Annotated in this window: 49 protein-coding genes, 2 pseudogenes and 1 riboswitch (1 of these 52 only partly in view); of the genes and pseudogenes, 19 read left to right on the top strand and 32 right to left on the bottom strand. The window is 72.0% G+C overall.

What is annotated here, in order from left to right; translation table 11 throughout:
* The 3 genes in view from ACWCP0_RS22500 to ACWCP0_RS22490 are tightly spaced (at most 29 nt apart) and all read left to right on the top strand, a layout consistent with a single transcriptional unit that may run on beyond the window.
* Positions 1-933 carry the 3' portion of an amidase gene (locus tag ACWCP0_RS22500; protein WP_451080580.1) on the top strand. It extends 270 nt beyond the left edge of the window, so only the last 933 of its 1,203 coding nucleotides appear in the window; the start codon falls outside the window, past its left edge; it ends in the stop codon at positions 931-933.
* Between the two features lie 4 nt (positions 934-937).
* Positions 938-1,558 (top strand): TetR/AcrR family transcriptional regulator, encoded by a 621-nt coding sequence (locus tag ACWCP0_RS22495; protein ID WP_451080579.1) that lies wholly within the window; start codon positions 938-940, stop codon positions 1,556-1,558.
* Positions 1,559-1,587: 29 nt separating this feature from the next.
* On the top strand, positions 1,588-2,505 hold the full coding sequence (locus ACWCP0_RS22490; RefSeq protein ID WP_451080578.1) for a carbohydrate kinase family protein: 918 nt from the start codon (positions 1,588-1,590) through the stop codon (positions 2,503-2,505).
* Here ACWCP0_RS22490 and ACWCP0_RS22485 read toward each other — a convergent pair.
* Both ACWCP0_RS22485 and ACWCP0_RS22480 read right to left on the bottom strand, forming a co-directional pair.
* Positions 2,496-3,533: a DUF6745 domain-containing protein gene (locus ACWCP0_RS22485; protein WP_451080577.1), complete on the bottom strand. Its 1,038-nt coding sequence runs from the start codon at positions 3,531-3,533 to the stop codon at positions 2,496-2,498. The two genes, ACWCP0_RS22490 and ACWCP0_RS22485, sit on opposite strands and share 10 nt — an antisense overlap.
* Positions 3,534-3,609: 76 nt before the next feature.
* Entirely contained in the window at positions 3,610-3,936 is a 327-nt protein-coding gene (locus ACWCP0_RS22480) for a hypothetical protein (RefSeq protein WP_451080576.1), read from the bottom strand.
* A gap of 180 nt (positions 3,937-4,116) precedes the next feature.
* Here ACWCP0_RS22480 and ACWCP0_RS22475 point away from each other — a divergent pair, with 180 nt between their 5' ends.
* The 5 genes and pseudogenes from ACWCP0_RS22475 (at position 4,117) to ACWCP0_RS22455 (ending at position 9,358) form a co-directional block, all read left to right on the top strand.
* A complete protein-coding gene (locus ACWCP0_RS22475) occupies positions 4,117-5,064 on the top strand; it encodes an STM4015 family protein (RefSeq protein ID WP_451080575.1) in 948 nt (315 codons plus the stop codon).
* Positions 5,061-6,161, top strand: a pseudogene (locus tag ACWCP0_RS22470) (STM4014 family protein); the annotation flags it as partial. The gene ACWCP0_RS22475 and the pseudogene ACWCP0_RS22470, both read left to right, overlap by 4 nt.
* A gap of 138 nt (positions 6,162-6,299) precedes the next feature.
* The gene (locus tag ACWCP0_RS22465) at positions 6,300-7,127 is read left to right on the top strand and encodes an STM4013/SEN3800 family hydrolase (RefSeq protein WP_451080602.1); all 828 of its coding nucleotides are present in this window, start codon (positions 6,300-6,302) and stop codon (positions 7,125-7,127) included.
* Positions 7,124-8,446, top strand: a complete 1,323-nt coding sequence (locus ACWCP0_RS22460) for an STM4012 family radical SAM protein (RefSeq protein ID WP_451080574.1) — start codon at positions 7,124-7,126, stop codon at positions 8,444-8,446. Before ACWCP0_RS22465 ends, ACWCP0_RS22460 begins: the two co-directional genes overlap by 4 nt.
* A gap of 18 nt (positions 8,447-8,464) precedes the next feature.
* Complete coding sequence (locus ACWCP0_RS22455; RefSeq protein ID WP_451080573.1) at positions 8,465-9,358, top strand: STM4011 family radical SAM protein; 894 nt, start codon at positions 8,465-8,467, stop codon at positions 9,356-9,358.
* On the opposite strand, the gene ACWCP0_RS22450 is transcribed toward ACWCP0_RS22455, so the two are convergent.
* The 3 genes from ACWCP0_RS22450 to ACWCP0_RS22440 form a co-directional block, all read right to left on the bottom strand.
* Complete coding sequence (locus ACWCP0_RS22450) at positions 9,319-10,110, bottom strand: SGNH/GDSL hydrolase family protein (RefSeq protein WP_451080572.1); 792 nt, start codon at positions 10,108-10,110, stop codon at positions 9,319-9,321. The two genes, ACWCP0_RS22455 and ACWCP0_RS22450, sit on opposite strands and share 40 nt — an antisense overlap.
* Positions 10,111-10,287: 177 nt before the next feature.
* Entirely contained in the window at positions 10,288-11,298 is a 1,011-nt protein-coding gene (locus ACWCP0_RS22445) for a M23 family metallopeptidase (protein ID WP_451080571.1), read from the bottom strand.
* Positions 11,299-11,302: 4 nt separating this feature from the next.
* Positions 11,303-11,460: riboswitch (cyclic di-AMP (ydaO/yuaA leader) on the bottom strand.
* 331 nt (positions 11,461-11,791) lie between these two features.
* Positions 11,792-13,894, bottom strand: a complete 2,103-nt coding sequence (locus ACWCP0_RS22440; RefSeq protein ID WP_451080570.1) for an alpha-galactosidase — start codon at positions 13,892-13,894, stop codon at positions 11,792-11,794.
* A 169-nt stretch (positions 13,895-14,063) separates the two neighbouring features.
* On the opposite strand from ACWCP0_RS22440, the gene ACWCP0_RS22435 reads away from it, so the two are divergent.
* Positions 14,064-14,879 (top strand): tyrosine-protein phosphatase, encoded by an 816-nt coding sequence (locus ACWCP0_RS22435; protein ID WP_451080569.1) that lies wholly within the window; start codon positions 14,064-14,066, stop codon positions 14,877-14,879.
* 60 nt (positions 14,880-14,939) lie between these two features.
* Here ACWCP0_RS22435 and ACWCP0_RS22430 read toward each other — a convergent pair whose 3' ends face one another.
* The 12 genes from ACWCP0_RS22430 to ACWCP0_RS22375 form a co-directional block, all read right to left on the bottom strand.
* Positions 14,940-15,095, bottom strand: coding sequence for a DUF6126 family protein (locus ACWCP0_RS22430; RefSeq protein ID WP_451080601.1), 156 nt, complete (start codon positions 15,093-15,095; stop codon positions 14,940-14,942).
* Positions 15,092-15,709 (bottom strand): helix-turn-helix domain-containing protein, encoded by a 618-nt coding sequence (locus tag ACWCP0_RS22425; protein ID WP_451080568.1) that lies wholly within the window; start codon positions 15,707-15,709, stop codon positions 15,092-15,094. The genes ACWCP0_RS22430 and ACWCP0_RS22425 overlap by 4 nt, the downstream gene beginning before the upstream one ends.
* Positions 15,710-16,016: 307 nt before the next feature.
* Positions 16,017-17,402, bottom strand: a complete 1,386-nt coding sequence (locus tag ACWCP0_RS22420) for an aspartate aminotransferase family protein (RefSeq protein ID WP_451080567.1) — start codon at positions 17,400-17,402, stop codon at positions 16,017-16,019.
* Positions 17,399-19,300, bottom strand: coding sequence for a 1-deoxy-D-xylulose-5-phosphate synthase (gene dxs, locus ACWCP0_RS22415; protein WP_451080566.1), 1,902 nt, complete (start codon positions 19,298-19,300; stop codon positions 17,399-17,401). Before dxs ends, ACWCP0_RS22420 begins: the two co-directional genes overlap by 4 nt.
* Positions 19,301-19,373: 73 nt before the next feature.
* A complete protein-coding gene (gene hpnH, locus ACWCP0_RS22410; protein ID WP_451080565.1) occupies positions 19,374-20,396 on the bottom strand; it encodes an adenosyl-hopene transferase HpnH in 1,023 nt (340 codons plus the stop codon).
* A 5-nt stretch (positions 20,397-20,401) separates the two neighbouring features.
* Complete coding sequence (locus ACWCP0_RS22405) at positions 20,402-21,082, bottom strand: phosphorylase family protein (RefSeq protein ID WP_451080564.1); 681 nt, start codon at positions 21,080-21,082, stop codon at positions 20,402-20,404.
* Positions 21,083-23,083: a squalene--hopene cyclase gene (shc, locus tag ACWCP0_RS22400; RefSeq protein ID WP_451080563.1), complete on the bottom strand. Its 2,001-nt coding sequence runs from the start codon at positions 23,081-23,083 to the stop codon at positions 21,083-21,085.
* 170 nt (positions 23,084-23,253) lie between these two features.
* Entirely contained in the window at positions 23,254-24,246 is a 993-nt protein-coding gene (locus ACWCP0_RS22395; RefSeq protein WP_451080600.1) for a polyprenyl synthetase family protein, read from the bottom strand.
* A gap of 104 nt (positions 24,247-24,350) precedes the next feature.
* Entirely contained in the window at positions 24,351-25,787 is a 1,437-nt protein-coding gene (gene hpnE / locus ACWCP0_RS22390) for a hydroxysqualene dehydroxylase HpnE (RefSeq protein ID WP_451080562.1), read from the bottom strand.
* A 244-nt stretch (positions 25,788-26,031) separates the two neighbouring features.
* Complete coding sequence (hpnD, locus tag ACWCP0_RS22385) at positions 26,032-26,970, bottom strand: presqualene diphosphate synthase HpnD (protein WP_451080561.1); 939 nt, start codon at positions 26,968-26,970, stop codon at positions 26,032-26,034.
* 8 nt (positions 26,971-26,978) lie between these two features.
* Positions 26,979-27,944 (bottom strand): squalene synthase HpnC, encoded by a 966-nt coding sequence (gene hpnC / locus ACWCP0_RS22380; protein WP_451080560.1) that lies wholly within the window; start codon positions 27,942-27,944, stop codon positions 26,979-26,981.
* Positions 27,945-28,325: 381 nt separating this feature from the next.
* On the bottom strand, positions 28,326-29,030 hold the full coding sequence (locus ACWCP0_RS22375) for a TetR/AcrR family transcriptional regulator (protein ID WP_451080559.1): 705 nt from the start codon (positions 29,028-29,030) through the stop codon (positions 28,326-28,328).
* A 94-nt stretch (positions 29,031-29,124) separates the two neighbouring features.
* Between ACWCP0_RS22375 and ACWCP0_RS22370 the strand changes: the two genes are divergently transcribed.
* Entirely contained in the window at positions 29,125-31,332 is a 2,208-nt protein-coding gene (locus ACWCP0_RS22370; protein WP_451080558.1) for an MMPL family transporter, read from the top strand.
* 274 nt (positions 31,333-31,606) lie between these two features.
* On the opposite strand, the gene ACWCP0_RS22365 is transcribed toward ACWCP0_RS22370, so the two are convergent.
* The 7 genes from ACWCP0_RS22365 to ACWCP0_RS22335 form a co-directional block, all read right to left on the bottom strand.
* Entirely contained in the window at positions 31,607-32,398 is a 792-nt protein-coding gene (locus tag ACWCP0_RS22365; protein WP_351230897.1) for an ABC transporter ATP-binding protein, read from the bottom strand.
* A gap of 1 nt (position 32,399) precedes the next feature.
* On the bottom strand, positions 32,400-33,329 hold the full coding sequence (locus ACWCP0_RS22360; protein WP_451080557.1) for an ABC transporter permease: 930 nt from the start codon (positions 33,327-33,329) through the stop codon (positions 32,400-32,402).
* A gap of 95 nt (positions 33,330-33,424) precedes the next feature.
* Complete coding sequence (locus tag ACWCP0_RS22355; protein WP_451080556.1) at positions 33,425-34,306, bottom strand: glycosyltransferase family 2 protein; 882 nt, start codon at positions 34,304-34,306, stop codon at positions 33,425-33,427.
* The gene (locus ACWCP0_RS22350) at positions 34,303-35,082 is read right to left on the bottom strand and encodes a CDP-alcohol phosphatidyltransferase family protein (RefSeq protein WP_451080555.1); all 780 of its coding nucleotides are present in this window, start codon (positions 35,080-35,082) and stop codon (positions 34,303-34,305) included. Before ACWCP0_RS22350 ends, ACWCP0_RS22355 begins: the two co-directional genes overlap by 4 nt.
* On the bottom strand, positions 35,060-36,121 hold the full coding sequence (locus tag ACWCP0_RS22345) for an iron-containing alcohol dehydrogenase family protein (protein WP_451080554.1): 1,062 nt from the start codon (positions 36,119-36,121) through the stop codon (positions 35,060-35,062). The genes ACWCP0_RS22350 and ACWCP0_RS22345 overlap by 23 nt, the downstream gene beginning before the upstream one ends.
* On the bottom strand, positions 36,109-36,861 hold the full coding sequence (locus ACWCP0_RS22340; protein ID WP_451080553.1) for a phosphocholine cytidylyltransferase family protein: 753 nt from the start codon (positions 36,859-36,861) through the stop codon (positions 36,109-36,111). The genes ACWCP0_RS22345 and ACWCP0_RS22340 overlap by 13 nt, the downstream gene beginning before the upstream one ends.
* Positions 36,858-38,738, bottom strand: coding sequence for a DUF5941 domain-containing protein (locus ACWCP0_RS22335; protein WP_451080599.1), 1,881 nt, complete (start codon positions 38,736-38,738; stop codon positions 36,858-36,860). Before ACWCP0_RS22335 ends, ACWCP0_RS22340 begins: the two co-directional genes overlap by 4 nt.
* Positions 38,739-39,061: 323 nt before the next feature.
* Here ACWCP0_RS22335 and galE point away from each other — a divergent pair, with 323 nt between their 5' ends.
* From galE to idi, 4 genes and pseudogenes are all read left to right on the top strand, one after another.
* Complete coding sequence (gene galE / locus ACWCP0_RS22330) at positions 39,062-40,048, top strand: UDP-glucose 4-epimerase GalE (RefSeq protein WP_451080552.1); 987 nt, start codon at positions 39,062-39,064, stop codon at positions 40,046-40,048.
* A gap of 256 nt (positions 40,049-40,304) precedes the next feature.
* Entirely contained in the window at positions 40,305-41,246 is a 942-nt protein-coding gene (locus tag ACWCP0_RS22325; protein WP_451080551.1) for a cation diffusion facilitator family transporter, read from the top strand.
* 193 nt (positions 41,247-41,439) lie between these two features.
* Positions 41,440-42,767, top strand: a pseudogene (locus tag ACWCP0_RS22320) (GNAT family N-acetyltransferase).
* Positions 42,768-42,901: 134 nt separating this feature from the next.
* Entirely contained in the window at positions 42,902-43,495 is a 594-nt protein-coding gene (idi, locus tag ACWCP0_RS22315) for an isopentenyl-diphosphate Delta-isomerase (RefSeq protein WP_451080550.1), read from the top strand.
* A gap of 53 nt (positions 43,496-43,548) precedes the next feature.
* Here the strand turns inward: idi and ACWCP0_RS22310 are convergent, their stop codons facing one another.
* On the bottom strand, positions 43,549-44,025 hold the full coding sequence (locus tag ACWCP0_RS22310) for an ATP-binding protein (RefSeq protein WP_451080598.1): 477 nt from the start codon (positions 44,023-44,025) through the stop codon (positions 43,549-43,551).
* A gap of 146 nt (positions 44,026-44,171) precedes the next feature.
* Positions 44,172-44,783 carry an HdeD family acid-resistance protein gene (locus tag ACWCP0_RS22305; protein ID WP_451080549.1) on the bottom strand — a complete coding sequence of 204 codons (612 nt, stop codon included), beginning with the start codon at positions 44,781-44,783 and terminating at the stop codon, positions 44,172-44,174.
* 64 nt (positions 44,784-44,847) lie between these two features.
* On the opposite strand from ACWCP0_RS22305, the gene ACWCP0_RS22300 reads away from it, so the two are divergent.
* Positions 44,848-45,621 carry an enoyl-CoA hydratase/isomerase family protein gene (locus tag ACWCP0_RS22300; RefSeq protein WP_451080548.1) on the top strand — a complete coding sequence of 258 codons (774 nt, stop codon included), beginning with the start codon at positions 44,848-44,850 and terminating at the stop codon, positions 45,619-45,621.
* Positions 45,622-45,624: 3 nt separating this feature from the next.
* Here ACWCP0_RS22300 and ACWCP0_RS22295 read toward each other — a convergent pair whose 3' ends face one another.
* On the bottom strand, positions 45,625-46,278 hold the full coding sequence (locus ACWCP0_RS22295; protein WP_451080547.1) for a DJ-1/PfpI family protein: 654 nt from the start codon (positions 46,276-46,278) through the stop codon (positions 45,625-45,627).
* 27 nt (positions 46,279-46,305) lie between these two features.
* The gene (locus tag ACWCP0_RS22290; RefSeq protein WP_451080546.1) at positions 46,306-47,274 is read right to left on the bottom strand and encodes a GlxA family transcriptional regulator; all 969 of its coding nucleotides are present in this window, start codon (positions 47,272-47,274) and stop codon (positions 46,306-46,308) included.
* A gap of 124 nt (positions 47,275-47,398) precedes the next feature.
* On the opposite strand from ACWCP0_RS22290, the gene ACWCP0_RS22285 reads away from it, so the two are divergent.
* The 3 genes from ACWCP0_RS22285 (at position 47,399) to ACWCP0_RS22275 (ending at position 51,634) form a co-directional block, all read left to right on the top strand.
* The gene (locus tag ACWCP0_RS22285) at positions 47,399-48,262 is read left to right on the top strand and encodes an SCO6745 family protein (RefSeq protein WP_451080545.1); all 864 of its coding nucleotides are present in this window, start codon (positions 47,399-47,401) and stop codon (positions 48,260-48,262) included.
* 254 nt (positions 48,263-48,516) lie between these two features.
* Positions 48,517-50,892 carry a Tex family protein gene (locus tag ACWCP0_RS22280; protein WP_451080544.1) on the top strand — a complete coding sequence of 792 codons (2,376 nt, stop codon included), beginning with the start codon at positions 48,517-48,519 and terminating at the stop codon, positions 50,890-50,892.
* 280 nt (positions 50,893-51,172) lie between these two features.
* A complete protein-coding gene (locus ACWCP0_RS22275) occupies positions 51,173-51,634 on the top strand; it encodes a type II toxin-antitoxin system PemK/MazF family toxin (protein WP_451080543.1) in 462 nt (153 codons plus the stop codon).
* Positions 51,635-51,669: 35 nt separating this feature from the next.
* On the opposite strand, the gene ACWCP0_RS22270 is transcribed toward ACWCP0_RS22275, so the two are convergent.
* The 4 genes from ACWCP0_RS22270 to ACWCP0_RS22255 form a co-directional block, all read right to left on the bottom strand.
* Complete coding sequence (locus ACWCP0_RS22270; RefSeq protein ID WP_451080542.1) at positions 51,670-52,422, bottom strand: 2-phosphosulfolactate phosphatase; 753 nt, start codon at positions 52,420-52,422, stop codon at positions 51,670-51,672.
* Positions 52,419-54,056: an ABC-F family ATP-binding cassette domain-containing protein gene (locus tag ACWCP0_RS22265; RefSeq protein ID WP_451080541.1), complete on the bottom strand. Its 1,638-nt coding sequence runs from the start codon at positions 54,054-54,056 to the stop codon at positions 52,419-52,421. The genes ACWCP0_RS22270 and ACWCP0_RS22265 overlap by 4 nt, the downstream gene beginning before the upstream one ends.
* A 330-nt stretch (positions 54,057-54,386) precedes the next feature.
* Complete coding sequence (locus ACWCP0_RS22260) at positions 54,387-54,923, bottom strand: TrmH family RNA methyltransferase (RefSeq protein ID WP_451080540.1); 537 nt, start codon at positions 54,921-54,923, stop codon at positions 54,387-54,389.
* Positions 54,924-55,058: 135 nt separating this feature from the next.
* Positions 55,059-56,081 carry an oxidoreductase gene (locus ACWCP0_RS22255; protein ID WP_451080539.1) on the bottom strand — a complete coding sequence of 341 codons (1,023 nt, stop codon included), beginning with the start codon at positions 56,079-56,081 and terminating at the stop codon, positions 55,059-55,061.
* 67 nt (positions 56,082-56,148) lie between these two features.
* Here ACWCP0_RS22255 and ACWCP0_RS22250 point away from each other — a divergent pair, with 67 nt between their 5' ends.
* Positions 56,149-57,111: an FAD-dependent oxidoreductase gene (locus tag ACWCP0_RS22250; protein WP_451080538.1), complete on the top strand. Its 963-nt coding sequence runs from the start codon at positions 56,149-56,151 to the stop codon at positions 57,109-57,111.
* Positions 57,112-57,183: the final 72 nt, after the last annotated feature.

The raw sequence follows: 57,183 nt of genomic DNA, 5'->3' as shown, positions 1-57,183 counted from the left end.
AACGCGCACTACGGCACGCCGCCCAACCCGGCAGCCCCGGAACGCGCCCCCGGCGGTTCGTCCAGCGGCCCTGCCGCCGCCGTCGCGCTCGGCGAGGCCGACGCAGGACTCGGCAGCGACACCGCCGGCTCCATCCGGGTGCCCTCCTCGTACTGCGGGCTGTACGGCCTGCGCCCCACGCATGGCGCCGTCCCGACCACCGGCATGCTGCCGCTGGCGCCGTCCTTCGACACCGTCGCCTGGCTCGCACGGGACGCGAGGACGCTGGCGCGGCTCGGCGACGTGCTGCTTCCCCGACTTCCCGAGGCCGGAGCCGTCCGGGCCCCGGAGGCCGGACCACCGTTCCGTACGGCCCTGATCGCCGCCGACCTCGTGGCCCTCGCCGATCCCGCGGTACGCGACGCCTTCCCGCAAGCGGCAGCGGAATGTGCCGCGTCGATCGGACTGCGCACCGAGAACATGCCCTCCGCGGGGTTCGATCCGGCGGGTCTGGCCACGGCGTTCGCCACGGCCCAGGGGGCCGAGGCCTGGGAGTGCGACGGCGCCTGGGTGAGCGCCCACCCCGGCGCCCTCGGCCCCGGGATCGGAGCCCGCTTCGCCCATGCGTCCGAAGTCACCGCGGAGCGCCGGGAAGCCGCCGAGCGGACGGTCCACCGGGCGGGCCGTGCGCTGCGCGCGGCCCTCCCCGAGGACGCGGTCATGCTACTGCCCGCGACGGGCGGCCCGGCACCGCTGATCGACGAGACCCCCGAGCGCAAGGCCGCCCTCCGTGACGCCACCTTCCGCCTCACGTGTCCGGTGAGCGCGGCAGGGCTCCCGTGCCTCGTGCTGCCCCGGATCTCGGTGGCGGGACTGCCCGTCGGCCTGGCGGTGGTCGCGGGCCGTGGGACCGACCGACGGCTCCTGGAGCTCGCACATGCGTGTGTAGGGTGACCGGGTGACGAGAGTCCGGTTGAGCGTGGCGGAGCGACAGGAAGAGCTGCTGCGGGCCGCCGTGGAGCAGATCGAGGCGCGGGGCGTGGCCGCCGTGCGGATCGCCGATGTCGCCTCCGCACTCGGGGTGAGCAACGCCCTGGTGCTGTACCACTTCTCGACCAAGGAGCGGCTCGTCGCCGCCGCCTTCGCCTATGCCGCGGAGGGCGACCTGGCCCACCTGCGCAAGATCCTCGGCCGCCGGACATCCGCGGTACGCCGTCTGCGCACCGCCGTCCGCTGGTACGCCCCGACGGGTCAGGCGAAAGGCTGGCGCCTGTGGATCGAGGGCTGGGCGGCGTCGCTGCGCGAACCCGCCCTGCGCGAAGTGGCCCGCGATCTCGACCAGCAGTGGAAGGCCGAGCTGACCGCGGTCATCGCGGAGGGCGCGACGGCCGGCGAGTTCCGCTGCGCCGACCCTGGGTCGGCGGCGTGGCGGCTGACGGCTCTGCTGGACGGTCTCGCGGTGCAGATGACGTCGTACGCGGGGTCGCTCAGCCGCGCCGCGATGCTGGAGTGGACGGACGAGGCCCTCGCCCGTGAACTGGGGCTCGACCGCGAAGCGCTGACACGGCAGAGTGCGTAGCGCATCGAAGGCTCATGGGAGGGGAAGCGGTGTCCGCGCAGTACAGGGACCGGCCGGAGCTTGACGTCCTGGTGATCGGCGGCAGCGGGGTCGACACGGTCGTCCGCGTCGACTCGCTGCCGGTCCCGCTCGCCGACTCGGTCGGGGTACCCCCGATCACGGAGTGGCCGGGGCACACGGGAGGAAACGTGGCCCTCGGCTGCCGCTCCCTCGGACTCGGCGTCAGATTCCTGGACTTCATCGGAGACGACGCGCCGGGCCTGCAGGTCCGCGAACGACTCGCGGAGGGCGGTGTGGACTTCGCGCACCTGGTCTCCCCCGCCGGTACGCGACGTGCGGTGAACCTGGTCGACTCGGCGGGCCGCAGAATGTCCTTCTACGACGCCCGTGACGCCGTGGATCTTCGCATGCCGCGGGACTTCTACCTGCCGCATCTGCGACGGGCCCGCCACGTCCATCTGTCGATCATGAACTTCGCCCGTTTCCTGTACGACGACATCGCCGAACTCGGTGTTCCCGTCTCCACCGACCTCCACGACTGGGACGGAGTGGACGACTACCACAAGGAGTTCGCACTCCGCTCCGACGTGGTCTTCCTCAGCGCGGCCGGGGCCGGGGATCGGATTGCGTCGGTGATGCGGGAGATACTGCGCGAAGGGCGGGCGGACACCGTGGTCGCGACGGCCGGAGCCGGCGGCTCGTATGTGATGACCCGCGACGGCGGCCGCACACCACGCCCGGTCCCGGCCGTGGCGCCACCCGCGCCGGTGGTGGACTCCAACGGCGCCGGGGACGCGTATGTGTGCGGCTTCCTCTACGGGCGGCTGGCCGGCCTCCCCGCTGCGGACTGTGCCCGGCTGGGCGCGGTGGCCGGGGCCCATGCCTGTACGGGCCGGGGCAGCTCGACGCTGATCCGCCCCGAGGACCTGGCTGCGGCTCAGGTCTGACGCAGCGGTTCGTACACCGACGCGTGGAGCCCGAAGGTCCAGGCGACTCCCTCCTTCGCGGTGCGGGTGCCGGGCGGCACACGGAGCCAGTACGTCTTGTACGTGCCGTCCGGCTCCGGTGTGGAGTTGACGACCTCGACCATGACGACGTCCTCGTCGTCATCGAGCGCGATGCGCCAGAGCACGCCGGTCTCGTCGCGGTGCACGGGCGTGGCGTTCGACTCGGTGAGGTACCGGTCGTAGCCGTAGAACTCGAGCATGACGCGCCGCAGTTCGGCGTTCTCCTCCGTGCGTATCCGCTCGGGGGTCAGTGAGGACAGTCCGGCCAGGAACTCGGCGGGCACGGGCATGCCGCGCCAGGCATGCAGTGCGAAGCCGTCGGGGAACGCGAGCGCCGGGCCGTCGCCGCGGTCGAGGCGCCCGACCTCGTCGCGGTGGAGCTCCACGGGCCGCTCGCAGATCACCACGGCCTTTTCGAACGGCCACCACCAGCCCGCGTGTCCGGCGACCCGGGCGAGTCCGTCGAGCCGCTCGCTGTGGCCGTCGAACGCGGCGAGCCACGCGGCGTCGTGCTGGCCGAGCACCGCGTCGAGCAGGACCAGCCGCACGGCCCTCCGCTCGGTGGCCGCCTCGTCGGCGTCCCCGTCGGCCACCGCAGCGGCCTCTTCGGCGAACGAGTCGGCGACACCGGTCCGTATCCGCTCGGCCAGCGTTCGCGTGCCGTCCCAGAGCAGGGCGCCGGTCCTCCCCCAGTGCTCGGTCCAGCCGGCGGGGCCGAGTTCGTCGTGCATCCTGCGCCGCTCGTCGGCCCAGGGCACAGTCCTCACTTCGTGCCGCACCGAACGTCCCGCGTCCTCGAGCGTGCGCACTGCCGCGACGGCCGACCTGGGCGAACCCGCCCAGACAAACCGCTCGGGTGCCGCGAGCCCGGCCGTGCGGTAGGCCACGCGGACCCCCTCCTCCGCGGCCGCCCGGTCCGCCGGGACCGTCGCCGCCGCGGCGGCACGCCACTTGTCCACGTACTGCATCTCTGCCCCGTCCCCTGATTCCGCTGCTTCCTTGCTGCCTTGCTGCCTTGCTGCCGCCGACTTCGGCTCGTCCGGCTCAGTCGGCCACGATCCGCACCGCACCCGGGATGTACTCCCGCTGGCGCACCACCCGGTACCAGCCCTTGGGGAGCGATATCGGCGCGTGCTCCTCGTGCACCAGCCGCCCGCCCTCGGGGAGATGCAGCAGCATCGGCCCGAACGCACCCGGTTCGCGGACGAGCCGGCCGGGCGCCGCCAGTGCGTGCGCGTGGCCGGTGACCTCGCCGAGGGCGAGCACCAGCCGCCCCCGCCCGTCGCGCGACTCCCCGGGGGCGTCGACGGCGTGTGCCGGGACGGCATCATCAGCGACGGGCACGATCAGCACGTCTCCCTGCCGGTACATGGCTCTCCCCTCCACGGCCGGCACCGAGTGCGCCGGACTCGGTACCGAAGCTAGAGGCAGGGTCTGACAGTCGCCCCGGACCGGCCGCTCCCCGCCCCACGTCGGGCGCTGTCGGTGCGGCTTGGTACAACTGCTCGCACATCACCCGATCAACGCCGTCCGGTGTCTGGAGCATCCGTCATGACCATCTCGGGCCATCTGCAGGAGCTGTACGGCCTGCCCGCGTTCGATTTCCCCGGCGCCGGTGCCAAGGTCGACCAGCTGCCCGATCCGGCCTCCGTCGCCTGGCGGATCGGCGTCGACGCGTACGAGAGCGAGGAGGCCTGGGAGGACGCCTTCGCGCGCTTCGTCGCCACCGTGGACACCACACAGGTGCGGGCGCTGATCGCCGGGGCGTGGAGCGATGCGTACGACAGCGGTCCCGACGAGGTCATAGCCGCCCTGCTGGAGGCGAAGGGGCAGCTGCCTGCGCTGCGCGGCCTGTTTCTGGGCGACATCACCTTCGAGGAGTGCGAGATCTCCTGGATCAACCAGGGCGTGGTGACCCCGCTGTTGGAGGGGTTCCCCGAGCTGGAGGAGTTCGGTGTGCGTGGTGGCTCCGGCCTCGGCTTCCCGGCCGTGGACCACGCGAAGCTGCGCACGCTGCGGGTCGAGACCGGCGGCCTGCCGGTCGAGGTGGTGCGCGGCATCGCGGCGAGCGAGCTGCCCGCGCTGGAGCACCTCGACCTCTGGCTCGGCGTCTCCGAGTACGGCGGGGACGCAGAGCTCGCCGACCTGGAGTCGTTCCTCGCCGGCACCCGGCTGCCCCGGCTTCGTCATCTCGCCCTGCGCAACAGCGAGATCCAGGACGAGATCGCCGCGGCCCTGGCCGGTGCGCCGGTCGTGGCCCGGCTCGAGACGCTGGACCTGTCGATGGGCACGCTCGGCGACGAGGGTGCGGCCGCGCTGCTCGAAGGACAGCCGCTGACGCATCTCAAGAAGCTCGACATGCACCACCATTTCATCGGAGAGGCGATGCGGCAGCGGATGCGTCAGGCCCTGGAGTCCGTCGGCGTGACGGTGGACCTCGACGACGTCCAGGAGCCGTGGGACGACGGTGACGGCCGTTTCACCGCGGTGGCGGAGTGACACGGCCCTCATCACAGCGCTTCGCCGTCGTCGGCAACCCCGAGAACCGTCGTGTCACGTTCTTCCAGGAGGCCGTGCGCGCGACGGGGCTGCCCGACGCGCGCGTGGTGCCATGGCTGGACGTGCTGCACGGCCGAGCGCGTTTCCTGCCGGGCGAGTTGGTCCGTATCGACTCGCCCGGTGAGAACGCAGAGGTGGACGCGCTGCTGCGCGGTGTCGGCGACCCGGCCAGAGTCGAGGGCACCGGCCGCTGGTACGCGCGGTTCACCGAGGCGGTCCAGGACGTGGCCGGTGCTGTCCGTGCCACGGGTGCGACGCTCCTGGACGATCCGGACGAGCTCTTCGTGCTGTTCGACAAGCGGCTCTGTCACGAACGGCTCGCGGCTGCGGGGGTGGCCGTGCCGCCCTCGCCGACTTCGGGGGCCGCGGCTCCTGCCGTGCGCGGCTGGGACGACGTGCGGGCGCGGCTCGCCGAGCCGGGCTTCCGGCGCGCGTTCGTGAAACTCGCCCATGGCTCGTCGGCCTCCGGTGTGCTCGCGGTCGAGGCGGCGGCGGACGGGGGGTTCCGGGCGGCGACCTCGGTCGAGCGGGCCCCGGACGGGCGGCTGTTCAACTCGCTGCGGCTGCGGCGCTACACCTCGGAGTCCGAGATCGCCGCGATCGTGGACGCCCTCGCGCCGGACGGTCTGCACATCGAGCGCTGGCTTCCGAAGGCGGTTCAGCACGGCAGGGCCACCGATCTGCGGGTCGTGGTCGTCGCGGGCAGGGCCACCCATGTCGTGGTACGGACGAGCCGCTCCCCGCTCACCAATCTGCATATGGGCGGGGAACGGGGCGACGTGGCCGGGGCCATGGCCGCCGTGCTGGCGGCGGGCCGCAGTTGGCGCGACGACGTGCTGGGCCTGTGCGAGCGGGCCGCTGCCCGCTTCCCCGGGACCCTGTGCGTCGGCGTCGATCTGCTCCCTGCCACCGGCTGGCGCCGCTTCGCCGTCGGTGAGGTCAACGCGTTCGGCGATCTGCTGCCGCGTCTGACCGGGCTGCCGGGCAGCGAGGCCGAAGGCCTCGACACCTATGCGGCGCAGGTTGCCGCCGCGATCCGCACGAACGACCAGGAACCACCCATGCCGACCTCCACCGACACGACGGACATGCTCGGCACGGCCGACCGGGCCGACCCCACCGGCACGGCCGGCACGGCCGCCACCATCGATTCACCCGACGCGGACACCGTCGACATGGCCTCGGTCGTCGGCTCCCACGATCTGCTCCTCGTCACCCTCGACACACTCCGCTACGACGTCGCGGCCGAGCTCGCGGCAGCCGGCCGGATCCCGAACCTGGCACGTCATCTCCCCGGGGGCGTCTGGGAGAAGCGGCACGCGCCCGGCAGCTTCACCTATGCCTCGCATCAGGCGATCTTCGCCGGGTTCCTGCCGACACCGGCCACGCCCGGCCCTCATCCGCGGCTGTTCGCCGCGCGCTTCGCGGGCAGTGAGACCACGGCGCCCGGCACGTTCGTGTACGACACGCCGGACCTGGTCACGGGACTGGCGCAGGCCGGATATCGGACGGTGTGCATCGGCGGGGTCGGCTTCTTCAACCGGCAGGCCCCTCTGGGCACGGTGCTGCCCGGACTGTTCCAGGAGAGTCACTGGGAACCGGAGTTCGGTGTGGTGTCCCCGGTCTCCTTCGAGGCGCAGGTGGAGCGGGCCGAGCGGATCGTCGCCGGTCTGCCCGACGACCGGCGCCTGTTCCTGTTCGTCAACGTGGCCGCCCTGCACCAGCCCAACTGGTTCCATCTGCCCGGTGCCACGCGCGAAGCGGGCGACTCGCGCGAGACACACGCGGCCGCGCTGGAGTACGTGGACCGCCACATGGGCCGGCTCTTCGCCGCGGCCGGCAGCAGGAGGCCCTGCTTCGTGATCGTCTGCTCCGACCACGGCACGGCGTACGGCGACGACGGGTACACCGGCCACCGGCTCGGCCACGAGGTCGTCTGGACCGTTCCGTACGCCCAGTTCGTCCTTCCGGGACCCGGCCCGGCCGAGGAGGACGCGCGATGAAGGCAATCCGCCCGTACCGGAGCTACGTGTACGCCTACCCGCACAAGACCGCGTACCGGCCGCTCGCCGACCGGCCCGCACTGCGCGAGCTGTGGGCCGCGGAGCCGAAGGACGCACTCTCGCTCTATCTGCACATTCCGTTCTGCGAGGTCCGCTGCGGCTTCTGCAATCTCTTCACCCGCATCGGCGCGCCCGACGAGCTCACCACGGTCTATCTCGACGCGCTGGAACGGCAGGCGACAGCCGTCCGTGACGCGCTCGGAGACTCGGACCCGGTGCGGTTCGCCACCGCTGCCCTCGGCGGTGGGACACCCACCTTCCTCACGGCCGGCGAGCTGGAGCGGTTGTGCGACATCGCGGAAAAGCGGATGGGCGCCGATCTGCGTGCGGTGCCGCTGTCGGTGGAGACCTCCCCGGCGACGGCGACCGCCGACCGGCTCTCCGTGCTCGCCGAGCGTGGCACGACCCGGCTGAGCATCGGTGTGCAGAGCTTCGTCGACGAGGAGGCGAAGGCTGCCGTGCGCCCGCAGCGCCGCGCCGACGTGGAGGCCGCGCTGGGCCGGATCCGGGAGGCCCGGGTCCCTGTCCTCAACATCGACCTGATCTACGGCATCGACGGCCAGACCGAGGCGACCTGGCGCGGGTCGCTCGATGCCGCGCTCGCCTGGCGGCCCGAGGAGCTGTATCTCTATCCGCTCTACGTCCGCCCGCTGACCGGTCTCGGCCGCCTCGCCGGCCCGGACGCGGACACCGCGTGGGACGACCAGCGGCTGCGCCTGTACCGCCAGGGGCGCGATCACCTCCTGGCCCACGGCTACGAGCAGGTGTCGATGCGGATGTTCCGGCGCGCGGACGTGCCGCAGCAGGGGGCAGACGACTACGCCTGCCAGACCGACGGCATGATCGGCCTCGGCTGCGGGGCCCGGTCGTACACCTCAGGACTGCACTACTCCTTCGACTACGCCGTCGACATGCGCGAGATACGGGCGATCATCGACGACTACACCCGGACCGAGGACTTCTCGCGCGCCGAGGTCGGCCGGCGGATGGACGACGACGAGACGCGCCGCCGCCATCTGCTCCAGTCACTGCTCCAGGCGCGGGGGATGAGGGCCGCGGAGTACCGGGAGCGGTTCGGCAGCGCCCCGGCCGACGACTTCCGCGCCGAGCTCGCCGCGTTCGCCGACCGCGGCTGGCTGGAGGAGAGCGACGGCCTGCTGCGGCTGACACCGGAAGGGCTTGCGTACTCGGACGCGCTCGGCCCGGAGCTGTTCTCACCCGCCGTACGCGCCGCGATGGTCGCGTACGAGCTCAAGTGACGAAGGGGTGAGAATCAGGTGGATCTGACGATCCTGTACCGGGGGCCGCTCGCCTCCTGCGACTACGACTGCCCCTACTGCCCGTTCGCCAAGCGCCGAGACAGCCGGGAGCAGTTGCGCGCGGACCGGCTGGCGCTGGAGCGCTTCGCGGACTGGGCGGCGGAGCGGACGGACGACCGTCTGTCGGTGCTGTTCACCCCGTGGGGCGAGGGTCTGGTCCGCTCCTGGTACCGGCGCACCCTGGCCGGGCTGTCCCGGCTGCCGCACATCCGCAGAGTCGCCATCCAGACCAATCTGAGCTGCCGCACCGACTGGCTCGCGGACGCCGACACGGGCACGCTGGCGCTGTGGTGCACGTACCACCCGGGCCAGACGCCGTACGACCGCTTCCTCGGCAAATGTCGTGAACTGACCGACCGGGGCGTCCGGTTCAGCGTCGGGATCGTCGGCTTCGAGGAGCATCTGGAGCAGGCGCGCCGGCTCCGGGCCGATCTTCCCCCGCATGTGTATCTGTGGGTCAACGCGGCCGAGGGGCGCACGTACACCGACCAGGAGGCCGACCGCTGGACGGCCCTCGACCCCCTCTTCCCGTACAGCCGCCATCCGCACCGCTCGGCCGGGCTGCCGTGCCGCACGGGCGAGTCGGTGATCTCGGTGGACGGGGACGGGACGGTGCGGCGCTGCCACTTCGTCCGTTCCGAGCTCGGCAATCTCTACGACGGCTCGTACCGGGCGGCACTTCGGCCCCGGCCGTGTCCGCTCGCCGTGTGCGACTGCCACATCGGATACGTCCATCTGGAGTCGCTGCCGCTGTACGACCTGTTCGCGGGCGGGGTCCTGGAGCGGATCCCCGCCGCCGCGAACGGGAGGGTTCACAGCGGAAGCAGATCAGGACGCTTCGGCTCCACGTGATCACCGGAGGACTCGCCCCGCAGCCGCCTGCCGATCCACGGGGCGAGGTACTCGCGCGCCCAGTGGATGTCGTCGCGCCGGACCTCGAGCGTGCCGCGCGGCGGCAGCGGGGGCCATGGCTGGTCCGGGTCGACGGGGACGTGGAAGCCGAGGACCTGGGCGGCGCGGAGCGCCACGCGCGTGTGTCCCTCGGGGGACAGATGCAGCCGGTCGTCGTCCCAGGCGCGCCTGTCCTGGACGGACTTGAGCGACCAGAGGTCGAGGACCGGGCAGTCGTAGCGGTCGGCGATGGCGCGGACGTGCGCGGTGTACGTGGCGATCTTGCCGCGCAGGTGGCGCAGCACGGGCACACCGCGGGTGTCGAAGCCGGTGGTCACCATGACGGTGCCGACGGCCGAGGTGAGGGCGGCGACGGCTCGTTCGAAGCGCTCGGCGACGTCGTCGGGGTCGGTGCCGGGCCGGATGATGTCGTTGCCGCCCGCGCAGAACGTCACCAGGTCGGGGGCGAGTTCCCTTGCGCGCGGGACCTGTTCCGCCACGATCTGGTCGAGAAGGCGGCCGCGCACGGCGAGGTTGGCGTAGCGGAAGGTGTGCTCCGGTGCGCGGTCGTCGAGCAGGACCGCCAGGCGATCCGCCCATCCCACGAACCGACCCTCGGGTCCGGGGTCCCCGACGCCCTCGGTGAAGCTGTCACCGATCGCCGCGTACGACCCGAATGCCCTGTTTTCCCTTGATCTCGAATCGTCTGCCACGTCGAGACATCATTCACGGCGCTAAGTGACCTACGCCACCGTAGGGAGGGGTTGACGGGGCGTGAGATAGACCACCTGGTCAGTTTTCCGCTCAGCGGGAATATGGCGGCACACACACGCCCGCCGCCCTCCGGGTCAGGTCGGAGGGCGGCGGACGCTGCTGACGTTACGTCAGGTTCAGATCGAGACGCCGTACTGGCGGAGGTAGGCGAGCGGGTCCATGTCCGAGCCGTAGTTCGGGGTGGTGCGGATCTCGAAGTGCAGGTGCGGACCGGTGGAGTTGCCGGTGGAGCCGGAGAGGCCGATCTGCTGCCCGCCGGTGACGCTCTCGCCGGACGAGATGGAGAGCTGGGAGAGGTGAGCGTACTGCGAGTACGTGCCGTCGTCGTGCCGGATGACGACCTGGTTGCCGTACGCGCCGGCCCAGCCGGCCGAGACGACGGTGCCGGGGCCGACCGACTTGACGGAGGTGCCGGTGGGGGCCGCGAAGTCGACACCGGTGTGGTAACCGCTGGACCACATGGCGCCGGCGGTGCGGTAGGCGGTGGTCATGCTCGCGTCGACCGGGGCGAAGTAGCCGGAGAAGTTGCTCTGCGCGGCGGGGGCAGGGGCGGCGGCAGCGGCACCGGCGGGGGCCTGGGCGGCACCGGATCCGGACTCGGCGCGCACCTGCGTGCGTTCGGCCTTCGCCGGAGCCTCGGCCCGCGCGTCGGCCTTGGCGGGCGCCTCGGCCTTGGCGGGCGCCTCGGCCTTCGACGCCTTCGCCTTCGTCTTCTCCTTGGCGGGGGCCTCGGCCGGAGCCTTCGCCTGGGCCTTGGCGCCGAGCGTGAGCTTGAGACCCGGGTGGATGAGCGACGGGTTCTCGCCGACGGCTTCGCGGTTGTCCGCGTACAGCTTCTTCCAGCCGCCCCGGACGTCCTGCTCCACGGCGATCTTCGACAGGTAGTCACCGGACACGACCGTGTAGGTCTTGGCCGCCTTCCCCGTCCGGTCCGCCTGGGGGGCGGCGGCCTTCTGGGCGACGGTGGCGACGCGCTCGGGGGTGACGGTGGGCGCGGACGTGTCCGCGGCGTGCGCACCCGCGGCGCCGATCAGGGGGAGTGCGATGGCGGCACCACCCGTGCCCGCGGCGACGAATCCGCGCGAGATGGGGTTGGTCCTCGGACGACGATGCTTGCCCTTGGGCATGGCGAATTCCTCTCCGGCGCCTACGAGGTGAGCTGTCGGGTGCGGGCTGGAGACGCCCGGCCGCGAGGTGTGCGGCTTGACCCCTAGCCGTCCGGAACTCCGGTCGGCGTTCTACCTGGGTCCCCCGCTCCTGCCACGCGTGGGGGTGGGTGCGTATTCCGGTCGGCGGCAGGATTAGGCGGTCCGACCGGATTGCGGCGAACTTAAGGGAGCCGGTCGACGGGAACAAGCCACCTCATTAACCCGGCATTCACCCAGGTAGCGACAACAGGGAATTCCCGGTCACCCTCCGTCGATTACGGATCTGTGATTGCCTTGCGGACAAAGGCAATTGATTGCGGGACACGACAACAGAACGTCACGAATATGATCCCGCTCACGCAACGGAGCCCATCCCCCTTGTAACCGGGGCGTGTTCCACTAAAGGCCTCAATACGGACAGAAGCCCCAATAGGCATGAATCCCACTAGATGTGCCCGTAAGGGCGGAAGGGTCAGATCCGGCCGGACCTGCGCCTCAGCCGGAGCACCACCGCGTCGCGATCACCGCGCAGCCCCGTGTCCATTCCGTGATGCAGCAGCACCGCACCCCGGTGGACGGTCTCCGTGTCCAGACACTCGTACGCCGCCGCCGGGTCGAGCCCGCACAGCCTGAGCGCGGGCGGCCGCTCCCCGTGGCGCTGCGCCTCGAGCCAGGCCAGGACGATGACCTCGTCGCCGCGCACGTACTGCACAGCGCTCAGCCCGCCCTCCGGCGGGCGCAGCCGGTGGAGCTCGCCGTGCTGCACGACCGGCCTGATCTTCTTATAGAGGTCCACCCAGCCGCGGGCCTCGGTCAGCTCGTCCTCACTCCACCGCGCGAGGTCGCCGCCGATGCCCAGCACCCCGGCCATCGCGCTGACGAAACGGAACCGCAGGGAGCTGATCCTGCCGTTGAGCTGCACATTCGGGCTGTCCGTCACCCAGGCGGCCATGACCCGGGCCGGATGCAGCTGCGAGAAGCCGTGCTGGATGGCCAGCCGGTCCAGCGGATCGGTGTTGTCGGAGGTCCAGACCTGATCGGTACGGGAGAGTATCCCCAGGTCGATCCGGCCACCGCCGCCCGAGCAGGACTCGAAGGCGACGGCCGGGTGCGCCGCCCGCAGCCGGTCCAGCAGGGAGTAGAGCGCCTCGACGTGCTCGACCCAGAGCCTCTGGGGGTACGGCTCCCCCGGCCAGCCGGCATCCGTGAAGCAGCGGTTGAAGTCCCACTTCACGTAGTCGATGGGGGCCGAGGCCAGCAGCCCGTCCAGCTGTTCCCAGAGGTGGTCCTGGACGTCCTGGCGGGCGAGGTTCAGCACCAGCTGGTTGCGGAATTCGGTCCGGGCCCGGCCCGGACGGTGCTGGATCCACTCGGGGTGGGCGCGGTGGAGATCGCTGTCGGCGTTGACCATCTCCGGCTCGACCCAGATCCCGAACTGCATGCCCAGCGCGTGCACTTCGTCGGCGAGCGGCTTCAGCCCCTGCGGGAAGCGGTCCGGATTCGGCGTCCAGTCGCCGAGCCCGGCCCGGTCGCTGGTGCGCCGCCCGAACCAGGCGTCGTCCACGACGAAGAGCTCGACCCCGATCCCGGCCGCCCGGCGCGCCAGGGCCCGCTGCTGCTCCTCCGAGATGTCGAAGCCGGTGGCCTCCCAGGAGTTGTAGAGGACCGGCCGGGAAGCCCGCGCGTCCGGAATGACATGGGCGAGCTGCCAGGAATGCCAGGCGCGGCTTGCCGCGCCGAAGCCACCATCCGTCCAAAGTCCGGCAAATACGGGCGAAATATATGATTCGCCCGGCGCGAGGAGCAGCAGCCCGGAGTCGTCGTATCCGGCTCCGCCGTTGATCTGCACCCGGCCGTCGGGCAGGTGCTGGACGGCGATCCGCCATGATCCCGACCAGCCGAGCGCACAGCCGTACACCTCGCCCGTCTCCTCCGTGGCCTCACCGTCGTCGACGGCGACCCAGGGCAGGTGCTGGTGCCCGGTGTGCCCGCGACGCGACCCGAGCACCTTCTCGCCGTACGTGAGCTCCGACCGCACGAGAAGGGACTCGGCCGCCCAGCGGCCGTGCAGCTGCGAGAGCCGGCGCCGGTCGCGACCCGGCAGTGTCCACACGGCGGCGTCGGCGCGCAGCAGCTCCAGCGCCGCTCCCTGGCCGGCATGGGCCACCGTGACCCAGCGCTCGATCACGTCGGAGTCGTCCCGCATCCGGTAGTGGAGGGTCAGCGCGAGACCGTGCAGCGGGTCAACGAAGCGCAGCCGCAGCTCGTCACCGTCCGCCTGGGCGTCGTCGAAGCGCCACTCGGTGCCGCGCACCTCCTGCGTGCGTACGGAGAGGGCGGGCCGTACGAAGCGGGGGCCGCCCTCGACCGGGTACTCCTCGTGCCCGTCGAGCTGTGACTCGAACGGCCAGTAGGGCGGGAGGGGCCGGGCCGCGAGCGCCTCGGCGTCGGCCGGTCCGATCCGGGGTCCCCAGTGCAGATGCAGCAGCTCGTCGCGGTCGGTGACGTGCAGCGCGTAGCTGCCCGTACGCCCGGACAGAAGCCAGATGCGCCCCTCACCGACCGACTGGATCACCGCAACCCCCCAGATCCACACAGGTCCGCACATCATCGACCGGAACCGTCCCTGGAGGCAACGGTCTTGGCGCCGCAACCGAGATGATTGCCTGAGGAATCGATGTCGTAGGGTCGGGAGCGCGCCATCGTCGGCGAGCAGTGCCGACCGCAGACACGGAGGAGCCCCCGTGACGCAGCAGCTGCCCCAGACCCCGTCGACCGAACCCGAGCTCGCAGGGGTGCGCAACTTCAGGGACGTGGGCGGACTGCCTACCGTCGACGGGCGACGCGTGCAGTACGGACGGCTCTTCCGCAGCGGCCACCTCGCGCACGCCACCGAGAGCGACGCCACCTTCCTCGCCTCGCTCGGGCTCCATACGATCTTCGACTTCCGCAACGCCGCGGACCACAAGCTGGAGGGCCTCGACGTCGAGCTGCCCGGCGTGCGGAACGTGAACATCCCGCTCAGCGACCCTGCCGACGGCGCCGAATTCTGGAAGATGGTCCGCGACGGCGACCTCGAGCAGCTCAGGTCGATCCTCGCGGACGGCAAGGCGGCCGACCGGATGTCCGCCTCCTACCGCATGATCATCAAGGAGCGCACGGCGGAGCACAGCCGGGTGCTGCACGCGCTGGCGGATGACAGCGTCCCGGCGCTGATGCACTGCGCGGCGGGCAAGGACCGCGCGGGACTGTCGATCGCCATCTCGCTGCTGGCGGTGGGCGTCGAGCGGGACGCCATCGAGGCCGACTACCTCAAGTCCAACGACCCCCACCGCCGCTACAAGGTGCGCCGCAGCGACACCTCCCCCGCCGGGATGTCGCCCGAGGTCATGGAGCTCCTCAGCCCGCTCTTCGACGCCCGGGCCGACTATCTTGCGGCGGCTTTCGAGACGATCGAGGAGACCTGGGGCGGAACCGAGCGCTACTTCGCCGAGGGCCTCGGGATCTCGCCCGAGACGCGTGAGCGCCTGCGCGAGCGGCTGCTGGACGGCTCGGTCTGAGTCTCCCGGCCGAGTCTGCGGACCGGCTCTCCGGACCGGCTCTCCGGACCACGGTCGGGGTCACTCGGCCCCGACGGTGAACAGCAGACAGAGGAAGGCCGCGAAGATGTGGCCTGCCACCAGATACGCGAAGAGCCGGACGATCAGCCCGACGGGGAACTTCTGCCCCTGGTTCGCCTCCTGGCTCGACGACCCCTGCGTGACGGGTCTCCTCAGGCGTGCGGGTGTGCGTGCGGGTCGGGGCTCTGCAGCAGGGTGTGGACGAACAGCAGCTCGGCGCCGCCGCGCGTGGCGGCGGCGATCCGGTGCGGGGTGAGCGAGTCGAAGTGGGCGCTGTCCCCGGATTCGAGCTCGTGCACGGTGTCGCCGAGGCCGAGCCGCAGCCGGCCTTCCAGCACGTACAGCCACTCCTCGCCGGGATGGACCCGGACCAGGGCGCCCTGGCTCCCGTAGGGCACACGCACGCGCAGGGCCTGCATGGCCCGCCCACGGCCACCGGCCTGCCGGTACGTCCAGCCGTCGGCCTCCGCCGGGCCCATCTCGCCGCCCCGGATGATCGCGTCGCGCTCCGGTGCCGACTCGCCGAGGAGGTCGGAAACCGTCGTACCGTAGGTCCTGGCGAGGGCGAGGAGCATCGGCAGCGACGGTTGCCGGTTGCCGGTCTCCAGCCGGGAGAGATGGGCGGGCGAGAGGCCCGCCCGTTGCGCCGCGGCCTCCAGGGTGAGGCTGCGGCGGCGGCGCAGTTCGCGCAGCCGGGGCGCGACGTCGGGCAGCTCGTCCGCAGACTGCCCCACCGGCCCGCCTGCCTGGTGTCCGCTGGGAAGGCTCATGCCTTCATTGCATCAGCACTTTTCCTCTGAGGCAAATCTATTGCCCCAAAGGCAAAGGACCGGAAGTGCCGCTTGCGCCGCCGCTCAGGCGGCGGGGCGCTGGTGCACCCCCGCCGCACCCGCGTCCACGCCCGCTGCTGCCCGCCCCCGAACGCCGCCGCCTCGATGGGCGGGGGACGCGACGCGGCGGCCGGATCGGGGACGGCGGTCAAGGGCCGCGGGCGCCACGCAGGCGCCGGCGGCAGCAGCCGGGCCGCCCGAAGCGACCGGCCGGAAGCGGGCCGCCGCCGAGAACGGCCCGCGAGGCTCAGCGGTTGGCGACGGCCTGCTTCACGAGCGTCTTGCCGAAGTCCCACATCAGCCCACTGCCGCCGTGCGCGTCGTCCATCACGGCCGTGAAGGCCTCGACGAAACGGTCGACGTCCGCCTCTCCGATGATCAGTGGCGGAATGAGCTTGATCACTTCCAGATGGTCGCCGGAGACCTGGGTGAGGATGCGGTGCTTCTGCAGCAGCGGTACGACCACCATCTGCGCGAAGAGTCCCTTGCGGGCAGCCTGCAGCATGGTCCAGCGGCTGCGCAGCTTCAGGGACGACGGCCTGCCGAACTCGATCCCGACCATCAGCCCGCGCCCGCGGACCTCCCGCAGCAGCTCGTAGCGGTCGACGAGCGCCGCGAGCCGCCTTCGCAGCAGATCCCCGGTCGCCCGTGCGTTGACGACCACCTGCTCATCCTCGATCACGGAGAGGACGGCGAGCCCGGCGGCCATCGCCTGCGCGTTGGAGCCGAAGCTGGCCGAGTGCACCAGCACCCGGTCCATCGACGAGTAGACCTTCTTGAAGATCCAGTCCTTGCCGAGGGTCGCGCCGACGGGCACATAGCCGCCCGAGAGCGCCTTCGCGACACACACCAGATCGGGCTCGACGCCGTCCTCGTGCTGGTACGCGTAGAAGTCGCCGGTCCTGCCGAGGCCGGTCTGCACCTCGTCGGCGATGAGCAGCGCCTTGTGGCGGTGCAGCAGCTCCTGGGCCGCGCCGAGGAATCCGGGCGGGGCCTCGTGCACACCCTTGCCCTGAATGGGCTCCACGACGAAGCCCGCCACATCGCCGCGCTTCAGCTCGCGCTCCAGTGCGGCGAGATCGCCGAGCTCGATCGCGGTGTCCGGCAGCAGCGGGGCGAAGCCGTCGCGGAAGCCTGCCTCGCCGTTGACCGAGAGCGAGCCGGTGGTGAGCCCGTGGAAGGCGTGGGCGCAGTACAGGATCCGGGGCTTCCCGGTCGCGTACCGGGCGAACTTGAGGGCCGTCTCGACCGCCTCAGTACCGCTGTTCCCGAAGAAGACCCGGTCCAGGTGCGGGCTGTGGGCCAGGAGCTTCTCGGCGAGCAGTCCGGGCAGCGGTGCGCAGTCGAAACGGGTGAGGTCGGCGAGCGAGGCGTCGAGGACGTCGTGCAGCGCCTTGCGGACGACGGGGTGGTGGCGGCCGAGGCCCATGACCCCGAAGCCGGCGAGCATGTCGAGGTAGTCGTTGCCGTCGGCGTCCCAGAAGTGCGCGCCCTCGGCCCGCTCGTACACCTTGTCGAAGCCGATGGTGTGGAGCATCCGCGGCAGCTGGTGGTTGAGATGCCGTGCGTGCAGCTCGTACCGTTCGCCGCCGCGCTCCGCGAGCAGCCGCCCGAGGTCGAACTCCTTGCTCATGGGCCGTACTCCTCGGTCTCGACGGTCTGCGTGCGGCGCGCCAGCGCGGCGCTGATCCGTCCGGCGATCTCCACCGGTGTCAGCCCGATGTCCGCCAGCACCTCGCCCCGCTTCGCGTGCGGGAGGAACTGCTCGGGGATACCGAAGGTGCGCAGCGGTACGTCCACGTCGGCGTCCTGCAGCGCCTGTCCGACCGCAGAGCCGACGCCGCCCGCCCTGCTGTTGTCCTCGACGACCGCGACCAGGCGATGCCGTTCGGCGAGCGGTGCGAGCTGCTCGTCGACGGGCTTGACCCAGCGCGGGTCGACGACGGTGCAGCGCAGTCCGCGGGCCTCCAGCAGATCGGCGGCCTGCAGGCACACGGACGCGAGCGCTCCGACGGAGACGATCAGTACCTCGGCGTCGTCGCCGCGGTGCAGGACGTCCATGCCGCCGACCCGCCCGAGCGCCGGGACCGGCTCGCCGGCCGCCTCCTTGGGAAAGCGCAGCACGGTCGGCGCGTCGGTCACGTCGACGGCCTCGCGGAGCTGGGCCCGCAGCTGGTCGGCGTCGCGCGGGGCGGCGATCCTGAGGCCGGGGACGACCTGGAGGATCGACATGTCCCACATGCCGTTGTGGGACGCGCCGTCGGTGCCGGTGACACCGGCCCGGTCGAGGACGAATGTGACACCGCACTTGTGCAGTGCCACATCCATCAGCACCTGGTCGAAGGCACGGTTGAGGAACGTCGCGTAGACCGCGAAGACGGGATGGACGCCGCCGGTGGCGAGGCCCGCGGCCGAGACCGCGCCGTGCTGCTCGGCGATGCCGACGTCCCAGACGCGGTCGGGAAAGCGCTCGGCGAACTTCGTCAGCCCGACCGGGTGCAGCATGGCCGCGGTGATCGCCACCACGTCGGGCCGCTCCGCCCCGATCGCGGCGATCTCGTCCCCGAACACCGAGGTCCAGGACGGGCCGCCGGCGGGCACCAGCGGCTCGCAGGTCAGCGGGTCCATCACGCCCACGCTGTGGAAGCGGTCGGCCTCGTCCTCCAGCGCCGGCTGGTAGCCGCGGCCCTTCTGCGTCAGGCAGTGCACCAGCACCGGACCGTGGAAGCGTTTGGCCCGGCGCAGCGCCGACTCGACGGCCGCGATGTCGTGGCCGTCTATGGGGCCGACGTACTTCAGCCCCAGGTCCTCGAACATGCCCTGCGGGGCGAAGGCGTCCTTGAAGCCCTTCTTCGCGCCGTGCAGCGACTCGTACAGCGGTCGGCCGACGACGGGTGTGTGCTGGAGGACGTCCTTGCCCCAGGCGAGGAAGCGCTCGTAGCCGTCGGTGGTACGCAGGGTCGCGAGGTGGTTGGCGAGGCCGCCGATCGTCGGGGCGTAGGAGCGCTCGTTGTCGTTGACGACGATGATCAGCGGGCGGTCCTTGGCGTCCGCGATGTTGTTGAGCGCCTCCCAGGCCATGCCGCCGGTCAGTGCACCGTCACCGATGACCGCGACGACGTGGTCGGTTCGGCCGAGGACCTGGTGGGCCTTGGCGAGCCCGTCCGCCCAGCCGAGGACGGTGGAGGCGTGGGAGTTCTCGATGACGTCGTGCTCGGACTCCTCGCGGGACGGGTATCCGGACAGGCCGCCCTTGCCGCGCAGCTTGGAGAAGTCCTGCCGGCCGGTGAGGAGCTTGTGGACGTAGCTCTGGTGCCCGGTGTCCCACAGGATCCGGTCGACCGGCGAGTCGAAGACCCGGTGGAGTGCGATGGAGAGCTCCACCACGCCGAGATTGGGCCCCAGATGGCCTCCGGTCCTGGCCACCGCATGGATCAGGAACTCCCTGATGTCCTCGGCCAGTTCGTCGAGTTCTGCTTCGTGCAGCGCCTTGAGATCGCGCGGCCCACGGATGTTCTCCAGAACGGTCACGTTCGGGCCCCCTCTCTGATCTGTTCGTCTCACGGCGACGGCGGGCGGCAGGGAGCCGCCCGCCGGCCCCTCCTCATCCGCTATTTCCGGTCACCGTGTCCCTGGCGGCACGCAGCGACTCCTTGAGGGAGCCCATGGTGGCGAGCACGGCCGTCGGCTCGTAGCCGCAGTGCGCCATGCAGTTCGCGCAGCGCGGGTCCTTGCCGCGGCCGTACTTGCTCCAGTCGGTCTCCTCGACGAGCTCCTTGTACGTGGGAACGTATCCGTCGCTCATCAGGTAGCAGGGCCGCTGCCAGCCGAAGAGCGAGTAGTTCGGGATCGCCCACGCCGTGCACGGGAAGTCGACCTTGCCCTCCAGGAAGTCCAGGAAGAGGGGCGAGTGGTTCAGCCGCCAGCGCCGCCGGTTGCCGTCGGCGAAGGCCTTCCTGAACAGTTCGCGGGTCTGCTCGACACCGAGGAAGTGCTCCTGGTCGGGCGCCTTCTCGTAGGCGTACGCGGGCGAGATCATCATCTCGTCGACCTTGAGGTCGTCGTTGAGGTAGTTCAGCACCTCGATGACGGTCTGCGGGGTGTCGGTGTTGAAGAAGGTGGAGTTGGTGGTGACCCGGAAGCCGTGCTGCTTGGCCTCCTTGATGGCCTCCACCGCCTCGTCGAACACGCCCTCCTTGGCGACCGACTCGTCGTGGCGCTCACGCAGCCCGTCGATGTGGACCGCGAAGGCGAAATAGGGCGACGGACTGAACTGGTCCATCTTCTTGCGCATCAGCAGGGCGTTGGTGCAGAGGAAGACGTACTTCTTCCGCGCCACCAACTGGCGCACGATTTCGTCGATCTGAGGGTGCATCAGTGGCTCGCCGCCCGCGATGGAGACCATCGGGGCCCCGGACTCCAGAACCGCACCCACGGCCTGCGCGACCGGCATGCGCTGCTTCAGGACTCCCGCCGGGTGCTGGATCTTTCCGCAGCCCTCGCACTTCAGATTGCACGCGAACAACGGCTCCAGCTCCACGATCAGCGGGAACTTCTCGCGCCTGCGGAGCTTCTGTTCAATGAGATAGGTCCCGATTTTGATGGTCTGGCGGAGCGGCATGGCCATCTGGCTCACCTCCTGGGGAGCAGCAAAGAACGGTGCCATTCGTAGAAAGACGGAAGGACGGCACGGAGAACGCGGAAGGCTGATATTCCACCGCGCACCGTGCCAATGCGGACCAGTTCATGCTCAGGAGCGTCGACGACCACCCGGACGGCCGCAACCGGGCGTCGCCCCGCGCTCAGGGCGCAGTGCAGCGTGGCGGCGGACTCCATGTCCACAGCGATCGCTCCGGTGGCGGCCAGCTCGGCCCGCTCGTGGCCGCGTACGACATGGTCGGAGCCGGTGAGCGGGCCGGTGTGGACCGTACGCCCCGGCACCGTCCGCGCCAGCTCGCGCACGAGCAGCTCCGTGCCGGTGCAGGGCGTGGCGCCCCAGGGGCCGCGGGTCTCGTCGGCCACCACCAGGTCGCCGGGGTGCATGCCCGGGGCGAGTCCTGCGCAGAAGCCGGCCGCGATGACCGCCGCGCCGGCCCGGCGGTCGTCGCGGAGGGCGTGTGCGACGGCACGCCGGGCGTTGTGGGGGCCCATGCCCGTACGGAGCACGGTCACCGGGCCCGGCGCGCCGCCGCGGCCGCGCCCGCCGCCGCGCAGGGCGAGCTGCTCGATGCCGAGCGCGCAGGCGATCAGCAGCGGCGGCGTGGTGGGGCCGGACGGTCCGGTGGCGCCGGACGGCTCCGTGGGAGCGTCCACTCAGCCCCCGTTCCGGTCGGCGAAGGGCTCACCGTGCACATAGCGGCCGAGGGCCGTGAGCGGGAAGACCTGCCGGTACAGGTGGTAGTTGATGGAGAAGTCCCACGGGAAGCCGGTGCCGGTGAAGTACGGCTCGTCCCAGGAGCCGTCCTCGCGCTGCGTCTCGGCGAGGTAGGCGATGCCCCGCTCGACCGCCTTCCCGTCCCGCTCCCCTGCCGCGAGCAGGGCCAGCAGCGCCCACGCGGTCTGGGACGCGGTGGAGGCGCCGTGGCCGATCGCGGACGCGTCCCGGTAGGAGCGCAGGTCCTCGCCCCAGCCCCCGTCGTCGTTCTGCACGGCTTCGAGCCAGCGGGCGGCGCGCCGGATCGCGGGGTGCGCGGTGGGCAGTCCTGCGGCAGTCAGGGCCGGTACCACCGAGCCGGTTCCGTAGACGTAGTTGACGCCCCAGCGTCCGAACCAGGCGCCGTTCGGTTCCTGTTCGGCGAGCAGCCACTCGACTCCCCTGCGCGTACGGGGTTGGTGGGACCTGCCCTCGTGGGCGAGCATCTCGACGACGTGGGCGGTGACGTCGGCGGACGGCGGGTCGATCACCTCGCCGAAGTCGCAGAACGGCAGCCGGTTGGGGAACCGGCTGGTGTTGTCGGCGTCGAAGGCGCCCCAGGCGCCGTTCTTCGACTGCATCCCGAGCGTCCAGTTGCCGGCCCGCGCGATCGCGGCCTCGACGTGTGAGGGGTCGGGATGCCGCACCCGGCGCAGCGCGAGGATGACCTCGGCGGTGTCGTCGATGTCGGGGTAGTTGTCGTTGTGGAACTCGAACGCCCAGCCGCCGGGGGCGAGCCGGGGCCTGCGCACGGCCCAGTCACCCTTCTTGACGATCTCTTCGCCGAGCATCCAGTCGGCCGCCCTGACCAGCGCGGGGTGGTCGGCGGGCAGTCCGGCGTCGGCGAGCGCGATGGTGGCGAGGCAGGTGTCCCAGACCGGTGACTGGCAGGCCTCGATCATCCTGGCCCCGTCGTCGCGCCAGACGGCGAAACGGTCCAGCGACTCCAGGCCGGCCCGCATCACCGGGTGCTGGAGGTCGTAGCCGAGCAGATGCAGGGCGATGATCGAGTAGACGGCCGGCGGCTGGATGCCGCCCCAGCAGCCGTCGTTCTCCTGACGCTCGACGATCCAGCGTGCCGCGCTGCTCATGGCCGCGCGGCGCAGCGGGCGCGGGGCGACCTTGTGGTAGCGGTGGAGCGCCTTGTCGAGACGCTGGAAGATGCCGTCCCAACTGGCCGCCGGGGCAAGGGGCCCGGGCGGGTTCGGGTGGCGTGCGTCCTTGTGGAGCTCGTCGAGCGCGAAGGGTGCGGGACGGACGGGCCGCTTCGCGGAGACGATGGTGAGCGGCACGATGGTCTGCCGCGCCCAGCAGCCGAAGTCGTAGATGTTGAGCGGGAACCACGAGGGCAGATAGATCAGTTCGGGCGGCAGCTCGGGCAGGTCGTCCCACTTCCACCAGCCGAAGAGCGCGAGCCAGATGCGGGTGAAGACCCGGCTCGCGGCGATGCCGCCCTGCGCGCGGATCCAGTCGGCGGCGCGGGACATGTGCGGGTCCTCGGGCCGGTCTCCCGCGAGGCGCAGCGCGACATAGGCCTCGATCGTGGTGGAGAGCTCGCCGGGGCCGCCGTAGAAGGTGGCCCAGGTGCCGTCGTCGCGCTGTTCGCCGCGGATGAAGAGGGCGGCGGCGTGCGTGGTCTTCTCGTCCTGGATGCCGAGGAACTGACGCAGCAGCAGATCTTCCGCGTCCATCGTGACGTTGGTCTCGAGGTCGCCCTTCCACCAGCCTTGGGGGTCCTGGTGTGCGAGCAGAAACCCGATGGAGCGCTGTGCCGCGCGTTCGGCGGCTGAACGGGTGTCACCCCCCGTGGGAGGTGGGGCGGGAGGTGTGTCGGTCGGTTCGCTGGCCGCGGCTGCGCGGGGTCCCGGGGCCCCTGTGCTTCCGTCGGTCGTCGCTGTCATGGCTTCCCCTTCGTGCAGTCGGAACTCTGCTGCTGCGGGTCTGCCGTCGGCCGGTGCCGGGAAGGGCACCGGCCGGCGACTGCGAGCTCATATGCGGTTGCTCGTGATCATCTCCGAGGCATGATCATCTCGTCCGTACGGCGTGACCGGCCGCCGCGCCACGACGGTGGTCACCTCTTGCGTACGACGACGAAGTCGGCGACCGCAACGAGCTGAGCCCGGACATGCTCGGGCATCTCGACACGGTCCAGTGCCCCGACCGCGACGGCGTGCTGCCTGCGGGCCTCCTGGGAGGTCCACTCACGGCCCCCGGCCTCCTCGATCAGGGCCGCCCTGGTGGCGAACTCCTCCTCAGAGAAGCTGTCGAAGTCATTGCTCTTGGCGTCGGCCGCGAGCAGCTCGCCGAGCCGCTCGGAGGCGGGACCACCCGCGGCGAGCGCGGCGACGACCGGTAGTGACTTCTTGCGCTGGCGCAGGTCGCTCCAGGTCTGCTTGCCCGTCGAGTCGGGGTCGCCCCAGATGCCGAGGAGGTCGTCCACGGCCTGGAAGGCGAGCCCGAGGTGGTAGCCGTACGCCTCCAGCGTGTCGGCGGTGCGGTCGTCGGCGCCGCCGAGCACCGCGCCGATGGACACGGCGCAGGCGAGCAGCGCGCCCGTCTTGTTGCCCTCCATCTCCAGGCACTCCTCGACGGTGACCCGCTCGCGGTGCTCGAAGGAGATGTCCTGGGCCTGTCCGTCGATGAGCTTGCGCGTCGCGGTGGTGAGGCGGCGTGTCGCGCGTCCGGCCTCGACGGTGCCGAGCTCCAGCAGAATCTCGTTGGCGAGCGCGAACAGCGCGTCACCGACGAGGATCGCCTGGGCCGGGCCGTGCACCTTCCACACCGTGTCGCGGTGGCGGCGCTGCTCGTCGCCGTCCATCAGGTCGTCGTGGAGCAGCGAGAAGTTGTGCACCAGCTCGACCGCGACGGCGCCGGGGATGCCGATCTCGGGGGCGGCACCGGCGGCTTCCGCGGACAGCAGCGCCAGCGCCGGGCGTACGGCCTTGCCGCCGTCGCCCTCCGCGGGGCGGCCCTGGGCGTCGATCCAGCCGAAGTGGTAGGCGGCGACGGTGTCCATGGGCGGCGCGAGCCGGTCCACGGCAGCACGCAGCACCGGGGTGGACATGGTCCGCCCGCGTTCGAGCAGCGCGGTGACGTCCGCGATGTCGACAGCCGGGTTCGCCGAAGGCGCAGTCGGCACTTTCTCTCCTCTGGTTCCAGACTCAGTTCTCATGCCGCCTCCTTGAGCGGATGTGCATGGGGACGGCCGAGGGCGGTGAGCGCGGCTCCGGCGGCGGTCAAGCCGCTGCGCACGGCACCCTCCATGGTCGCGGGCCAGCCGGTGGCGGTCCACGATCCGGCAAGGTACAGGCCGGGTGCACGGGTGCGCGCGGCGGGCCGGAGCCTGCCCACGCCGGGGGTGGGGGCGAACGTGGCCGTACGCTCCCGGGTGACGAAGAAGTCCCGTACCTCCGCTCGGCGTGTCGCGGGCAGCAGCCGCTCCAGCTCCGGGAGGTAGCGCTCGCGCAGTACGTTGACGGGCGTGTCGATCTCGTCCTCGGCGGCCGACTGGGACAGGGCCAGATACTGTCCCACCCGTCGCCCGCCACCGCCCTTGCTCGAGGGCCCTTCGGGCCCGCCCCTCAGCAGCCCGGAGGCATCGGTGCGGTCGAAGACCCACTGGACAGGGGTGCCCAGCGCGGCGAAGAACGGCCGGCGCAGCACCGTGCGGTCGTAGACCACATGGATGTTGAGGATCGGCGCGGTGCCGATGTCGAGGAGCCGGTCCGGGTTCTCCAGCGCGCCGTCGGGCAGCAGGGCATGCGTTTCGCGCTGCGGTACGGCGAGGACGACGGCGTCCGCGTCGAGCCGCTCGGCGCCCGCCGTGACGTTCCAGCGGCCGTCGCCGGTGCGGGTGACGGCGCTGACGCGGGTGCGCAGTTCGGTGCGGACCCCGGCGGAGTCGAGGGCCTTGCGGGCCAGCGTGTCGTGGAGGTCGCCGAGCGGTACGTGCGCCCAGCCGATGTCCGCGGCACCGGGCTCGGAGAGCAGTCCGGTCTTGAAGACCATCGCGGCCAGGCTCATCGAGGCGTTCGGCGCGGTGGCGTTGAGCGTGGCGACGCCGACGAGGTCCCAGAGGGCTTCGACGGCGCGCCGGGACTGGCCGTGGCGGCCCAGCCAGGTGGCGAAGTCGACGCCGTCGAGGGCGGGGTCGGCGGGGTCGAGTCCCTTGAGCGCGAGCGCGGCACGCCCGACGGCCGCCCGCTCGGCGAGGGAGAGATGCGGATACGTGGCCAGGCTGCCGGCGAGATGCAGCGGCACGGGCAGCGCGGTGCGGCGCAGCCGGCCGAGCCGCGGCCCCTTCGGGTGGGCGACGTCGACCACGGGGACGTCGAGGCGGGGCTGCAGCGGGGCCAGATGTGCGCCGTCGACACGGTCGAGGAACCAGCGGTAGGCGGTGCAGCAGCGCAGATAGACGTGCTGGCCGTTGTCGACGGTCAGGTCGCCCCGCCGGAAGGAGAAGGCGAGGCCGCCGAGGCGCGGCCGGTTCTCGACGAGGGTGACGCGCAGCCCCGAGTCGGCGAGCCGGAGGGCAGCGGTGACTCCGGCGAGTCCGCCGCCGACGACGACCGCGTGCCGTTCGGACGTCGTGCCGTCGTGCGTCATGAGCCCTCCCTCCCCGCCGGCGTGCCCGTGCACGGGCCGGCGGCCGGGCGCCGGCGCCCGGCGACGGCGTCACGCTCCTCCAGAGCTTCGCCCGGGAGATGCCCGCGGCCCTGCGGAACGACTGCTCGCGAACCGCTCGTGGGCGTGCCCACCCCGGTCGTCGCAGTCAGGGACGCAGCGCCGTCGCGGAGGGTTGCCTGCCGGTGACGCGCGTGCCTGTACCGACCGGACGTGAGAGGGCGCATCAGGCACGCCTCCTGACGGACTGTCGGGAGACGTGCCGGGCGTCGAGCCCGGAGAGGCCGCGGACGGCGACGTACGCCTTCTCCCGGCCGGGCAGCGAGACACGGCCGCGCAGCACGGCCTCGGGATCGCGCTCGATACGGTCGAGGAGACGCCGGTAGATCCCGGCCATGGCGGCGACGCAGGCTCCGCTGCGCCGGTCGAGCATGGGCAGCAGCCGGTAGCCCTCGGCGAACAGGCCCCGGGCGCGCCGGACTTCGAAGTGGACGAGGCCGGTGAAGTCGGCCCCGGACGGCGGGCCGGCGCGGTGGAAGCCCTCGGAGCAGCCGAACTTGGCGAGGTCGTCGGCCGGCAGGTACGTGCGGCTGTTGGCCGCGTCCTCGCGGACGTCCCTGAGGATGTTGGTGAGCTGGAGGGCGAGGCCGAGCGTGTCGGCGTACTCGGGGGCGCGGTCGGCGCCCCGCGCGCCCGGCAGCGTGCCGAACACGCCGAGCGAGAGCCGGCCGATGGCACCCGCGACACACCGGCAGTAGACCTTGAGGTCGTCCCAGGTCTCATAGGCCTCGCCGCGGACGTCCATGAGGACGCCGTCGATCAGTTCGTCGAGTCCGTCGAGCGGGATCGGGAAACGGCGCGCCGCGTCCGCGAGCGCGACCGCGACCGGGTCGGTGTCGTCCTCGTCGACCTCGTCGTCGCGGATCCTGCCGAGGAGCTCACGGGTCGCCTCGAGCCGGTCGCGCTTGGCGTCCTCGGCGAGGGCGCCGTCGCCGATGTCGTCGACGCGCCGCGAGAAGGCGTAGAGCGCCGACATGGCCTGCCGCTTGTCCGCGGGCAGCAGCCGGATGCCGTACGCGAAGTTGCGGGCCTGCTGTCCCGTGACGGCCTCGCAGTAGCTGTACGCGGCCTGCACCGGCGCGGACATGTGTGTCTGTCCCTCCATGCTCCGGCTCACCCCTCTCTACCGGCTCTACGCAAGACAGCTCCCACTTCGCGGATGAGTCGTGACCCGGTGGGTTTGGGCGGGCCGGGGAGTACGTCGTGTCCGGCGGCCGCGATCGCGTCGAGGGCGGCGCGCCCTCCGGCCACGAACCCGGCGAGCAGCAGTCTGAGCCTGCCGTGGACGCTACCCACCAGGGGAGTGCCTTCATCCAGCAGGCGCCGGGCGCGTTCGGCCTCGTACGCAACCAGGGCGCGCACCGATGCGCCCCCGATCGGCGCCGCCAGGTCGGCCTCGGTGACCTGGAACCGCCTCATGTCCTCGGCCGGGAGGTAGATCCGGTCGCGGGCCAGGTCCTCCGGGATGTCCTGGAGGTGCTCGACGATCTGGAGTGCCGTGCAGATCGCGTCGGAGAGGCCCACGCGCTCGGGGGTGGTGGTACCGGTGATCCCGAGGACGAGGCGGCCGACGGGGTTGGCGGAGAGCTCGCAGTACGCGACGAGGTCGTCGTACGTCTCGTAGCGGCCGACGAGCTGGTCCTGGCGGTTGGCCTCGATCAGGCCGAGGAACGGCTCGGGGGTGAGCGAGCAGCGGCGCACGGTCGGGACGAGGGCGCTGAGCAACGGATGGCGCGGGGTGTCACGGTCGCCGTCGCCCTCGCCGCTGCCGTCCGCGTGGGCGTCGTCGGCGGCGGCGGCGAAGACGCGTCGCAGGTCGGCCTCGAAGGCGTCGAGCATCACGAGCCGGTCGTCGGCCTGCGCGGCATCGAGGCCGAGATGGCGCGCGTCGGCACCGCCGGGCACGAGGTCGCCGTCGCCGATGTCGTCGACGAGGCGGGCGTAGCCGTACACGGCCATGAGGTCGTGGCGCCAGGCACGCGGCAGGAAGAAGGGGGCCACCGGAAAGTTCTCGTCGGCAGCCTTGTCGAGTGTGGTGCGCGTGGAGGCGTCGGGGCGCACCTGCCGGGTACCTGTCACTGCAGACTGCCCGGCGCGGGGACGGCACTACACACGCGGAGCTGGAGATTTTCCGTCATAGCCGTCACGTCTCCCGTTCTACACTGCCGACCCAATACATCCTATTTCGGACACGCCGCCGGTCTTTCCCGGTGGGGAACCGCCCCGGCGGGCGGGAAACCTAGGGGGTATCGCCCCACTTGCCGTGAATCAGCACCGGTACAGCTTACGTTGTACAACGCCCAGGACCGTGCCGGGGTGTTGCGCGCATTACGAGAACAATGCGATCCAACGCCAACCTCCCCAAACGACACAGGACTTGACGGTTGCTTGACAGCAGACGAACCGCGGCTTGACTCTCACTCCGCGCACTCGTGCCCGCCGGCACACCCATCCGGCGATTCAGGACTCGGACGACGAAGCGGGCCGGAGGGCGGGCCGCGGCGCCGTCAGACCGGCGGCGATCGTCGCGACGGTCCGGTCGATCAGGGCGTCGCACTCCTCGGCCGACAGCCGGTTCAGCGGGCCGTCGAGGAGCAGCATCGACAGGCCGTGGACGGTCGACCACGCGGCGATCTCGGCGGCCGGGCGGTCACCGGCCGGCATCCGGCCGGTGGCGACGAGCTGGTCGAGCGCCTCGGTGAGCAGCACGAACGCGCCGTACTCCGGACCGGAACCCACCGGGACCAGTCCGTCCCACGCCTCGTCCGGGCCGTCGGAGTGCTTGGGGCTGCAGAAGGCGGACCGGTAGAGGCCGGGCTGGGCGAGGGCGAAGCCGAGGTAGCCCCGGCCCATGGCGGCGATCCGCCGCTCGGCCACCTCCCCGGGATCCCCGGACGCGGACACCTGGGCGGCGGCACGCTTCATCGACTCGGCGAGCGCCACCTGGCCGTGGACCTTCACCGCGTGCAGCAGGTCACCCTGGCCGTCGAAGTGGCGGTACGCGGCCGTCGGCGACACGCCGACGCGCCGGGCCGCCTCACGCAGGACGACCTTCTCCGGGCCCCCTTCGGTCGCCAGGTCGACCGCGGCGGCGATCAGCGCATTGCGCAGGTCGCCGTGGTGGTAGCCGGTCTTGCCGCTCGTCGTCCCGTGAGTGCTTGCCATGACGTCATCCTGCCCGATGTTGACAGCATAAACATCCCCTGGGACAGTCCTGGTTAACGCCGTAAACATCGGCGGAAACACAAGGGGGAGGCCCATGCTGACCAGGATCGCCGCGCTCTCACTGCGCCGCGCGCGCCTCGTACTCGTACTCGCCGCGGCCGTAGTCGCCGTCATGGCCGTGCTCGGGACCGGGGCATTCGGCAAACTGCTCGGGGGCGGATTCGACGACCCCGATGCGCCGTCGACACGGGCGCAGGCCCTCATCGACAAGCGGTTCGGCGGTGAGACCGACCTCGTCTTCCTGATCTCGTCCGGCGGCCCGGCTGCCGGGGGCCTGTCGTCCCCCGCCGTCGAGAAGCGCGGGCGCGCCATCGCCGAAGGGCTCAGGAACGATCCCACGGTGACCAATGTGGTCTCGTACTGGGACGCCGAGAGCCCGCAGCTCGCATCCGAGGACGGCGACCAGGCACTCGTCGCGGCCCATGTCACCGGCACGGAGGACGAACGCGCGGACCGAGCGAAGAAACTGACCGACACCTACGCGGGCGACCGGGGCGGGGTCTCGGTGCGGGCCGGCGGCCAAGCGGCCATCGGCAACGAGGTCACCTCGCAGGTCGGTACGGACCTCGCGGTCGCCGAGGCCATCGCCGTCCCTGTGACTCTCGTGCTGCTCGTGCTCGCCTTCGGCAGCCTGCTCGCGGCGCTCCTGCCGCTGGTCGTCGGACTGATCGCGATCGTCGGGACCTTCGCCGAGCTCTTCGTCCTCGGGTCGCTCACCGAGGTGTCGGTGTTCTCGGTCAACCTCACCACCGCGCTCGGGCTCGGCCTCGGCATCGACTACGCCCTGCTGCTGGTGAGCCGCTTCCGCGAGCAGCTCGCGGCCGGTGACGAGGTCGAGGACGCGGTGGTGACGACCGTCCGCACGGCGGGCAGGACCATCGTGTTCTCGGCCGCCACCGTGGCAGCCGCCCTCGCCGCGCTGCTCGTCTTCCCGCCGTTCTTCCTGCGCTCCTTCGCGTACGCGGGCATCGGCGTCGTCGTGATCGCGGTGCTCGCCGCCCTCTTGGTCGTACCGCCGCTGCTGGTGCTCCTCGGACACCGGTTGAACAAGGGCCGGCTGCCGTGGGCGGCATCGGCGCGGCGGCCCGACGCGCCCTTCTGGGGACGCCTCGCCGGCGCCGTCATGCGCAGGCCCGCCCTGACCGCGCTCCCCGTGCTCGCGGTCCTGCTGGTGGTCGCGAGCCCGCTGCTGGGCGTCGGCTTCGGCACGCCGGACGAGCGGGTGCTCCCCGAGACCGCGGCGAGCCGCCAGGTCGCGGCCACCGTCCAGCGGGACTTCGCCGGCGACGACACCGGTTCCGTGCAGGTCGTCACGACGGGGCCCGTCGCGTCCGGGCCGCTCGCCGCGTACGCGACCGAGCTGTCCCGGCTCGACGGCGTCGTCCGCGTCGACGCGAGCAGCGGCACGTACACGGACGGCGCGAGCGGGGACGCCACCCCGCAGAACGCGGCACTCGGCCGCCCCGACGCCCAGCGCCTGGTCGTCGTCACCTCGCTCACGCCGAAGTCGGACGCGGCCCAGGATCTCGTCCACGACATCCGTGCCGTGCCCGCGCCTGCCGGCACGGATGCCCTGGTCGGCGGCGACGACGCGCGGCTGGTCGACTCCAAGGCCGCCATCTCCGACCGGCTGCCGCTCGCCATCGGCATGATCGCGGTGTCGACCTTCGTCCTGCTCTTCCTCTTCACCGGCAGCGTCGTGCAGCCGCTGCGGGCGCTGCTGCTGAACCTGATCAGCCTGTCCGCGGCCGTCGGCGCGATGGTGTGGATCTTCCAGGACGGCCATCTCGCCTCAGTCCTCGGCTTCACACCGATGCCGCTGGACACCTCGATGACCGTGCTGCTCTTCTGCGTCGCGTTCGGTCTCTCGATGGACTACGAGGTCTTCGTGACCAGCCGGATGAAGGAGCTGCACGACGCCGGGGCGGACCGTACGACGACGGTGACGGCGGGCCTGTCGCACACCGGACGGATCGTCAGCATGGCCGCCGGGCTGCTCGCCGTGAGCTTCTTCGCCTTCGGCACCAGCAACATCAGCTTCCTGCAGATGTTCGGACTCGGCAGCGGGCTGGCCATCGTCATCGACGCGATCGCAGTGCGCGGGGTGCTCGTGCCCGCGGCGATGCGGCTGCTGGGGCGGCAGGCCTGGTACGCGCCGAGGCCGCTGCGCAGGCTCCACGCGCGGGTGGGGCTGCGCGAGGCGCCCCCCGCGGAGGAGGCGCGAACGCCGGTGGGCGTCTGACAGCGGCGGCGGCCTGCGGGTCCGCGCCCCGCGCCTGGGTCGTGGGGCCGGGCCCCGGCGGCGACCACGCGGCGACTGCGCCGAGTGGTCGCCGAGTCGTCGCCGCCGGGCGGGCTCAAGAAGAGCGGCACGGGCGTCCACCGCGCCCAGGGCGTCACGGCCTCGCGTTCGGGGCCGGAGCCCTTCACGCGCCGGAGCCGGAGGCGTCGGGGGCTCGGGAGTGCGTGAGGCCCCCGTCGGAGCGATCCGGCGGGGGCCTGTGACGACCGGGAGGCTACTTCCCGGTCTCCTTCTCGTACGCCTTGATGACCTCGTCGGTCGGGCCGTCCATCAGCAGCTCGCCCTTCTCCAGCCACAGGACGCGGTCACAGGTGTCCCTGATCGAGCTGTTGCTGTGGCTGACCAGGAAGACCGTGCCGGCCTCCTTGCGGAGCTCTCGGATGCGCTCCTCGGAGCGCTTCTGGAACTTCCGGTCACCGGTGGCCAGCGCCTCGTCGATCATCAGGACGTCGTGGTCCTTGGCCGCGGCGATGGAGAAGCGGAGCCTGGCACCCATGCCGGAGGAGTACGTGCGCATGGGCAGCGTGATGAAGTCGCCCTTCTCGTTGATCCCGGAGAAGTCGACGATGCTCTGGTAGCGCTCGCGGACCTCCTCGCGCGACATGCCCATGGCCAGGCCGCCGAGGATGACGTTCCGCTCACCGGTCAGATCACCCATCAGCGCCGCGTTGACGCCGAGGAGAGACGGCTGGCCGTCGGTGTAGACCTTGCCGCTCTCGGTGGGCAGCAGGCCGGCGATGGCCCGCAGCAGGGTCGACTTGCCGGAGCCGTTCGTGCCGATGAGGCCGATGGCCTCGCCGCGGTACGCCGTGAAGGACACCCCGCGCACGGCGTGCACCTTGCGGACGCCGCGCGACTCGCCGCGGTCCCGTCGCAGTATCCGGCTCAGGGCCGCGGTCGCGCTGCCCCGTCCACCGGTGCTGCCGTGGACGCGGTACACGATGTGCACGTCGTCGGCGATGACGGTGGGAACCCGGGCGCCGGGTACCAGGTCTTCTTTCTGCAGGTCAGCCACGGCCGTACCGCTCCTCCGCCTTCCAGAAGTACACAAACCCCGCGACACCCAGCAGGACCGCCCAGAGCAGGCCCGCGACCCACACGTGCGCGGGGAGGTTCGACGAGTCGTACGAGTCGATCAGGGCGAACCGGATCAGGTCCATGTAGATCGCGGCCGGGTTGTACATCAGGACGTCCGCGATCCAGGCCGGCTTGTCCTCCAGCATCACCGGGATCGAGAACATCACGCCCGAGCCGTACATCCACGTGCGCAGGATGAACGGCATCAGCTGGGCGAGGTCCGGGGTCTTGCTGCCCATCCGGGCGAAGATCAGCGCGAGGCCGACGTTGAAGACGAACTGCAGCGCGAGCGCCGGCAGCACCAGCAGCCAGCTCAGCGACGGGTAGCTGCCGAACGCGACCACGATCAGCACGAGCACGATCATCGAGAACAGCAGCTGCTGGAGCTGCTGCAGCGCGAACGAGATCGGCAGCGAGGCGCGCGGGAAGTGCAGCGCCCTGACCAGCCCCAGGTTGCCGGCGATCGACCGGACACCCGCCATCACCGACGTCTGGGTGAACGTGAACACGAACACGCCCGTGACCAGGAACGGGATGTACGTCTCCTTCGACATCCCGCGTCCCGCGCCAAGGATGAGCCCGAAGATCAGGTAGTACACGAGAGCGTTCAGCAGAGGTGTCGCCACCTGCCACAACTGGCCGAGCTTCGCCTGGCTGTACTGGGCCGTGAGCTTCGCCTGGGAGAAGGCCAGGATGAAGTGCCGACGGCCCCAGAGCTGCCTGACGTACTCGAAGAGCCCCGGTCGGGCACCGCTCACCGACAGGCCGTACTTGGCGGCGAGTTCCGCCGAGGTCAGACCGTCGTCGGGAGACGGCGGAGCGCTGGTCGCGATCGCGCCGTCGTGGGTTGTGTCACTCACAAGTTGAAACTTTCGTGTTCAAGATGCGCGGCAGGTGGGCGCTCAGGTGGCGGCCAGGTCCCGGAGTACGCCCGATGCTCTCAGATCCCGGTCCGTCAGACGACAGGTGGTCGGCCCAGCCGGGTCAGTCGCCACACGGTACGCCACTTCATCGGACGCCTAGGCCCGCACGGAGTCGTCCAGCCCTCCTTGAAGCCACCGAACCACGCCTTGAGCGCCGAGACCGAAGGCCGCCTCACCAAGGTAAGGAGGACCCAAACGCCCAGGTAGAGCGGCACCAGGGGGGCGGGCAGATTGCGCCGGGCCAGCCACACGCGGTTGCGCGCGACCATGCGGTGGTAGACCGCATGCCGCGAGGGCGGCGTCGTCGGGTGGAACAGCACCATGTCGGAGCGGTAGTCGATCATCCAGCCGGCGTCCAGCGCCCGCCAGGCGAGGTCCGTCTCCTCGTGCGCGTAGAAGAACTCGTCCGGGAGACCGCCGACCTCGCCGATGACCTTCGTACGGACGGCGTTGGCGCCGCCGAGGAAGGTCGTCACCCGGGACGAGCGCATCGGGTCGGACGCGCGCAGCCGCGGGACGTGCCGGCGCTGGGTGGCCCCGGTGTCCGGGTCGGCGATCCGGAAGCTGACGATGCCGAGGCACGGGTCCTCCAGGAACGCCTGGCGGACCAGCTCGCCGGTGTCGTTGTTGGGCAGCAGACCGTCGTCGTCGAGGAAGAGCAGGACGTCGACGTCCCGGCCGCCGGGGCCGAAGGCCTCGATCCCGGCGTTCCGGCCGCCGGGGATGCCCAGGTTCTCCGGCAGGTCGACCGTGCGGACGCCCTCGGGCACATCGGTCACCGGGGCGCCGTTGCCGACGACGACGACCTCGATCGGGTCGCCCTGCTGCTTGGCGACCGAGTCGAGGAGGGCACGCAGGTCGTCGGGCCGGTTGCCCATGGTGATGATGACGGCGCCCAGCTTCACGGTGCTCACCTCAGCCTGCTCGACGCGAGGATGGACACGAGGTGCAGCAGCGTCTGGACGATCGCGACACCGGCGAGTACGGCGACGCCCAGGCGCGAGAAGAACAAGTCACCCCTGACCGTGTCCAGGATGGCCAGGACCAGGATCAACAGGGACGCCTCGATCCCGAGGACGAGCCGGTGGAACTTCAGCGCCGCTGCGGCCTTGCGGGCCAGCGCCAGGCCGGACGAGCGCGGCTCGGACGCCGCCTCCTTCACCGGCGGCAGTCCGCCCTGGTGACGGGCGACGCCGACCAGATCGGTCTCGGCCTTGATCAGGATTGCGCCGAGGGCGGCGAGGGTGCCGAGGAACGCCCACAGCCAGTCCACCCGCCCCTCGCCCCACAGGTCGGCGGCGCGCAGGCCGAAGCCGACCAGTACCGCCGCGTCGCACAGGTAGGCGCCGACGCGGTCCAGGTACACCCCGCCGAGCGAGTACTGCTTCTTCCATCGGGCCAGCTCGCCGTCGACGCAGTCGAGCAGCAGATAGAGCTGCACCATGACGACACCGAGCACCGCCCCGGCGATCCCCGGCACCAGCAGGGCCGGGCCCGCGAGCACGCCGGCGACGGTCATCAGATAGGTGACCTGGTTCGGCGTGATCCGGGTGTCCACCAGGTACCGGTCGACGCGCAGCGAGATCTCGCGCATGTACAGGCGCCCGGCCCAGTGCTCACCGCTCCGCCGGTCCTTCACCCCTTCCGGGTGAACGACCGGACGGAGCTCAGCTACGGATGGTCTTGGCATAGTCGGCGTACGCGTCCCTGATCTGGTCGGTGGACAGGTCGAGGTGTTCGAGGATGGTGAAGCGTCCGGGGCGGGTCTGCGGTGCGTACTCCACGGCCTCGACGAACTCCTCGACGGAGAAGCCGATCTCCTCGGGGAGGACCGGCAGTCCGTGGTTGCGGAGCACTTCGGCGAAGAGCCCGGACTCCTCGTGGGCGCCGCGCAGATGCATCGCGAAGGCGGCACCCAGTCCGACCTGCTCGCCGTGGCTGGCGGCCCGCTTGGGGTGGAGCAGGTCGAAGGCATGGCTGATCTCGTGGCAGGCGCCCGACGACGGCCGGGAGTCGCCACTGATCGACATGGCGATACCGGAGAGCACCAGCGCTTCGGCGAGGACGGTGAGGAACTCGTCGTCACCGACGCCACCGGGGTGGCGCAGGACGGCCTCTCCCGCGGTACGGGCCATGGCGGCGGCCAGTCCGTCGACGGGCTCGCCGGTGATCCGGTGGGCCAGTTCCCAGTCGGCGATCGCCGAGATGTTGGAGATCGCGTCCCCGATGCCCGAGCGGACGAAACGCACGGGTGCGTCGCGGACCACGTCGAGGTCGATGACCATGGCGATCGGCGAGGGGACGCCGTAGGAGCCCCGGCCGTTGTCGTTGTCCAGGATGGAGATCGGCGAGCACAAGCCGTCATGGGCCAGATTCGTCGCCACGGCGACCATCGGCAGGCCGACGCGCGCGGCGGCGTACTTCGCCACGTCGATGATCTTGCCGCCGCCGAGGCCCACGACCGCGTCGTAGCGCTTGCCCTTGATGTCGTCGGCGAGCTTCACCGCGGAGTCGATGGTGCCGTCGCAGACCTCGTACCAGGCCGCGCCGGGCAGCACGGGTGCGAGCCGCTCGCGCAGCGCCTGGCCGGAGCCGGCGCTGACCGCGACGGCGAGCTTGCCGGAGCCGGAGATCCGCTGGTCGGCGAGGAGGCCGGCCAGGTCGTCCAGGGCGCCCGGCCGGATGTCGACGACGACCGGCGACGGGATGAGCCGGGTCAGTACTGGCACGCGATCTCCCGGCCCTTCGCGAGGTCGTCGTGGTTGTCGATCTCGACCCACTTGACGTCGCCGATGGGCGCCACGTCGACCCGGAAGCCGCGGTGGACCAGCTCCTGGTAGCCGTCCTCGTAGTAGAGGTCGGGGTCGCGCTCGAAGGTGGCCTTCAGCGCGTCGGCGAGCTCCTCGGCGGCCTCGGGCTCGATGAGGGTGACACCGATGTACTCGCCCGTGGCGGTGGCCGGGTCCATCAGCTTGGTGATCTTCTGCACACCCTTGCCGTCGGCGGTGATCACCTTCATCTCCTCGTCGGCGAGCTGCTTCACCGTGTCGAGGGCGAGGATGATCCGCCGGCCTTCGCCGCGGGCGGCGAGCAGCGTCTCCTCGACGGAGACCGGGTGCACGGTGTCGCCGTTGGCGAGGATCACGCCCTGCTTCAGGACGTCACGAGCACACCAGAGGGAGTAGGCGTTGTTCCACTCCTCGGCCTTGTCGTTGTCGATGAGGGTGAGCTTCAGGCCGTACGTGGCCTCGAACTCCTCCTTGCGCGCGTACACGGCTTCCTTGCGGTAGCCGACGACGACGGCGACCTCGGAGAGGCCGATCGCGCTGAAGTTCTTCAGCGTGAGGTCGAGGACCGACAGGGCTGCCCCGTCCTGCTCGGGGCCTACGGGCACGAGGGCCTTCGGAAGCGTGTCGGTGTAGGGACGCAGACGGCGTCCTGCACCGGCTGCCAGTACGAGGCCGATCATGCGGGTTCTCCTTCGTCATGTACGGCGGGTGCTCCGGCGGAGACCCAGAAGCGGATGGACTCCACGAGCACCACCAGCGCCACGGCCACCGCGAGCACGGTGAGCGCGACGGCGAAACCGCCGCCGTGAGACGCCAGGAGCGCAGCGAGAACCGCCACCGCCAGCGTGCGGCCCTCGTGCCCGCCGATCGTCCGCACCAGCCAGGCAGGCGGCGCGCCGGTGCCGCCGCGAATGCGGTACACCGTGTCGTAGTGATGGTAGGCGACCGCGGCCACCAGGCCGAAAGCCGCGGGCAGGGCTCCGTTCACCTCGGAGCGGGCGGCGAGGAGCAGGATCACGCCGTACTCCACGGCCCGGAAGACCGGGGGGACGAGCCAGTCGAGGGCGCCCTTCAGGGGGCGGGCGACGGCGAAGCCGGAGGTCGCGACGTACAGCGCGGCGGCCGCGACCGGCCACCAGCTGCCGACCTCCGCGAAGGCCGCGGCGCTCACGACGGCGGCGCCGCCGGCCACGGCGACGAGGAGGGGCGCGATGCCGGGCAGCGGACGGGCGGCCTTGGCGAAGGCCGCCGCGAAGCTCTCGGCGAGCTGGCCGGAGTCGGTGAGCTCCGCCAGGGCGGTGGCGGCCCGGTCCGTGCTCCCCCAGAGCTTCGCCTGGGAGGTACCCCCAGCCTTCCGGGTCAGAGACCGCAGGACGCGGCCGGCGGTGGTGTACGTGGCGGCGAAGGCGCAGCCGACGAGCAGGGCGTAGAAGACGATCCGGGGCGTGGCCACGGCCGTCAGCACGGCGATCATGGCCCAGCGCTCGCCGATCGGCAGCACGATCATGCGCCGTACCCAGACCGTCCAGCCGACGCTGTCGAGTTTGTCGGAGAGTGCGGCGGTGGGGCTGGTGTTGGACACCGCGTCGTGGTTGGCCTCGTTGAAGGAGAAGTCCACGACATGGCGGCAGGTCTGCAGCACCATCGCGCCGAGGGCCAGCGCCCAGACGTCGTCCCCGCCGCGGGCGGCACCGAGGGCGAGGCCCGCGTAGTAGGCGTACTCCTTGGCCCGGTCGAAGGTGGCGTCGAGCCAGGCGCCCATCGTCGAGTACTGCAGCGAGTAGCGGGCGAGCTGCCCGTCCGTGCAGTCCAGCACGAAGGAGAAGAGCAGCAGCACGCCGGCGGCCACGTATCCCCCGCGCGTGCCGGTCGCGGCGCATCCGGCCGCGATCAGCGCGGTGATCAGCGACGCGGTGGTGACCTGGTTGGGGGTCAGCCCCCGCCGGGCGCACCAGCGGGCGATGTACCTCGAGTAGGGGCTGATGCAGAAGGTGGTGAAGAACCCGTCCCGCGCCTTCACCGCCGAGCGCAGCCGTACGTCCTCGTCGTCCACGGCCGCGACGGCCTGCCGGGCCTGGTTACGGGCCTGGGGGTCCCCCGGCACGGTCGCCACGAGCGATCCGAGCTCGGGCCGGTGCAGGGGAGTGCCGCCGGCGTCGATCGCCTCCGCGACCCGGTCGGCGAGCACGCCGCCGTGCACGGGGACGCGCGCGCCGGCGGACGACACGGCGTCCGGGGCCGGGGCCGAAGCCGGGGCTCCGGCCGACCGCAGCGCGCTCAGCAGGGCCGTGCGCGCCCCGGCCTGGGCCGTGACCGCGCCCGGGACGGCGGCCGCCGGGAAGCGGGGGTCCGTGAGGGCCAGGCGCAGGGCGTGGAGGTGGCCGACGAAGCCAGGGTCGACCAGGGCGACCCGGTCGGCGGCCGGAACACCGGCCAGGAGCGTGGCGGTCTCGTCGGCGCCGGAGGCGGCGACGCGGACATCGAAGCCCAGCGACCTCAGATCGCCTTCGAGCGGCGATCCGGGTACCGGCGGACCGGTGAGGATGGCGGTCGACAGACGGACTCACTCCTTGGCGCTGAACAGGTGGGTGCACACGGCGGCTCGGCCCGTGACCCGGGCGGCGGTACGTCGGGTGAGGCTATCGGATGTTCGGAATCTTGAGTTCACCGAGGTTTACCGCTGGGGACATCCCCGCTCCCCCGCCCGGCCTTCCGTGCCCTCTCGGGCGACGCGGTTCTCCCGGCCGGGGCCGCAGTCGTCACGGCCTCAGGGCCTGTCTCCCGGATCGGACCGGATCGGGGAGGCAGGTCCTAGATCATCATCGTCGATCCTCCCCTTGCCCCACAAACCGCCCCGGCGCACCCCCTAGGGTGGCGGCTATGACTTGGCTGATCACAGGTGGAGCGGGGTACATCGGGGCCCATGTGGCGCATGCCATGACCGAGGCCGGGGAGCGCGTCGTCGTCCTCGACGACGTCTCGTCGGGGGTTCCCGGACGGCTGCCCGACGGCGTGCCCCTGGTGCACGGCTCGGTGCTCGACCGGGAGGTGCTGGACCGCGCGCTCGCCGAGCACGCGATCACGGGTGTGGTGCATCTCGCCGCGAAGAAGCAGGTCGGGGAGTCCGTGGAGCAGCCGCTGCGCTACTACCGCGAGAATGTGCACGGGCTCACCGTCCTGCTGGAGGCCGTGGTCGACGCCGGCGTGAAGCGGTTCCTCTTCTCGTCGTCCGCCGCCGTGTACGGGGTCCCCGATGTGGAGCTCATCACGGAGGACACCCCCGCGGTGCCGATCAACCCGTACGGCGAGACCAAGCTCGCGGGCGAGTGGCTGGTGCGGGCGGCGGGGCAGGCCCACGGCATCGCCACGGCCTGTCTGCGCTACTTCAACGTGGCGGGCGCCGCCCGGCCCGACCTCGCCGACACCGGGGTGTTCAACATCATCCCGATGTTCTTCGACCGGATCACCCGTGGCGAGGCGCCGCGGATCTTCGGCGACGACTATCCGACTCCGGACGGCACCTGTGTCCGCGACTACATCCATGTCGCCGATCTCGCCGACGCGCACCTCACCGTGGCCCGCCGCCTGGCCGCCCAGGACGGCGCCGGGGACCTCACCGTGAACATCGGCCGCGGCGAGGGCGTCTCGGTGCGCGAGCTCGCCCGCCTCGTCGCCGAGGTGACGGGCCACGGGACACCCGCGGTCGTCGAGCCGCGGCGGGCCGGTGACGCGGCGCAGGCGGTCGCCTCCGTCGAGCGGATCGCGAAGGAACTGGGCTGGACGGCCTCGCGCGGGGTCCGCGAGATGGTCGAGTCGGCCTGGGAGGGCTGGGTCCTGCGCCACCCCGAGGCGGCCCGCGTCGGCTGAACCGCCCGGCCGGCGGGTCCGACCTTCACGCCGAGCCCTCGGCCCTGTCCCACCGCCGAGCACCCCGGCACGCCGGCCCGGCCCCCAACCTCCCGGCCGACGGCCGCGCAGATCGTCCGGCGCTCTGACCTGCGGACATAATCGCAGGTCAGAGCATATGACAACGGTGTTCAACGTCGTGTTGCCGGATACCCCCCACCCGTAGTTCACTGGCCACGCGGACAGATCGAATCGGACGATCCGGGAGGCGTCTCTCATGGGGGCTGGGCACGACCACGGACACACGCACGGCGGCGCCCCGCCGACGGGCACCGCGGCCGCCGCCTACAGGAACCGGCTGCGCGTCGCGCTCGGGATCACGCTGGGCGTGATGGTCCTGGAGATCGTGGGCGGAATCCTGGCGGACTCGCTGGCCCTCATCGCCGACGCCGCGCACATGGCGACGGACGCCCTCGGCCTCGCCATGGCGCTCCTGGCGATCCACTTCGCGGCCCGCCCGGCCGACACCCGGCGCACGTACGGGTTCGCCCGCGCCGAGATCCTCGCCGCGCTGGCGAACTGTCTGCTGCTGCTGGGGGTGGGCGGCTATCTCGTGTACGAGGCGGTGCAGCGCTTCATCACGCCGGCCGACACCCGGGGCGGCCTCGCCATCGCGTTCGCCCTCGTCGGGCTGGTCGCCAACCTGGTGTCGCTCACCCTGCTGATGCGGGGCCAGAAGGAGAGCCTCAACGTGCGCGGCGCGTATCTGGAGGTGCTCGCGGACGCACTCGGCTCGGTGACGGTGCTGATCTCGGCGGGCATCATCCTGGCCACCGGCTGGCAGGCCGCCGACCCGATCGCCTCGCTCGCGATCGGGCTGATGATCGTGCCGCGTACGGTCAAGCTGCTCCGGGAGACCCTCAACGTGCTGCTGGAGGCGGCGCCGAAGGGCGTGGACATGGCCGAGGTCCGGGAGCACATCGTGGCCCTGCCCGGCGTCGAGGACGTCCACGACCTGCACGCCTGGACCATCACGTCCGGGATGCCGGTGCTCTCGGCTCATGTCGTCGTCGCCCAGGACGTGCTGGACGCGGTCGGGCACGAGAAGATGCTGCACGATCTGCAGGGCTGTCTGGGGTCCCATTTCGACGTGGGGCACTGCACGTTCCAGCTGGAGCCGAGCGGTCATGCCGAGCACGAGGCCGGCCTCTGCCACTGACAGCTGCTAGATTCGTGCGGAGCCGTGATCGTGAGAGGAGCTGAGGTTGATGACCGTCGCAGTGTCGGCTGCCGTGCTGTGCAGCCCCCGGTCCGTCATCTGCCTCCGGGCTCCCGGCCTGCCCGACTCCGTACGCTGACCTGATTCCGTACGACACGTCGGCCGGGGCCCACTCACTCAAAGGGTTCCCACGTTGTCCGACAACCCACGCCGCGGTAGCGGCACATCCAACGCAGCGCACGACGCTTTCTTCTCCCTTCACCATGGCCTGCCCCGGCAGGGCCCCGGCTCCGACGGCACCACCCGCCGGCTGCTGGCCCTCGCGGGTCCGCTGCCGTCCCGTCCGCGCGTCCTCGATCTGGGCTGCGGCCCCGGCCGTGCCGCGCTGCTGCTGGCCGCCGAGGCCGGCGCCGAGGTCACGGCCGTGAATCTGCACGAGCCGTTCCTCGACGAGCTGCGGCGGGCCGCCGAGGCCCGTGGGCTCGGCGACCGTATCCGTACCGTCAACGCCGACATCGGCGAACTGCCCTACCCGGACGGGTCGTTCGATCTGGTCTGGGCGGAGAGTTCCGCGTACTCGATCGGGTTCGACACCGCTCTGCGCGGCTGGCGACGGCTGCTCGTACCCGGCGGCGCGCTCGTCGTCACCGAGTGCGAGTGGAGCTCCGACACACCCGGCCCGCAGGCCCGCGCCTTCTGGGAGGAGCACTACCCGCTGCGTACGACGGCGGCGAACACGGCGGCCGCGGTCGAGGCCGGCTACCACGTCCTCGGTGTGTACCGGCAGCCGGTGAGCGACTGGGAGGAGTACTACGGCCCGCTCGGCGCCCGCGCCGACGCCGCCGATCCCACGGCTCCCGGAATGGCGGAGGCACTCGCCGCCACCCGGGCCGAGCTCGCCATGTGGCACGACCACGGCACGGAGTACGGCTACACCGGCTTCGTGCTGCGGCCCGCCGACGCCCGCCGGCGGACCCTCCCCCAGGGCTTCGCCCGGGGGTGCCCCCGGTGACGGGCGGCCGGCATCCCGGCGGGGCGCGCGGTCGACACGGCGGTGTTCCCCACGGGGGAGGAGGCGGATCCGGTCGACGCGCTGCGCAAGGACGCGTCGGCCTGGCTGCCGGGTCTCTCGTACGTGGCGGAGGCGCCGGACGGCTCGGTCGCGGCGTACGCCCTGCTGCCCCTTCCCCTGCCTTCGGCGCGGAGGCCCCGAGCCGGGTCGGCGACGCGCCCGCGCCGGCCCTGACGCCGTGCGCCACCGCACCGGAGCATCGGCGGCGGGGCGCGGGCTCCGCGGTGATCCGGGCCGTGCCGGACGCGGCACGGGCACGCGGTGAGCGGCTGGTCCTGGTGATGAGCCATCCGGAGTACCGCCCGCGCTCCGGTTTCGCTCCCGCCTCGCGGCTCGGCGTCACACCGGGGTGCGAGGTGCCCGACCAGGCGATGTCGGCGCTGTTCCTGGACGGTTCCACAGCTGTGCCGCAGGGCACGATCACCTACCCGGGGGCCTTCGGAGTCTGATCCACCGTCCGCGCCCGCCGCGCATCCGCGCGGCGGGCGCGGACATGCCCAGGGCGGTGAAGTGCGGACAAGCCGCTTTTGTACGGCAGACTGGGTGCGCCCCGCAGGGCCGAGGAACGAAGCGAAGGATGGCTATGCCGACCACACCCGCCACCGCGGCGAACAGCTCGCCCACCGGCACCCAGCAGCCGATCTTGCTCGAACTCGTCGACGAGAACGGCCATACCATCGGCACCGCGGAGAAGCTCTCCGCCCATCAGGCGCCCGGGCAGCTGCACCGGGCGTTCTCCGTGTTCCTCTTCGACGAGCAGGGGCGGCTGCTGATCCAGCGCCGCGCGCTGGGGAAGTACCACTCCCCCGGCGTCTGGTCGAACACCTGCTGCGGCCACCCGTACCCGGGCGAGGCGCCGTTCGCCGCCGCCGCGCGGCGTACGTACGAGGAGCTGGGAGTGTCGCCGTCGCTGTTGGCGGAGGCGGGCACGATCCGCTACAACCATCCCGACCCGGCGTCGGGCCTGGTGGAGCAGGAGTTCAACCACCTCTTCGTCGGCCTGGTGCAGGCTCCGCTGCGGCCCGACGCGGACGAGATCGGCGAGACGGCGTTCGTGACGGCGGGCGAGCTGGCCGAGCGGCACGCCCGGGACCCGTTCTCCGCGTGGTTCATGACGGTGCTGGACGCGGCGCGCCCGTCGATCAAGGAGCTCACGGGGCCGGCCGGCGGCTGGTGAGGACGCCGCCTGGGGACGTGGCTACGACTACGACTACGGGACCTGAGCGGTGACTACTGAGGCACCACGCCATGGGCGCCGGCCGTCGCGAGCGGCAGCGCCGCCCAGATGATCTTTCCGCCGGTCGCGGTGTGCTCCACGTCGCAGATGCCGCCCGCCTCGCGGGTGATCTCCTTGACGAGCAGCAGGCCGCGGCCGCCGGTCTGTGCGTAGTCCGTCTCCAGCGCCTTGGGCCGGTACGGGTGGTTGTCCTCGACGGCCACCCGGATCCACTCGGGACCGATCGCCACCTCGACGGCGACCTCGGGCGACAGCAGGGCCGCGTGCCGCACGGAGTTGGTCACCAGCTCGGAGACGATCACCAGCAGTCCCTGCAGGAGCTCGTCGTGGACGGGCACGCCCTGGCGGCGGATCAGATCGCGGACCGCGTGCCTGGCCTGCGGCACGGAGACCTCGAGCGCGGGTGCGGTGAACCGCCAGACGCCTTCGTACGACAGTGGCCGGGCCGGGATGCTCCCGGGGCTCTCCATAAGTCCGGCACCCACCCTCGTGAATTGTGGTCAGGAACCAATTGAGTTCTTGACTACAGAGTGTTGGGAACCGGCTGGTCCATACCGGGCGCCTGATCAGAAGTGGCCGCCTATCGACAGAATATGACTGGATGGGTATGACGGGGTCAGTTCTTCGACTGATCCTGATCTTCTTCTGATGACTTCGCCGACACCTCCGTGTCGCTCACCGTGCCGATGATCCGGCGGCCGCCGATGCCGACCGCGATCAGCCCGAGCCCGTCGAAGAGCAGCGCCAGCGAGAAGAAGGCGCCGAGCACATAACGGCTGCTCTCGGGCCAGTTCGCGAGCACCAGAATGCCGAGCAGCAGGCCGAACGCGCCCTGCAGCAGCGTCCAGCCGAACTGCGGCCCGCGCACCACCACGCTCCCCACCAGCCGGAAAAGCCCGCCGGTCAGGAACAGCAGCGCGGCGAACATGGTCAGCGCCTCCGCGCTGCCCTGCGGGTGCCGGATGACGACGACACCGGCCGCGATGTTGAGCGCGGCGACGACCACGGCGAGCCAGAAGAAGTGGCTGCCGCGTGACTCGATCGCCTGCAGCAGTCCGACCAGTCCGCCGATCAGCAGCAGCCAGCCGAAGAGCAGCATGGAGGTCAGGGTCGCGACGCCGACGTAGACGAGTCCGACCACTCCGCCGAGCACGAGAATCACGCCGAGGGCCGCCAGCCAGCCGAAGCTGCGGCGGAGCTTCCTGCCCTCCTGGGTGGGACCGGCCATGGTGCCTCCTCGTCACACCCCCTTCTTGATCATAGGTTCGGGCCGGGCGGATAGCATCCGGCGCATGGACCGTACGGAGCCTCAGCAGGGGCACATCTCCGCCGAGGTGGCGGCCGGGGTCGCCACCGTCGTCATCAGCCGTCCCGAGAAGCGCAATGCGATGACGGCAGCGATGTGGCGCGCGCTGCCGGACGTGCTGGAGGGCCTGGCGCACGACGCGGAGGTGCGGGCGCTGGTGCTGACCGGCGCCGGGAGCACGTTCTGCGCGGGCGCCGACATCTCGTCGCTGCGCGAGCGCGCGACGGTCGCGGGCGAGGAGCCGCAGAGTCTGGCCGTACGGGCCGAGGAGGCGCTCGCCGCCTTCCCCAAGCCGACGCTCGCGGCCGTACGCGGCTACTGCGTGGGCGGCGGCTGCCAGCTGGCCGCCGCGTGCGATCTGCGGTTCGCCGAGGAGGGTGCCTCCTTCGGGGTCACCCCGGCGAAGCTCGGGATCGTCTATCCGGCGTCCTCGACCCGGCGGCTGGTGTCGTTGGTCGGACCGGCGGCGGCGAAGTACCTGCTGTTCTCGGGCGAGTTGATCGGCACGGACCGGGCGCTGCGCACCGGCCTGGTGGACGAGGTACTGCCGGAGGGGCACCTGGGCAAGCGCGTCGCCGAGTTCACGCGCGTGCTGGCGGGCCGCTCGCAGCTGACGCAGGCCGCGGCGAAGGAGTTCGCTTCGGGGCGCACCGACCGGGACGCGTACTGGGCGGAGCAGGCGCGCGGCAGCGGCGACACCGCGGAGGGGGTCGCCGCGTTCCTGGAGCGCAGGCCGCCGCGCTTCACCTGGACCGTGTGACGGTCACTGGTCGCCGGTCCGGACCAGGTCGTCGGTCACCCCCTGCGCACGCCAGTACTCGACGACCTTGGCCGGGGCCTTGTCCGGCGAGCCCGCGTCGTACGGCGGCTGCGGGTCGTACTCGGTCAGCAGCTGGATCGTCTGCGCGGTCTCGTCGCCCGCGATCCGGCCGATCAGGTGCAGGGCCATGTCGATGCCGGACGACACCCCGGCTGCCGTGACGTACTTGCCGTCGAAGACGACGCGCTCGCCGGTCGCCTCGGCGCCCAGCAGGCCGAGAATGTCCAGCGTCAGCCAGTGGCTGGTGGCCCGGCGGCCCTTGAGCAGGCCGGCCCCGCCCAGCACGAGCGAGCCCGTGCACACCGAGGTGGTCCAGGTGCTGGTGGCGTCCACCGCGCGCAGCCACCGCAGAACCGTCTCGTCCGTCATGGTCTGCCGCGAGCCGGGCCCGCCGGGCACGAGGACGATGTCGGGAGCCGTCACATCGGCGAGAGAGCGGTCGGCGACCAGCGCAAGGTTGCCCTGGTCGTTGCGTACGGGGCCCGGCTTCTCGGCGACGAAGACGGTCTCGGCGTCCGGCAGCCGGCTGAGCAGTTCGAACGGGCCGACGGCGTCGAGGCTGGTGAAGCCGTCGTAGAGCAGGATGGCGATCTGCATGGCAGTCCCTTTCGGTTGCCCGGGTTTTCAGTGGACGGTGGCGTGGAAACGGCGGCGGTACTCGGCGGGTGCCGTGCCGAGCGCCTTGACGAAGGCGCGGCGCATCGCCTCGGGCGTTCCGTATCCGCAGGCCCGGGAGATCTCCTCGACGCCGTCGCCGGCGTCCTCCAGCAGCCGCCGGGCGTGCTCGATGCGGACCCGGTCGACGTACCTGCCCGGTGTCGTTCCCGTCTCGGCGCGGAAGGCGCGGGCGAACTGGCGCGGCGAGAGCCGGGCGCGGGCGGCCAGTGCCTCGACCGACAGATCACCCTCCGGGTGCTCGGTGATGTACTGCTGTACCTCGCGCAGCGGTTCGCGCTGCGCGGTCTGGGCGGCGAGCTGGGCGCTGAACTGCGCCTGGTTGCCGGGGCGGCGCAGGAAGACCACGAGGTGGCGGGCGATCGTCAGTGCGGTCTCGCGCCCGAGGTCCTCCTCGACCAGCGCGAGGGCGAGGTCGATACCGGCGGTGACGCCGGCGGAGGTGGCGAGCTTCCCGTCCCGTACGAAGATCGGCTCGGGGTCGACCTCGACGGCGGGGTGGCTGCGGGCGAGGTGGTCGCAGAACGCCCAGTGGGTGGTGACGCGATGCCCGTCGAGCAGGCCCGCCTCGGCCAGCAGCAGGGCTCCGGTGCAGACGGAGACGAGGCGCTCGGCGCGCGGGGCGTGGGCCCGCAGCCAGTCGATCAGCTCCGGCTCGGGGTGGCGGGTGCCCTGGCCGCCCGGGACGATCAGGGTGTGCGGTGCGTCGGACTCGTACGCGTGCAGAGCCCCGTCCGGCACGAGAGTGAGCCCGCTCGATGTGCGGATCGGCCCGCCGTCGGGCGAGGCGGTGCGGATGCCGTAGGTGAACGGGCGGGCCGGGTGCTTGTTGGCGCCCGCGAACACCTCCAGCGGGCCTGTCACATCAAGACTCTGCACGTCGTCGAAGAGCACGACGAGCACGGTTCGCTCGGTCATGTCTCCATCGTCGGGGCCCCGCCATGTGACCGCAACGACGTGTACCCCACCTTTCCCGCCATCGCGCGTTCGGGCGCCGCCCCGACCCTTCCTGCCGTACCGACCAGTCGGTAACGTGCCCGTCATGACCTCTCTGCCGCCGCGCGCGGGACGCCGCTGCCACAACGCCGTCAACCCTCTGCACTCCACGCTGTACTTCTCGCCCGACTACGCGAAGGAGCTCGCCGCGATCGGCGTCGCGGACACGAGTGCCGCCTACTTCGCGGGGCGCGCCGCCGCGATGGGCGCCGTCGGCCCGGGCACGGTGGCGGCGACGTTCTACAACTTCAGCCACGAGCTGATCGCCCGGCATCTGCCCGCGGTGTGGGACACGGCGTCCCCTGCCACCGTGCTGGCGGCCCGGCTGCGGGCCGCGGACGCCACGCTGCGCCGGCTGCTCGGCGACGACGTGGTCGCGTCGGACGAGATGGCGGAGGCCGCCGGGCTCGCGCTGCGCGCCACGGAGGCGTGCACGCGGCACGCCCGGCCGCTGTACGCGGCGCACGCCGACCTGCCCGTGCCCGACGAGCCGCACCTCGCCTACTGGCACGCCGCGACCCTGCTGCGCGAGCATCGCGGCGACGGCCATCTCGCCGCGCTGCTGTCCGCAGGACTCGACCCGCTGGAGGCCCTGGTCAGCCACACCGCGACCGGCAAGGGCATGTCGCCGCGGTGGATCCTCGCCAGCCGCGGCTGGCGGCGCACCGACTGGGAGGCCGCGTCCGAGCGGCTGCGCGAGCGTGGACTGCTCGACGCCGAGGGCGAGTTGACCAGTGCGGGCGCCGCCCTGCGGGCGGAGCTCGAGGAACACACCGACCGGCTCGATGCCGCCCCGTACGAGCACCTCGGCGCCGCAGGCGTCGAACGGCTCACCGAGCTGGCGCGGGGTTTCCTCATGGCGGCCGTCGCGGCCGGAGCGTTCCCGGCGGACCTGACCGGCAAAGGCTGACCCGCGCCCCGGAGGGGGTGCGCGACACGACACCCGGCCACCCGGCAGAATGCAGGCCGAGAGGCCGCGCCGACAGGGAGCGCGGGAGAAGGAGCGGGACGAGGGCCGAGCATGGCAGGGCGGAGGAAGGAGTCATGGCGGAGCCATGGCGACCGACGATGCCGCAGCCAGGCGACAGCCATCGGCCGGCGGCGCCGCGGACCCTGTCCGCGGCCTCCAAGCACAGCCAGCAGCAGAAGGCGAGTCGGGAAACCGTGACGACGTCCATCGAAGGCAGGATCGCCGAGGAGCTCGGCGTACGGGAGCGGCAGGTGAGGGCGGCCGTCGAGCTGCTCGACGGCGGGTCGACCGTGCCGTTCATCGCTCGCTACCGCAAGGAAGCGACCGAGATGCTCGACGACGCGCAGCTGCGCACGCTCGAGGAGCGGCTGCGGTATCTGCGAGAGCTCGAGGAGCGGCGGACCGCGATCCTGGAGTCCGTGCGGGAGCAGGGCAAGCTCACCGACGAACTGGAGGCGCAGATCAGGGGCGCCGAGACCAAGGCCCGGCTGGAGGACGTCTATCTGCCCTTCAAGCCCAAGCGGCGCACGAAGGCGCAGATCGCCCGCGAGGCCGGTCTGGAGCCGCTCGCCGAAGGCCTGCTGGGCGACCCTTCGGTCGAGCCGCTCGCGGCCTCGGCGGCGTTCGTCGACCCGGACAAGGGCGTCGCGGATCCTGCGGCGGCACTGGAGGGCGCTCGGGCGATCCTCACCGAGCGCTTCTCCGAGGACGCCGACCTCATCGGCGAGCTGCGTGAGCGCATGTGGACGCGGGGCCGACTGGCGGCGAAGGTGCGCGAGGGCAAGGAGGAGGCGGGCGCGAAGTTCGCCGACTACTTCGACTTCGCCGAGCCGTTCACCGAGCTGCCCTCGCACCGCGTGCTGGCGATCCTCCGGGGCGAGAAGGAGGAGGTCCTCGACCTGGTCCTGGAGCCCGAGGAGCCGTCGGACGAGCCCGGCCCCACGACGTACGAAGGCATGATCGCCCGCCGCTTCGGCATCGGCGACCGCGGCCGCCCGGCCGACAAGTGGCTGGCGGACACCGTGCGCTGGGCGTGGCGGACCCGGATCCTCGTCCACCTCGGGATCGATCTGCGGCTGCGGCTGCGGACGGCGGCCGAGGACGAGGCGGTACGGGTCTTCGCGGCGAACCTGCGCGACCTGCTGCTCGCGGCCCCGGCGGGTACGCGGGCGACGCTCGGCCTCGACCCCGGCTTCCGTACGGGCGTGAAGGTGGCCGTCGTCGACGCGACCGGCAAGATCGTCGCCACCGACACGATCTACCCCCATGTCCCCGCGAACAAGTGGGACGAGTCGCTGGCGAAGCTGGCGCGGCTCGCGAAGGAGCACGCGGTCGATCTGGTCGCCATCGGCAACGGCACGGCGTCGCGCGAGACCGACAAGCTCGCCGGCGAACTCATCGCCAAGCACCCGGAGCTGAAGCTCACCAAGGTGATGGTGTCGGAGGCGGGCGCGTCCGTGTACTCGGCGTCCGCGTTCGCCTCGCAGGAGCTGCCGGACCTCGACGTCTCGCTGCGCGGCGCGGTGTCGATCGCGCGGCGGCTGCAGGACCCGCTCGCCGAGCTCGTGAAGATCGACCCCAAGTCGATCGGCGTCGGCCAGTACCAGCACGACCTGTCCGAGGTGAAGCTGTCCCGTTCGCTGGACGCGGTCGTCGAGGACTGTGTGAACGGCGTCGGTGTCGACGTCAACACGGCCTCAGCGCCGCTACTTTCGCGCGTGTCGGGCATCAGCTCGGGCCTCGCCGAGAACATCGTGGCGCACCGGGACGCGAACGGGCCGTTCCGGTCGCGGCAGTCGCTCAAGGACGTGGCACGGCTCGGCCCGAAGGCCTACGAGCAGTGCGCCGGCTTCCTGCGCATCCGCGGCGGGGACGACCCGCTGGACGCGTCGAGCGTGCACCCCGAGGCCTACCCGGTGGTGCGGCGGATGGTCAAGACGACGGGGAGCGAGGTCGCCTCGCTGATCGGCAACACGTCGGCGCTCCGGTCGCTGCGGCCCGACGACTTCGTGGACGAGACGTTCGGTCTGCCGACGGTGACCGACATCCTGCGCGAGCTGGAGAAGCCGGGGCGCGACCCGCGGCCCGCGTTCAAGACGGCGACCTTCAAGGACGGTGTCGAGAAGATCTCCGACCTGTCGTCGGGCATGGTGCTGGAAGGTGTCGTCACGAACGTGGCGGCGTTCGGGGCCTTCGTGGACGTCGGCGTCCACCAGGACGGGCTCGTCCATGTGTCGGCGATGTCCCGGACCTTCGTCAAGGACCCGCGGGACGTGGTGAAGCCGGGCGACGTGGTCAAGGTCAAGGTGCTCGACATCGACATCCCGCGCAAGCGGATCTCGCTGACGCTGCGGCTGGACGACGACGCGGCGCCGCAGGCGTCGGGCGGCGGTGCCCGGCGCGAGCGGGGCCAGGGCGGCCGTCCGCCCCAGCAGCGCCAGGGCGGCGGCGGCCGCGGCGCCGGCGCGCCCTCCCGCCAGGCCCCCGCCCCGGCCAACAGCGCGATGGCGGACGCCCTGCGCAAGGCCGGCCTCCTCGACCCGAAGCAGGGTGGGGGCAAGCGGCGGTGACCCACCCGTACCGGGGCCCCGCGTCGGGCCCCGGTACGCCCTGCGGGCGCGGGCGGGAGCGAGCGGGCTCGGTGGACGACCGGTAGCGTCCGGTGGGCCCGGTTGTGCGACCTCGAACGCCGGACGGGCCCGAGGTGCGCCCGGCACCGGCAGGTGCCGCCTGTCCGCCCCCGAACGCCGGACGGGTTGGGGAAACAGCGCGGGCCGGCCACAACTGCCTGCGCGCCGTGGGGAGCCCCCGCGTTTCGGGGTCGCGTGGGGTGGGCCTACCGTGACCCGTGTGACTGCCCTCACCGAAGAAGACCCGGAACGCTTCGCGTCACCGGGCCGCGTGGGCCCCCACGCGACGACCGAGGTCGACCCGCGCGCAGTGGGGACCGTACGTACCGAGTACTCGCCCGAGCACGACGGAGATCCGGATCCGGGCGAAATCGTCTGGACCTGGGTGCCGTTCGAGGAGCACGACGGACGGGGCAAGGACCGGCCCGTCCTCGTCGTCGCACGTGAGCCCGGCGGCACGCTCCTGGCCGTGCAGCTGTCCAGCAAGCGGCACGATCGCGATCGGGAGTGGGTGGCGCTGGGAACCGGGCCGTGGGACCGGGAGGGCCGGGACTCCTGGGTCGATGTGGATCGGGTGCTGCGCGTGCACGAGGCCGGAATGCGGCGGGAGGCGTGCGCGCTGGACCGCATGCGCTTCAACCTCGTTGTGCGGCGCTTGCGCGAACTGTACGGCTGGCGCTGACCGCCCGGCCGGCCCGCGAGAGGCAGGCGCCGGCCTCAGGTCGCCGCGGTGAACGCGCCGTCCACCAGCACCGGCACCGACGCCGACGCGTCGAGTTCCGCGGCGATGTCCACGTCCTCCCCGAAGCCCGCGAACGCACCCTCGCTCAGTTCACGGCCGGAGAAGCAGCCGCGGAGCGCGGCCGCCGGATCGGCCGTGGCGTCCCACGTGGCCGCGGCCGCGGCAGCCTCGGGCGTCAGACCCGTGGTGCCGAGGCCCCGGAGCACGGAGATCAGCGACCCGGCGCCCAGCAGGTCCTCGACGGCGGGCCGCAGGGAGCCGTCCGGCCAGTGCTCGCCGGCGGCGACGACCGCGAGGGGGCGCCCGGCGGTGCCGTGGCCCTGGGCCTTCAGCCAACGGGCGACCGCGCGGGCGTTGCGCAGGGACACGGCGACGACCGTCGCCCCGGAGCCGGCGGCCTCGGCGGCGATCGCCGAGCCGTTCGGTGAGGGCAGAACGAGGCGCGCGGTGCGGGGTGCGCGGCGCAGCGCCGCGGGCGACAGCGACCAGGGCGACTCCTCGCCGACCGCGCGGCGGCCGACGCCGAGGACGGCGTCCATCCGGGCGGCGTACTCCTCGGCGGTCGCGTCGCGCCGGCGGTACGGGTAGACCCGCGTGCCCGCGTCGACGGCGACGCTCACGGCCGTCGTGAAGGACAGCACGTCCACGACGGCCACGCAGGCCGCGTCCGGCGCGAGGTGCCGGGCGCCCGCCGGCCCCCACTCGAAGGCGACGGCGTATCCGGTCACAGCTCGGTCGCCTTGCCGTCCGCCACCTCGATGCGGCGTGTCGTGCGGACCGCGTCCAGCATGCGCCGGTCGTGCGTGACCAGCAGCAGCGTGCCGCCGTACGAGTCGAGCGCGGACTCGAGCTGCTCGATGGCCGGGAGGTCGAGGTGGTTGGTCGGCTCGTCGAGCACGAGGAGATTGACCCCGCGGCCCTGGAGCAGGGCGAGCGCCGCGCGGGTGCGTTCGCCCGGGGAGAGGGTGACGGCGGGGCGCAGCACATGCGCGGCCTTGAGGCCGAACTTGGCGAGGAGCGTGCGGACGTCGGCGGGTTCGGTGTCGGGGACGGCCGCGCAGAAGGCGTCCAGCAGCGACTCCGTGCCGTGGAAGAGCTTCCGCGCCTGGTCGACCTCGCCGACGACGACGCCGGAACCGAGCGACGCGTGCCCGGAGTCCAGCGGGAGCCGGCCGAGGAGGGCCGCGAGCAGCGTGGACTTGCCGGCGCCGTTGGCACCGGTGACGGCGACCCGGTCCGCCCAGTCGATCTGCAGCGACACCGGCCCGAACCGGAAGTCGCCCCGCCGCACCTCCGCGTCCCGCAGCGTGGCGACGACCGCGCCGGAGCGGGGCGCGGCGGCGATCTCCATCCGCAGCTCCCACTCCTTGCGGGGCTCGTCGACGACGTCGAGGCGTTCGATCATCCGCTGGGTCTGGCGGGCCTTGGCGGCCTGCTTCTCGCTCGCCTCGCTGCGGAACTTCTTGCCGATCTTGTCGTTGTCGGTGGCCTTGCGCCGCGCGTTCTTGACGCCCTTGTCCATCCAGGAGCGCTGCATCTGGGCGCGCCCTTCGAGGGCGGCCTTCTTGTCGGCGTACTCCTCGAAGTCCTCGCGCGCATGCCGCCTCGCGGTCTCCCGCTCCTCCAGATAGGCCGCGTAGCCGCCGCCGTAGAGCGTGATCCGCTGCTGGACGAGGTCGAGCTCGAGGACCTTGGTGACGGTACGGGTGAGGAACTCGCGGTCGTGGCTGACGACGAGCGTTCCGGCGCGCAGCCCCTGGACGAACGTCTCCAGGCGTTCCAGGCCGTCCAGGTCGAGGTCGTTGGTCGGCTCGTCGAGGAGGAAGACGTCGTAGCGGGAGAGCAGCAGCGAGGCGAGCCCGGCGCGGGCCGCCTGGCCGCCGGACAGGGACGTCATCGGCTGGTCGAGGCCGACGGTGAGGCCGAGCGAGTCGGCGACCTCGTCGGCGCGCTCGTCGAGATCGGCGCCGCCGAGCGCCAGCCAGCGCTCGAGGGCGGTGGCGTACGCGTCGTCGGCGCCGGGCGCGCCGTCGACGAGACCCTGCGTGGCCTCGTCCATCGCGGCCTGCGCTGCGGCGACCCCGGTGCGGCGGGCCAGGAACTGCCGTACGGTCTCTCCCTCGCGGCGCTCCGGCTCCTGCGGGAGATGGCCGACGGTGGCGGCAGACGGGGAGAGCCGCAGCTCCCCCTGCTCGGGGGTGTCGAGGCCGGCGAGCAGCCTGAGCAGGGTGGACTTCCCGGCCCCGTTGGCGCCGACGAGGCCGATGACATCGCCGGGCGCGACGACGAGGTCGAGACCGGAGAAGAGCGAGCGGTCGCCGTGTGCGGCGGCGAGGTCCTTGGCGACGAGAGTTGCAGTCATCAGGGTGACGATCCTAAGGCCTGTCTTTTGGGATCGGACCGGATCAGGAAGCGGCCGGCCGCGGAGCGGATGACGTCCCGGTGGTGCGTGCAGACGCACGGCGGAGGTGGGGGTCCCCCGCCGAAGGCAGGGGGAGTCATCGACGCGGTGGGGGGACCTCGCGCGCCCGGAGGGCTACCGGGGAGTCGGTGACCGACGACAATGCGGCGGGGGGTACCCCCGGGCGAGGCTCCGGGGGCTCGCGGGCCCGGGGCACACGAGTCCGGCAAGATCCGAAAGAGCGGGCCCGGGGCACACGAGTCCGGCAAGATCCGAAAGAGCGGGCCCGGGTCAGAGGAGACCGGCGAGCTTGTAGAGGGCGAGCGATCCGGCGACGGCCACGTTCAGGCTGGCGCCCGTGCCGATCATCGGGATCTCCACGCACTCGTCGAGCAGGTCGAGTGCTTCGGGCGGGATTCCCGACTGCTCATGGCCGAGGACCATGACGGTGGGCTCCCGGGCGGGCGCGAGGTCGGCGAGGCGCACCGCCTCGTCCGCGAGCTCGACTCCCACGATCCGTACGCCCCGCTCGCGCTGCCGCGCCAGCCAGCCCAGCGGATCGCCGGTCCAGTGGGTGCACAGCGGCTTGCGCAGGGTGTTGCCGCGCGCCAGGGCCTCGGGCACCCACGGGAAACGCGGCACGGTCAGGCAGGCGCCGACCGCGTCACAGGTGCGGGCCAGGGTTCCCAGGTTGGCTCCGTGCAGCGGCCACAGGGGCGCCGCGTAGAGGTGGTCCCAGCAGGAGTGGGCGCGCGGTCTGCGCGAGCGGCGCAGTTCCGCGGGCGTACGCGTACGGATCGCGGGTCCGTTCCTCCGTGCGCCGCTCATCGGCGGGGGGAGGCGGACCTCCGGTGCGGTCGGTTCCGGTCGTCCGGGCGACTCATGTCGGGTCGGCGACTCATGTTGTCTCGGCGATTCATGCGTCTCGGCGATTCACCGGCTCGCCCGGGCCCCTCGGCTGTGTCATCGCACCACGGGCGCGACCAGCACGCCCCCCGTGGCGCGTGCCACCACGAAGGATTGCCCTTTCACCGCCCGCCCGTCCAGCGGAATTCTGTGGCTGCCGGCCTCCAGCCGCCCGTCGAAGACGTCGTGGGTGTGCGTGCGGTGGAGCCGGTCCATGCGGTACGCGACGAGCCGGACGCGGCAGGCCGAGGTGACGGTCACCTCGGCCTCTCCCGCCTCGGCCGTCAGCCCGGTCAGCCGGCGGCGCTCCACCGGGCTCCGGTCCAGGGCGTGTTCGATCTGGGCGACGAGGAGCGGGACGACCGGGGCGAGGCCGTCGACGTGGGCGGCGTCGACACCTGCGCGTGCGAACGCGTCGCGCACCGCCGCGCGTTCCGCCTCCCCGACGGCCCGCCCGAAGGCGACGGCTCCGTACGTCCGCAGCTCCTCGGCGGGGATCTGCGCGGCGTCGTCGGTGATCTCGGCGCCGATGCCGATGGTGCGCAGGGCGGCGGCGAGTTTGGCGAGGACGGCGACGCGGGCGCCGATGAGCAGGACGCGACGGCGCGGGCGGGCCTCCTCGTCGTCGAGCAGCCGCTCGAGCTCCGCGCGGTACTCGGCGGCGCGGAAGCGGAACGGCCCTATCCCGTGGTAGCCGTTGAGCTCCAGGTCGGCGCTCTCGTCCGTCTGCCAGGCGAAGTCCCGCCAGACGATGTCGTCGCCGTCCCGCTCGATCACCGCGGTGACGGCACCGCACTCGATCCCTTCGCACTCGGGGCAGCCGTAGATGACGTACCGTCCGCCGGGCAGCGGAGCTTCCGCCTCCAGCAGCAGACTGCGCACCTGGTGGGTGAAGATCGCGGGCGGGATGTCGGAGGCGAGCGGGGAGACCGCGTCGAGGTCGGAGAGCTGGAAGAGGAGCGGCCGGCCGTCGACGATGAAGTCCATGAAGTCCCGGTGGACCTGATAGCCACCATCGGCGAGGACTCCCCCGGCCCGCATCGCGGGCGCCAGCCCGAAGGTCGCGTACTCGGCAGACATGTCCTGAGTATCCCCAGCTGCAACGGGTTGTGAGCACACCGCGAAGGATTCGGCTACGGTCCCGACCGTGAGCAGCGGTTCGGGCGAAGTGATCGTGGTCGGCAGCGGGGTCATCGGGTTGACGACGGCGGTGGTGCTCGCGGGGCGGGGCCGCCGGGTGCGGGTGTGGACGCGCGAGCCGGCCGAGGAGACGACGTCCGCGGTGGCGGGGGCGCTGTGGTGGCCGTACCGGATCGAGCCGCAGGACCGGGTCGGCGCGTGGTCGCTCACCTCGCTGAAAGTGTACGAGGAGTTGGCGGCGAGGCCGGAGGAGACCGGGGTGCGGCTGGTGCCCGGCGTGCACGCCGGGGTCCGGCTCGACGGGCTCGGGCCGTGGGCGCGGCAGGTGGCGGACCTGCGGCAGTTGCCGGCCGACGAGGTGCCGGGCGGACCTGCGCCGGCGCTCGCTGCGCGGCTTCCGCTGATCGACATGCCGGCGCATCTGCCGTGGCTGCGGGCGCGGCTGGAGGCGGCGGGCGGGGTGGTGGAGACCCGGGAGGTGCGCTCGCTCGCCGAGGCTGCGGCGCAGGCTCCGGTGGTGGTCAACTGCATGGGGCTCGGCGCCCGGGAATGCGTACCGGACCCGGAAGTGACACCGGTGCGGGGGCAGTTGGTGCTCGTGGAGAATCCGGGGATCGCGTCGTGGTTCACGGCGGCCGACGAGGCGTCGAGCGCGACGACGTACTTCTTCCCGCAGCCCGGCCGGCTGATCCTGGGCGGCACGGCCGACGAGGGCGGCCGGTCGCTCATCCCCGATCCGGAGACGTCCGCGGCGATCGTGGAGCGCTGCGCCCGGATCCGCCCGGAGATCGCGGACGCGCGGATCATCGGCCACCGGGTGGGGCTGCGGCCGGTGCGATCGAAGGGCGTACGGCTCGAGGCCGCGCCGGGCCCGTACGGCACGCGGCTCGTCCACAACTACGGGCACGGCGGCGCGGGCGTCACCGTGGCGTGGGGCTGCGCGAGGGCGGCCGCGGACCTCGCCCGGTAGGCGGACCTCGCGTGTGACCGGAGGGCGGGGGCCGGAGGCCAGGGCGGGAGCCGTAGGCCAGGGCGGGAGCCG

The sequence above is a fragment of the Streptomyces sp. NPDC001970 genome, from assembly GCF_053594115.1.
Note: the sequence above shows the minus strand (reverse complement) of the source record. Positions and strands in the feature narration are given on the sequence as shown.

Bases quoted from the DNA above. Each gene is read 5' to 3' on its own strand.
- ACWCP0_RS22290 (WP_451080546.1), bottom strand. From the start codon at position 47,274: ATGACCGAGCGAACCGTGCTCGTCGTGCTCTTCGACGACGTGCAGAGT.
- ACWCP0_RS22465 (WP_451080602.1), top strand. From the start codon at position 6,300: ATGGCCTCGGTCGTCGGCTCCCACGATCTGCTCCTCGTCACCCTCGAC.
- ACWCP0_RS22370 (WP_451080558.1), top strand. From the start codon at position 29,125: ATGCTGACCAGGATCGCCGCGCTCTCACTGCGCCGCGCGCGCCTCGTA.
- ACWCP0_RS22310 (WP_451080598.1), bottom strand. From the start codon at position 44,025: ATGGAGAGCCCCGGGAGCATCCCGGCCCGGCCACTGTCGTACGAAGGC.
- ACWCP0_RS22260 (WP_451080540.1), bottom strand. From the start codon at position 54,923: ATGAGCGGCGCACGGAGGAACGGACCCGCGATCCGTACGCGTACGCCC.
- shc (WP_451080563.1), bottom strand. From the start codon at position 23,083: ATGACAGCGACGACCGACGGAAGCACAGGGGCCCCGGGACCCCGCGCA.
- ACWCP0_RS22475 (WP_451080575.1), top strand. From the start codon at position 4,117: ATGACCATCTCGGGCCATCTGCAGGAGCTGTACGGCCTGCCCGCGTTC.
- hpnE (WP_451080562.1), bottom strand. From the start codon at position 25,787: ATGACGCACGACGGCACGACGTCCGAACGGCACGCGGTCGTCGTCGGC.
- ACWCP0_RS22300 (WP_451080548.1), top strand. From the start codon at position 44,848: ATGGACCGTACGGAGCCTCAGCAGGGGCACATCTCCGCCGAGGTGGCG.
- ACWCP0_RS22420 (WP_451080567.1), bottom strand. From the start codon at position 17,402: ATGAGCAAGGAGTTCGACCTCGGGCGGCTGCTCGCGGAGCGCGGCGGC.
- ACWCP0_RS22485 (WP_451080577.1), bottom strand. From the start codon at position 3,533: ATGCAGTACGTGGACAAGTGGCGTGCCGCCGCGGCGGCGACGGTCCCG.
- ACWCP0_RS22395 (WP_451080600.1), bottom strand. From the start codon at position 24,246: ATGTCCACCCCGGTGCTGCGTGCTGCCGTGGACCGGCTCGCGCCGCCC.
- ACWCP0_RS22460 (WP_451080574.1), top strand. From the start codon at position 7,124: ATGAAGGCAATCCGCCCGTACCGGAGCTACGTGTACGCCTACCCGCAC.
- ACWCP0_RS22325 (WP_451080551.1), top strand. From the start codon at position 40,305: ATGGGGGCTGGGCACGACCACGGACACACGCACGGCGGCGCCCCGCCG.
- ACWCP0_RS22425 (WP_451080568.1), bottom strand. From the start codon at position 15,709: ATGAGCCTTCCCAGCGGACACCAGGCAGGCGGGCCGGTGGGGCAGTCT.
- ACWCP0_RS22255 (WP_451080539.1), bottom strand. From the start codon at position 56,081: ATGTCTGCCGAGTACGCGACCTTCGGGCTGGCGCCCGCGATGCGGGCC.
- hpnD (WP_451080561.1), bottom strand. From the start codon at position 26,970: ATGGAGGGACAGACACACATGTCCGCGCCGGTGCAGGCCGCGTACAGC.
- hpnH (WP_451080565.1), bottom strand. From the start codon at position 20,396: ATGGCCATGCCGCTCCGCCAGACCATCAAAATCGGGACCTATCTCATT.
- ACWCP0_RS22295 (WP_451080547.1), bottom strand. From the start codon at position 46,278: ATGCAGATCGCCATCCTGCTCTACGACGGCTTCACCAGCCTCGACGCC.
- ACWCP0_RS22350 (WP_451080555.1), bottom strand. From the start codon at position 35,082: ATGCCAAGACCATCCGTAGCTGAGCTCCGTCCGGTCGTTCACCCGGAA.
- ACWCP0_RS22340 (WP_451080553.1), bottom strand. From the start codon at position 36,861: ATGATCGGCCTCGTACTGGCAGCCGGTGCAGGACGCCGTCTGCGTCCC.
- ACWCP0_RS22445 (WP_451080571.1), bottom strand. From the start codon at position 11,298: ATGCCCAAGGGCAAGCATCGTCGTCCGAGGACCAACCCCATCTCGCGC.
- ACWCP0_RS22480 (WP_451080576.1), bottom strand. From the start codon at position 3,936: ATGTACCGGCAGGGAGACGTGCTGATCGTGCCCGTCGCTGATGATGCC.
- ACWCP0_RS22305 (WP_451080549.1), bottom strand. From the start codon at position 44,783: ATGGCCGGTCCCACCCAGGAGGGCAGGAAGCTCCGCCGCAGCTTCGGC.
- ACWCP0_RS22285 (WP_451080545.1), top strand. From the start codon at position 47,399: ATGACCTCTCTGCCGCCGCGCGCGGGACGCCGCTGCCACAACGCCGTC.
- ACWCP0_RS22375 (WP_451080559.1), bottom strand. From the start codon at position 29,030: ATGGCAAGCACTCACGGGACGACGAGCGGCAAGACCGGCTACCACCAC.
- galE (WP_451080552.1), top strand. From the start codon at position 39,062: ATGACTTGGCTGATCACAGGTGGAGCGGGGTACATCGGGGCCCATGTG.
- ACWCP0_RS22265 (WP_451080541.1), bottom strand. From the start codon at position 54,056: ATGACTGCAACTCTCGTCGCCAAGGACCTCGCCGCCGCACACGGCGAC.
- idi (WP_451080550.1), top strand. From the start codon at position 42,902: ATGCCGACCACACCCGCCACCGCGGCGAACAGCTCGCCCACCGGCACC.